We start from the raw sequence: 55,872 nt of genomic DNA, 5'->3' as shown, positions 1-55,872 counted from the left end.
CAACCTGGCGGAGCTGACCGGTCGTGGTGAGCAGCTGGACATCAACTCGGTGGTGAAGGGCCTGCAGGACGCCTACGCCAAGAAGCAGCCGGCGATCACCGCCGACCAGCTGAAGCCGGCCGTTGAAGCGTTCCAGAAGCGCGAGCAGGGCCGTGCCCAGGCTGCCAAGGCCGAGTACGAAAAGGCTGCTGCCGAAAACAAGACCAAGAGCGATCAGTTCATCGCGGCGAACAAGGCCAAGGCCGGCGTGCAGTCCCTGCCGAGCGGCGTCCAGTACCGCGTGATCGAAGCCGGCAAGGGCGCCAAGCCGACCCAGGCCAGCACCGTGCAGCTGGAAGTGGCCGGTCCGTTCCCGTACGGCCAGCGCCCGACCGAAGCCCGCCCAGCCCAGCAGATTCCGTCGATCAAGGTCAGCGAAGTCGAAATGAAGGCCATGCGCGAGACCCTGCTGCAGATGCCGGCTGGCTCGAAGTGGGAAGTCACCCTGCCGCCGGACCAGGCCTACGGTGCCGACCCGCGCACCCCGTTCCCGCCGAACGTGGCTGTGCAGTTCGAGATCAAGCTGGTCAGCGTCAAGTAAATCGAAGCGGTAAACGAAACGCGCCGGTGATTCCACCGGCGCGTTTTTGTTTGCGCGGAGCGCGACGCTGCCGTGCACTGCATATTGACCCCGCGCAAATTCAGCCCGATCGCGCTACTGTTGTCGGGTGCAAACAATGGAAAAAACGGCGCGTGTTGTCGCAAGTCCCTGCATCGGAGTGTGCACGCTGGATCCGCACCGGCAATGCACCGGCTGCGGGCGGCATATCGATGAGATCGCGCGGTGGTCGTCGATGAGCAACGAGGAACGCAGCCGCATCCTGCATCGCGTGCAACCTCTGCGTGAACAGCTGCAGCAATCACTGCGCGGCTCGCTGGCTGATCACGAGCGCCTGATGCGCGCGCTGCATCCACTGGCCGAGCCGCCGGCCGGCGACGGCTGGAACCGCAGCGAACTGAGTGACCTGCTGCCGCCCGGGCCACCCGTGGAAGCCGCCGTACTGGCCGGCATCGTGCCGCGCGCCAACGGCGCACAGGTCATTCTCACCCGTCGCACCGAAACCCTGCGCACCCATGGTGGCCAGGTCGGTTTCCCCGGTGGCCGCACCGAACCCGATGACCGCGATGCACTGGCCGCTGCACTGCGCGAGAGCCAGGAGGAAATCGCATTGGCGCCCGGCCAGGTGCAGGCGCTGGGTTATCTCGATCCCTTTGTGACAATCACCGGCTACCGCGTCACGCCGGTGGTGGCCGTGGTCGATCCGGATTTCGTACCGGTGCCACAGCCCAGTGAAGTGGCCGAAGTGTTCGAAGTGCCGCTCGATTACCTGATGGCAGCCGACAACCTGCACCAGGTCGAAATCAATCATCGCGGCCGCGTCCGCCACGTCCTCGAATATGGCTGGCCCGGCCAGCGCATCTGGGGCGCCACCGCCGCCATCCTCTACAACCTGCGTCGCCGCCTGGAGCAAGTGCAATGAAGCCGATCGATCCGCCGTGGACCACCCTGGTCGATGTCGCCACCCTGGCCGCTGCATTGGGCGAGGGCGTTCGCGTGGTCGACGCACGTGCTACTGCCAGTACCGCCGTACGCGTGGTCGATGCACGTTCCTCGCTTGCCGATCCGCAGGCGGGTAACGGCCAGTATCTGGCGGGGCATGTTCCGGGCGCGGTGTATGCCGACCTCAATCGGGACCTGTCGGATTTGACCCGCAGCGGCCACGGCCGTCACCCGCTGCCGGACAGCGATGCCTTCGCCGCGAAACTGGGCCAGTGGGGCATCGGTCCCGACACCCAGGTGGTGGTCTACGACGGCAGCGATGGCAGCATGGCCGCCTCGCGCCTGTGGTGGCTGCTGCGCCTGATCGGGCACAGCAAGGTGGCCGTGCTTGATGGTGGCATCGCCGCATGGCAGGGCGCAGGGCATCCCTTGGCGACGGGGCAGGATGAGGTGACCGCGCTGCCGGCTTACCCGGGCCGTTTCGACACCACCCAGATCGCCAATGCCGATGAAATCACTGCACGCTTGAAGCATGCACCCGGTTGGCTGGTCGATGCACGCGCGGGTGAGCGCTTCCGCGGCGACGTCGAGCCGCTGGATCCGGTCGCTGGCCACGTGCCGGGCGCGGTCAACCGCCCGTTCGCATTGAACGTACTCGACGGCCACCTGCGCGACCCACAGGAGCTACGGGCCGAACTGCAGGGCGTGATCGGCAACCGCGATCCACAGCAGGTGGTGCTGATGTGCGGCTCCGGCGTAACCGCCTGCCACCTGCTGCTGGCGATGGAAACGGCGGGCCTCTCCGGCGCGCGCATCTACGCCGATTCGTGGAGCGGTTGGGTGAGCGACAGCAGCCGCCCCGTGGCCAGCGGCGCCTGAGCCGCGCGGGGTCGGATCCGTTTTCCAACGAAAAACGGCTCTGACCCCATCAACTGGAAATCCGGGTCAGAGCCCGTTGCGTAGCAACGGGATCCGACCCCGTGTCGACCAAGGTCGACACCCACCAACAGCAGCAGAGATCTGTCGAAGGCGGGGTGGGTCCGGTTGCGAGGGTGTCCGCGGCATGGATGCCGCGGCCAGGCCCCATGGACGGGTTTACGGCGTCCCTCGCAACCGGACCCACCCCGCCATCCTGCGGAATGCCAGCTCTTGACGTTGATGTTGCTTCTGCGGGTGCAGGGCGCAGCCCTGCCGCTTACCCAACCGGCTGCAACGGCACCTTCGCCAGGATCCGCGCCCACGGGAACAACGGCCCCGGATCACGCTTGCGTGCCACCATCAGCGCCGGGTCATCGCTGGCCGGCACCTGCTCCAGATCCAGCTGGTCGTGCCCGGCAATCCGCCGCAGCGACGGATAGCGCGCCACCAGCGCCAGCAACAGCTGCTCCAGCGCCTGCAGCTGCGCCTCGGTGTAGGGCTCGTCCATCGCCTGCTGGCGGCTGTCGAACCAGTGCGGGTAGCGGCCGGTGTTGACCAGCTCGATGCCCAGCGTGTGTGCGTTCATGCCGCGCACGTGGTGGGCCACGCGCTCCGGCGCCACGTACTGCACCACGCTGCCATCGCGGTCGATGTAGAAGTGGCCGCTGTTGCCGGCGCCGCTGTCATACAGCACGCGCTCGCCGTACTCACGGGCCATCGCCAGATCGGGCAGCTCGGTGCAGTGGATCACCACCATCTCCAGCGTGGCCGGGTCGCGCAGTGGCAGACGGTCTTCGTAGGGCAGGGGCTGCAGCTGCAGGCCGGGCAGGAGCGGGTTGGGCATCCGGCGATGCTAGCATTGCAGCATGAACCTGCCTTCCCTTTCCTCGTCGGTCCGCTCCCATGGAGCGCGCGCATGAGCCGCGGCCACTGCATCCTGTCCCACGGTTTCGAGAGCGGCCCGGAGGCGACCAAGGTCACCGCGCTGGCCGACGTGGCGCAGCGCCTGGGCTGGACCCATGAGCGTCCGGACTACACCGACCTCGATGCGATGAGCGAGGTCAGCCGGGTGGGAGACGTGCGCACCCGCCTGCAGCGCCTGGTCGAACGCACCGCCATCGCCGCCCGGCAGGGTCCGGTGGTGCTGGCCGGTTCCAGCCTGGGCGCCTACATCTCCGCCATCGCCTCGCTGCAGGTCCCGGTCGCCGGCCTGTTCCTGATGGTGCCGCCGACCACGATGGGCCCGATGCCGGCGCTGGACGCCGCCGCCGTGCCGACCACCGTGGTCCAGGCCTGGCATGACGACGTGGTGCCGGCCGCTGGAGTGATCGCCTGGGCCCAGGCGCGTTCGGCGCAGCTGCTGCTGGTCGACGACGGCCACCGCCTGGAGCACCACGTGGAGGCCTCCGCGCAGGCCTTCGAGCGCTTGCTGCGGCAACTGTGAAGCCCGGGCGCACGGCGCGTCCGCCCGCATTGACTACAATGGCAGCCCCGCCGCCCCCGGCGCGGGCCTGCCGGCCGTGCCTACGGCCCTCCTTTCCGACTGGCCCGGCCCCTGTGCCGCGCCCGACCACCTGCGAACCGATCCTGTGAAATTCTTCGTCTCCTGCGCCAAGGGCCTGGAATACCTGCTTGCCGATGAACTGTCGGCCCTGGGCCTTGGCAAGGCCACTGCCACCATTGCCGGCGTCAACGCCGAGGGCGAACTGGAGCAGGCGCTGCGGATCGTGATGTGGTCGCGCCTGGCCAGCCGCGTGCTGTGGCCGATCGACGAGTTCGACTGCCCGGACGAGCAGGCCCTGTATGACGGCGTGCGTGCGCTGCCGTGGCACGAGCACATCAAGCCGGAGATGACCCTGGCGGTGGACGCGCACGTGTCGGGCGACAAGATCACCCATGCCCGCTTTGCCGCGCAGCGGATCAAGGACGCCATCGTTGACCGCATGCGTGATGAAGGCCTGGAGCGCCCGTCGGTCAACACCGACCTGCCGGATGTGCGCGTCAACCTGTCACTGCGCAAAGGCCGTGCCTCGCTGTCGATCGACCTCGGCGGCGGCCCGTTGCATCGCCGTGGCTGGCGCGGCGCCGCTCACGAGGCACCGCTGAAGGAAAATCTGGCCGCCGCGCTGCTGCTGCGCGCGCAGTGGCCGCGGCTGCACGCCGCCGGTGGCGGCCTGCTGGACCCGATGTGCGGCAGCGGCACGCTGCTGATCGAAGGCGCGCTGATGGCCGCCGACGTCGCGCCCGGCTTGATGCGCCACGGCAGCCTGCCGCCGAGCCGCTGGCTGGGCTTCGACAAGGCCGCCTGGAAGAGCATCCAGAGCGAGGCGCGTGACCGCGAAGCGGCTGGCCTGGCCGCGCTGAAGCCGGTCATCCACGGCAGCGACATCGACCCGACCGCGATCCAGGCGGCACGCGAGAATGCCGAGGTGGCCGGTGTCGCCCACGCGATCCGCTTCACCCGCGCCGACGTCGCCGACCTGGCCGCACCGGAGCAGGAGATCGGTGCGGTGGTCTGCAACCCGCCGTATGACGAACGCCTGGCCGCCGACCCGGCGCTGTACCGCGCACTGGGCAATGCCCTGCAGAAGGCGGTGCCGCAGTGGCGCGCCAGCCTGCTGTGCGGCAACGACGAACTGGCCTTTGCCACCGGCCTGCGTGCGGGCAAGAAGTACCAGATGTTCAACGGTGCGCTGGAATGCGCGCTGATCGTCTGCGACCCGATCGCCGTGCCGGGCCGTGACCCGGCGCAGCCGCGCGAACTCAGCGAAGGCGCGCAGATGGTGGCCAACCGCCTGCGCAAGAACCTGAAGAAGTTCAAGAGCTGGCGCGCCCGCGAGGACATCACCTGCTTCCGCGCCTATGACGCCGACCTGCCGGAATACGCGGCGGCCATCGATGTCTACGAGGAAGACGGTGGCCAGCGCCGTACCTTCCTGCACGTGCAGGAATATGCCGCGCCGGCCGCGATTCCGGAAAACGACGTGCGTCGTCGCCGCAACGAACTGCTGGCCGCTGCACGGGAAGTGTTCGGCGTGCCGCCGGAGCAGGTCTCGATGAAGTCGCGTGAGCGCGGCAAGGGCGGCAGCAAGTACGGCCGTTTCGAACAGCGTGATGAATTCATCGTGGTGCGCGAGAACAATGCGCTGCTGCAGGTGAACCTGTTCGACTACCTCGATACCGGCCTGTTCCTCGACCACCGCCCGCTGCGCCGGATGATGGCCGAGCAGGCGCGTGGCAAGCGCTTCCTCAACCTGTTCTGCTACACCGGCGTGGCCAGCGTGCAGGCCGCCGTGGCCGGTGCGGCCAGCACCACCAGCGTCGACTTGTCGGCGACCTACCTGCAGTGGTGCTACGACAACCTGGCGTTGAACGGGCAGGGCGGCAACCAGCACCTGCTGGTGCAGGCTGATGCGATGGCCTGGCTGGAAGGCGACCGCGGCCAGTACGACGTGATCTTCTGCGATCCGCCGACGTTCTCCAACTCCGCGCGTGCCGACGACTTCGACGTGCAGCGCGAGCAGCTGAAACTGCTGCGTGCAGCGGTGGCGCGGCTGGCGCCGGGTGGCGTGCTGTACTTCTCCAACAACTTCCGTCGCTTCAAGCTGGAAGAAAACGCCATCGCCGAATTCGCCCAGTGCCGCGAGATCACCGCACGCACCATCGGCCCGGATTTCGAGCGCAACGCGCGCATCCACCGCGCGTGGGAACTGAAGCGGTTGGGGTAAGTCCGGTAATGCCGGCCGCTGGCCGGCAACGGTGTCAGATCCGCAGAGGGTTCATGGGATGCCGGCCAGCGGCCGGCACTCCCCATATCTGGCCGGTACATCCACGCCATGCGTGGATGGCTGTTCAGTAGATCCACGCCATGCGTGGATGGCGGTTACAGCAACGCCACCAGCAGCCCGGCCACGGGCAGCGCGATCGCCAGCGGCGCGATCCATTTCGGCCGGTACGGGTACAACCCGAACGACAACGCCACGCCGCCGACGGTCATCACGCCCAGCCACAGCACCGGGCCCATCGCCCAGCCGTGGTCGACCACGCACAGTGCGAACGCTACCGCCAGCAGTACCCAGCCCAGCACCCGCCACTGCGTGCGCCGTGCCGGGGTGGCTGCAGCCTTGCCGTGCAGATCGTGCTGGTGCTTCTCCATCGCCAGCGACAACGCGGTGAACGCAGAGAACGACAGGGTCAACGCCAGCAGCATCATGCGCTGGCCTCCGCTTCGGCGGTTTCCGCAGCGTCCACCGCGGCCTTGGGTGCCGCCGCGGCGGCACGCTTCTTCTTCTCGGCTGCAGACAGCGGTGGCGTCCAGCGCTGCATGCGCCAGCCGCACAGCGCCAGCATCGCGCCGAACGCGATCATCGACAGATCGAAGCCCGCCAGCACCCAGTCGCCGTTGCGCAGGGTGATGCCCAGGTGCGCATGCGTGGTCAGCGCATTGACCACCGGCACCAGCGCGAACGCGGCTGCGCCCAGGTACAGCTGCCAGGCCCACATCATCCGCTTCGGCCAGATGAAGGCGGCCAGCAGTGCCGCGCCCCAGGCGTAGAAGAACACGTTGGCCTCGGCGCTGGAGCGTTCGGCGATGTCCAGCGGCAGCAGGCGGTTGCCCCAGAAGTACGCTGCAAAGGCGATCGGCAGGCCGGCCACGGTACCGATGTTCAACGCATCGACCAGGCGCAGGCCGAAGCCGATGCGGCCACTCTTGGCGTGCTTGGGCCGTTCCTTCACTGCCCACAGCACCACGCCGCTGGCCACCATCAGGCAGCCGACCAGTCCGGACAGGAAGAACAGTGCACGCAGGCCCCAGTCGGCGAAGCGCGCCAGGTGCAGGCCGTACAGCACGCCGCGGGTGGCGGTGGCGCCACCGGAAGGCGGTGTTTCTTCCAGCAGCGTGCCGTTGACCATGTCGTAGCGCACGGCCGGGGTGTCGGTGGACAGGCGCTTGCCGTCACGCTGGCGGATGTCGATCACCGCATTGGCCGCGCCCGGGTTGGACACGGTGAAGCCGGCCACTTCCACGCCGTGCCAATGCGCTCGCGCGCTGTCCAGCAGCTGCGCGATCGGCAGCGGCGTGGCGCGGCCTTCGGCAGGTACAGTCACCTCCGGCATGCCACCGAAGGCCTCGCTGTAGAAGGCATCCTCGTCCTGCGGGTAGGCCACCTTCACGCCCCACGGCAGGTACATGATCATCAGCGTGACGATGCCGGTGTAGGTGATCATCGCGTGGTAGGGCAGGGCCATCACCGCGCTGACGTTGTGGAAATCGAGCCAGGACCGCAGGCCCTTGTCCTTGCGGAAGGTGAAGAAGTCCTTGAAGATTTTCTTGTGGGTGATGACGCCGGTGATGATTGCCACCAGCATGAACATCGCGCAGAAGCCGACCAGATAGCGCGCCCACAGCACCGGGATGTAGTGCAGGTCGAAATGCAGGCGGTAGAAGAAATCACCGCCTCGGGTCTCGCGGGCCTTCAGTGCCTGCCCGGTGTTCGGGTCCAGTGTGGCATCGCCGAAGCCACCGCGACGGCCACGGCTGGGATCGGCCAGCTCCGGCGGCAGCCGCCAGAACATCTGCATGGCCGGGTTGCGCGGCTGCGGCAGCGTGACGAACCAGTTCTCGGCCTGCGTGGCATTGGCCTGCAGGTAGTCCACTGCGCGCTGCGCGGCGACGTCGATGCTGACGTTGCTGGAGGGCAGTTCCGGGCGCATCCAGCGGCTGATTTCCTCGCGGTAGTAGCTGGCCGTGCCGGCCATGAAAATCAGCAGCAGCAGCCAGCCGACCAGCAGGCCGGTCCAGGTGTGCAGCCAGGCCATCGACTGGCGGAATCCGTTCTTCATGCCCAGGCCCCCAGCATGCGCGCGATGACTGCCATCAGCAGGGTGGGGGCGAGGATGCCGACCCACGCACGCAGCGCACTGCGCGTGGCGAACGCCCACAGCGCCGCGCAGGCGGCCACCAGAATGGCCAGCAGCATGCCGGTCAGCACGGTCTGGCCTCGAGCGCCGGGCAGCGCCACCGCGCAGAACACGCTGGTCACGGAAGCCAGCGCGTAGCCGCCGAAGATCGCCGCCAGCGAGCGTGACAGCACGCCCCAGCGCGGGTTGGAGAAGAAGGTGCGGGGGCTGGCGGTTGCGGGCGAGCGGTCCACGGCGTTCCTGCAGGTTTCAGTGAAAAGGAACCGGCGCACCGCAGCGCGCCGGGGTTGGCCATCCGTGGCCGGGCACCCGTCGCAGAACCGGTGCCATCCATCGAGGGTCAGAGCTTCCAGCGCAGTGTCATCGTCACATTGCGCGGTTCGCCCCAGAACACGCCGTCATAGAAACCGACGCGGTTGTAATACTTCTTGTCCAGCAGGTTGTTCACGTTTACCTGCGCGGTGAAGTTCTCGTTGAAGCGATAGCCCGCCGACAGATTGAGCAGGTAGATGTCGCCCTGTTCGATTGCCACGCGGTCGCGCTTGCCGCTGGTCAGGAAATCCGCACGCGGCTTGTTGCTCAGGCTCCAGATTCCGCTCTGCCAGGTGGCGCCACCGCCCAGCCAGAAGCGGCCTTCAGCACCGCCCGGTCGCCAGCTGGCGTTGAGGCGGAACAGATCGACCGGGACGACGGTGTTCTGGCGCACGCCCTGCGCATTGCGGCTGACGGTGTGGGTGAAGCCGGCCGCCAGGTTCCAGTTCTCACCAAGGCTGCCTTGTGCTTCGATCTCCCAGCCCTTGACCTTGTTGCCCTTGCCGGTGGAGCGGTAGGCACTGACCCCACCCGGCAGCGAGTTTTCCGGCACCGAGTCGTCGAGCTCGGCAACGTTGTCCTTCTGGCCCTTGAACACGGCCGCGGAAGCATTCAGCAGACCGTCGAAGAACTCGGCCTTGACGCCGGCCTCCCACATGTCACCGACCACCGGTTCGAGGTAGTTGTTGTCCCGGTCACGGTAGTTCTGCGGCTGGAAGATGTCGGTGTAGCTGACGTAGCCGCTGAAGTAGCGGTTGAAGTCGTAGATGAAGCCGGCATACGGAGTGAGCGAGTCGTCCGGCTTGTAGCCGCCGCGACGCGTATCGGTCAGGCGACCGGCGGCGTCATGGGTGTAGTTCCAGGTGCGCGTTTCCCAGCTGCCGTAGCGCGCGCCGAGCACCGCGGTCAACGGATCGGCCAGCTGCAGGCGCGTCGCCAGATAGGCCGCGCGCTGGCGCAGTTCGTCTTCAGAAGCCAGATAGCCCAGGCGGGTGACCTGCAGCGGCGCGACGTCGCCGTTCCAGCGATGCCAATCCGGTACACGGGTGTAGCTGTCCGGGTAGGCAGCAGTGTCGGTGGCAGGCACTTCACCCTTGCGCACCGATTGGCCGAAACCGAGCACCAGCTCGTGTTCCCGGCCGAACAGCCGGAACGGACCGCCAACGTTGAAGTCGAACACCTGCATGTCGCCGTTCTCGCCGAAGCTGCCGACGAAGGCGCTGATGCCGCTGCCATCGGCATTCGGGTAGCCGGAGGCCCCGTACCACACCGCACCGTCGGTTTCGCGCTTGGAGCGGGTATAGGCGGCCTTGGCGGTCCAGCCGTTGCCCAACTGCTGCTCAAGGCGTGCGAATGCGCTCTTTTCGATGATCGGCCAACTGCTCCAGCGGGCGGACAGGTTGGTCGAGCGCGGCAGGTTGGCGGGCTGGCCATCGGACCCCCAGTACGGCACCACGCCCCAGGTCACGCCTGTGGTGCGCGGCGACTGGTATTCGTAGCCGGCCTCGAGCAGGGTCGTGTCGGTGATGTCGGCCTGGACGATGCCGTAGAACACGTCCTTGTCCAGTTTGTAGACATCGCGGAACGAGTCACTCTGTTGTTTGGCCGCCACCACGCGCGCGCGGATGCGGCCGTCGAGCGCAACCGGGCCACCGAGATCGGCCTCCAGGCGCTGGTTGCCCCAACGCCCGAGGGTCAGGTTGGCGCTCATCTGGAAGCTGTCGGTAGGACGCTTGCGCACGAAGTTGATGGTGCCCGAGGGATCGCCGGCACCGGTGGTCAGGCCGGTTGCGCCGCGCACCACTTCGATGCGGTCATAGATCACGCTGTCGGTGTTGGTCTTGATGTACCCACCGAAGGTATTGAGCATCCCATCGACCTGGAAATTGGTGATGTTGTAGCCGCGCGAGACGTAGTTGATGCGCTCACTGTCGGTAACCGATACCGCCACGCCGGTGACCTGGCCCATCACATCGGACAGCGAGAACAAGCCCATGTCATCCAGGCGCTGGCGGGTGACCACGGTCATCGACTGCGGCGTCTGGCGCAGCGACAGGCCGAGCTTGGTGGCCGTGCTGGCACGCTTGACCGTATAGCTGTCGACGATATCGCCGTCAGCGGTGACCTGGACCGTATCCAGCGTGCGCGCGGAAGGATCGGCAGTGCCGTCGGCATGGGCCAGCGGGGCGATCATCAGTGCGGTCACGGCCAGGGCCAGCAGAGTGGGACGAGGGTGGTTCAACGGCATTGCCATCGGTGCGATTCCATGCAGGACGAAACAGGCGATGGAATGCGCAGACACAGCAGCCATGCGCTTCGCGCACGTCGCCCAGCGAGTCCCATCGACGGTGCGCCACCCGCTTGGTGCGGGCGACCCGGTAGTCGGGGGATGTACACGGGCGAAGGGGCGGGTGGGTGCGTGCTTCCGTGCCCCGCTTGGCTAAGCGTACAACCGATCGGCAAATGATAGGCATTCGCATTTCGTTAATCAAGCGTGACGAATTCCGTCTCCACGCAGAGCGTGGATCGACTGCCGGATGGGGGCCTAGAACCTGAACACCACCGTCGCGGCGTGCAGCAGCAGGCCGATCAGGCCGCCCACCAGGGTGCCGTTGAAGCGGATGAACTGCAGGTCGCGGCCCACGCTCAGTTCCAGCTGTTCGACCAGATGCCGTTCGTCCCAGCTCTTCACGGTCTGCGCGATGTGCGCGGTCACGCCTTCGCGCAGGCGGCCGGTGAGGCGCTGGGCGCCCTCCAGAAGATGCTGGTTCAGCGCGTCGCGCAGGGCCGGGTCGGCCTGCAGGCTGCTGCCCAGTGACGCGAGGCTGCGCTGCAGGTGCCCGACCAGCGCCGAATCCTCACGCTGCAGGTCGGCACGCAGGCTGGCATGGATGCGCGCCCACAGCCCCTGCACGTACTCCTGCAGGGCGGGGTGATCGATCATTTCCTGTTTGAGCTGTTCGATGCGCTCGGCCAGGGCCGGGTCCTCGCGCAGGCGCTGCACGTAGTTCTGCAGCCAGCTCTCGTAGTCCTGGCGCAGCGGATGCTGCGGCTCGGCCAGCACCTGCTGCAGTTCTTCCAGCACCGCCCGCGCCAGTCGCTCGGCCAGGCTATCGCCGATCTCGTCGATCGGCTTGACCCAGTTCACCGTGCTCGACAGCGTCGGCCACTCGCGCTGGATGTAACGCACGATCAGCTGCGAGGCGCGCTCCTTCACTTCCGGCTGCTCCAGCCAGCGCCCCAAGCGCTGCAGGCCCTCGTCCAGCACGCGCTGGTGGCGCCCATCGGCGGTCAGCAGGGCCAGCAGCTCACCGGCGGTGGCGGCGGCATTCCACTGCCGCAGCTGCTGCACCACGAAGGCGTGCAGCTGCCGACGCACCGCGGTTTCGTCGAAGAAGTCCAGTGCCTGCAGGGCCCAGCCGCGGGCCATGTCGGCCAGCATCCGCGAACGTGCAGGGTCGGCCAGCCAACTGCCGAGACGGCTGGCCGGGTCGAATACCTGCAGCTTTGCCAAGAGGACCTGTGGTTCAAGGAACTGGTCGCGCACGAACAGGGCCAGGCTGTCGCCGATGCGTTCCTTGCTGCGTGGGATGATTGCCGTATGCGGGATCGGCAGGCCCATCGGCCGCCGGAACAGCGCGACGACCGCGAACCAGTCGGCCAGTGCGCCTACGGCCGCTGCTTCGCAGAAGGCCGAGACCCAGGCCCAGATGCCGCGCTCGCCCTGCCAGTGGCTGACCGCGAAACCGGCCAGCATCAACAGCAGCAGTCCCAGCGCGAGGGCTTTCAGGCGCCGCAGCTGTGCGCGGCGCGGATCGTTGGCAGACGTCATGCCGGAAGTCTAACCGGCACGGCATGAGCATCTGGTAGTGCCGGCCGCTGGCCGGCATCCGCAACGCACCCGGAACGTCCATGGGGTTGCCGGCCCGCGGCCGGCACTACCCGTTGGTTCAGAGCGCTTCGAGCTGCTTGCGCAACGCCGCCAGCTGCGCGCGCAGGGTGTCGTTCTCGCGGGTCAGCGCGACCACGCGGCGGCGCAGCGCCGGGGCATCCTCGCCCAGCTGCTCCAGTGCCGACAGCACCTCGGCGTCGCGGCTGGCGATCTGCTCTTCGTCCGCTTCCTCGAAGTCCATCTCGGCTGCTTCCGGCTTCGGTGCGCGCGGCTTGCGCTTGGACTCGCGCACGCGCTTGGCGGCCTGCTTCAGCTCATCCTTGCCACCGGCGGCAGCGGCGCGCTGCTCGTCTTCCGGCAGGTCGGCCACGGCAGCAGCAGCGCTGATCGAGATCACGCCGGCCTTCACCGCTTCCACCACCTCGGCCGCGGCCTGGGCGTGGATGCGTTCGATCATGCCGACCTGGCTGGTGCTCAGCTTGGCCTCGCGGGCCAGCTCGGCGCGGCTGATCTTCGGTGCCGGTTCCCACGGCGGGCTGTCCTCACCCGCGTCCTCGATGGCTTCGGCGGTGCCGTCGCTCTCGCGTTGCAGCTGCGCCTGCTCGATCTGCTTGCGGGCGGCCAGGATGTCGCGCTTGCGCAGCGCCAGCACGCCGCGCTGGAAGTCGGACACGCTGCGGCGGCCCAGGTGCTGCTCGATCATCCACAGGTGTACGTCTTCCATGCTCTGGAAGCGGGTGTTCTGCACGGTATTGAAGGGCAGGCCATGCTTCTGGCAGATGCCGAAACGGTTGTGGCCATCGACCAGCACATCACCCCACAGCACCAGCGCATCGCGGCAGCCTTCGGCCAGGATGCTGCGCTCCAGCGCGTCATGTTCGTCCGCGGTCAGCGGGTCGATGTAGGCCTTGAGTTCTTCTTTGACGACGATATCCATGGGCACGGCAGCGAGCAGGAGCGGAACCGCCCATTGTACCCGCTCGCCACCGCCGGCCCGGGCTCAGGCGGTGGCCCGGATCATCTCGCCCAGGGTGCTGGTGATCTGGTCGATCTGCGCCTTGTCCACGATCAGAGGTGGCGACAGCGCGATGATGTCGCCGGTACAGCGCACCAGAAGCCGGCCGTCCTGGAAGCAGCGCCGGAACACCTCGTAGCCACGGCTGCCGGGGGCATCGCGGCGCGGCGCCAGCTCGACCGCGCCGACCAGCCCGAAGTTGCGGATGTCGATCACGTTGGGCAGGCCCTGCAGCGCGTGCAGCCGTTCCTGCCAGTATTCGCCCAGCTCGATGGCACGCTCGAACAGGCGCTCCTCGGCATAGACCTCCAGCGTGGCCAGCGCTGCGGCGCAGGCCAGCGGATGGCCGGAATGGGTATAGCCATGGAACAGCTCGATGGCCTGCGGCGGTGCCTGCATCAGGGTTGCATGCACGGCGTCGCTGGCCAGCACGCCACCCAGCGGTACCGCGCCGTTGCTGACCGCCTTGGCGAAGGTCAGCAGGTCCGGGGTGACCCCGAAGCGCTGCGCGGCGAAGGGCATGCCGACCCGGCCGAAACCGGTGATGACCTCGTCGAACACCAGCAGGATGCCGTGGTGGTCGCACAGCTCGCGCAGGCGCTGGAGGTAGCCGGGCGCGGGCAGGATCACCCCGGCCGAACCGGCAATGGGCTCGACGAACACTGCCGCGATGGTCGAGGCGTCGTGCAGGGCGATCAGCCGTTCCAGGTCGTCGGCCAGCTCGGCGCCCTGGCGTGGCAGGCCCTTGCTGAACGCATTGCGCGGCAGGTCCAGGGTATGCCGCAGGTAGTCCACGCCGCCCAGCTGCAGGCCGAACGCCCTGCGGTTGTTGGGCAGCCCACCCAGCGCCATGCCGCCGAAACCGACCCCGTGGTAAGCCTTCTCGCGGCTGATGAAGCGGGTGCGCTGGCCCTCGCCACGCTGGCGGTGATAGGCCAGCGCGATCTTCATCGCGGTATCCACCGCCTCGGAGCCGGAGCTGGTGAAGAACACATGGTTGAGCGGGGCAGGCGCCAGTGCGGCCAGCCGCTGCGCCAGTGCGAAGGCCGGCGGCGAGCCCATCTGGAAGGCCGGCGAATAGTCGAGCGTGCGTGCCTGCTCGACGATGGCCTCGACGATGCGCGGGCGGGCGTGGCCGGCGTTGCAGCACCACAGGCCGGCGGTGCCGTCGAGGATCTGGCGGCCGTCGACGTCCTCGTAGTGCATGCCTTCGGCGCGTACCAGCATGCGCGGCGCGGCCTTGTACTGGCGGTTGGCGGTGAACGGCATCCAGTACGCGTCCAGTGACTCGGGGCGCTGGGTGGCCAGGTCGTGCAGCTCGCTTTCGGGACGCTTCATGCCAGCTCCATCGGGTCCGATGCGACGAATGTAGCGCAGCCGCGTCACGGTGGAGTCGCGGCGGTCCCGGTATAACCAAAGCTCGTTGACCGCTGGAGCTTCCCATGGCCGATTTCCCCGACCGCAGCCACTGGCGGGCGCTGTCCCTTCAGCTCTCGATGCCGGGCCAGGCCTTCATCGATGGCCGTTATGTCGATGCCGCCAGCGGCGCCCGCTTCGACTGCATCAGCCCGATCGATGGTCGCGTGCTGGGCGCGGTTGCCGACTGCGACGCGCAGGATGTCGAACGCGCGGTACTGGCCGCGCGGCGCAGCTTCGAGGCGGGCCACTGGTCGCAGGCGAGCCCGGCGCATCGCAAGCGCGTGTTGCTGGCGCTGGCCGCGCTGGTGGAGAAGCACGCCGATGAGCTGGCGCTGCTGGAAACCCTGGACATGGGCAAGCCGGTGCATGACGCGCGCCGTATCGACCTGCCCGGTGTGGTGCGCTGCCTGAGCTGGACCGCCGAAGCGGTGGACAAACTGTATGGCGAGATCGCGCCGACTGGCCCGCACGAACTCGGACTGGTCACCCGCGAAGCCGCTGGCGTGGTGGCGGCCATCGTGCCGTGGAATTTCCCGTTGCTGATGGCCTGCTGGAAGATCGCGCCGGCGCTGGCGATGGGCAACTCGGTCGTGCTCAAGCCGTCCGAGCGGTCGCCGCTGAGTGCGCTGCGGCTGGCGGCGCTGGCCGCCGAGGCGGGCCTGCCGGAGGGCGTGCTGAACGTGCTGCCGGGCCATGGCGCGCGCGTTGGCGAACCGCTGGCCCTGCACATGGACGTGGATGTGCTGGCGTTCACCGGTTCCACTGCCACCGGCGCGAAGCTGCTGGAGTATTCCGGGCGATCCAACCTCAAGCGGGTCTGGCTGGAATGCGGCGGCAAGAGCCCGCACGTGGTGTTCGCCGACGCTCCCGATCTGGACGCGGCGGCCAAGGCCGTGGCGCAGGGCATCTTCTTCAACCAGGGCGAAGTCTGTACCGCCGGGTCGCGCTTGCTGGTGCAGCGCTCGATCCGTGAGGATTTCGTGCACCAGGTAGTTGCTTATGGCCAGCACATGCAGCCGCAGCATCCGCTGGACGCCGACGCGCCGATGGGCGCGCTGGTGGACGCCGCGCATCTGGACAAGGTGATGCGGGATATCGCACGCGCCGAAGCTGAAGGTGCCCGCCTGCTGCTGGGCGGGCATCGTGCCGAGGTGGAGGCGGGTGGCAGCTATGTGCAGCCGACGGTGTTCGACCAGGTGCGCCCGGAGCAGGCCTTGGCACGCGAGGAAGTGTTCGGGCCGGTGCTGGCGGTGCTCGGTTTCGACGACGAGGCAGAAGCCGTGCGCGTGGCCAACGACAGCCGCTACGGGCTGGCCGCCGGTCTGTGGACGCGCGATCTGGGCCGTGCCCACCGCGTCGCGCGCCAGCTGCGCGCCGGCAGCGTCTGGGTGAACGGCTGGGATGGCGGCGACATGACCGCACCGTTCGGCGGCTACAAGCAGTCCGGCAACGGCCGCGACAAGTCACTGCACGCCTTCGACAAGTACAGCGAGATCAAGGCCACCTGGATCCAGTTGTAACGACGTGGCTGCTTGACCGCTGTTCGCTCTTTGTAGAGTCGAGCCATGCTCGACTGCTTTTCGTTCTTCGGTAGAGCCGAGCCATGCTCGGCTGCATCTCGCGAAGAGCAGTCGAGCATGGCTCGACTCTACATAAAGCATATAGCTGTCGAGCTACCGGCAGCGGGCACTCACCTGCAGCACTGCCGCACGCAGCATGTCGCGGTCGGCTTCTTCGACGGCATTCTGGAAGTAATCCATGTCCTGCCGGCCCAGCTCGCAGGGGTCGACGATGTATCCCGGTGGCCACAAACCCAGCAGTTGCGCTACGCCATGCACGATCTGCTCCGGCGTCATCTGCCGGCGGATCCGGAAGTAATTGCGGCGCGGCGCGAATGCCGGGTGTATCTCGCGGCGACCAATAAGGCGCGGAGCGACACCCGCAGCGCTGATGCCGTCGCCACCGTCGATGCTGCCCGCCGGGAGGCCCAGGATCAGCGGCGCCGCAACGGCCGTTTCCCCTGCGGCTGGTAGGGTGGAATCTGTCTGGGCAGCCGGGGCAGGACGTGGCATCGCCGAAGCGGCCGGACGCGTCACCTGTGCGGAGCGCAGGGTAGGCTGTAGAGGCGCCAGCGTCGGCGGTTCCGGTGGCAGCCAGCGCAGCGAGATCCTTGCGCCTTCGTCGCTGCGCAGCGTCATCCTACCGCTGCCCAGCAGCCACACTGCCATCAACCCATGCACCAGCAGCACCACCAGCCATGCCGCCATGCGCGGCAGCTTCGGCGAATCGGACCACGACAGCGCGACTGCAGTCATCGGCAAAGCATCCATGCAGGGACCGGTGGCGCAGCCTAGCGGGTGGCCCGAAAAATTCCGTTGGCATCGGTGTCGGCTGAAACCATCGCCCCGTGCGGCCACCGGCCCGTGGCAGAATCGGGCGATCCGCCGTTACCCGTGTTGCCGATGTCGACGATCACCGCTGCCGCGCCGTCCGTGAATTCCCCCAGTCGAGTCCTGCTGGCCAGCCTGATCGGCACCACCATCGAGTTCTTCGATTTCTACATCTACGCCACGGCCGCGGTGCTGGTGTTCCCACACCTGTTCTTCCCGGACAGCAGCGAACAGGCGGCGCTGCTGCAGTCACTGGCGACCTTCGCGGTCGCGTTCATCGCGCGTCCGGTGGGCTCGGCAGTGTTCGGCCACTTCGGTGACCGTATCGGCCGCAAGGCCACGCTGGTGGCCGCGCTGCTGACCATGGGCCTGTCCACGGTGCTGATCGGTTTGCTGCCAACCCACGCGCAGATTGGCCTGTGGGCCCCCGCGCTGTTGGCGCTGTGCCGCTTCGGCCAGGGCCTGGGGTTGGGCGGCGAGTGGGGTGGGGCAGTGCTGCTGGCCACCGAGAACGCACCGCCGGGCAAGCGCGCCTGGTACGGCATGTTCCCGCAGCTGGGTGCGCCGCTCGGCTTCCTGCTGTCGGCCGGCATTTTCCTGGTGCTCGGCCGCTGCCTGAGCCAGGACGACTTCCTGCAGTGGGGCTGGCGTATCCCGTTTGTGGCCAGCGCACTGCTGGTCGGCCTCGGCCTGTGGGTGCGCCTGAACATCCACGAGACGCCCGATTTCAAGAAGGCGCTGGAGCGCAAGGCGCCGGTGCGGCTGCCGATGTGGACGGTGCTGCGTGACCATCCGGTACCGATGCTGCTGGGTACCCTGGGCGCGTTCGCCACCTTTGTGCTGTTCTACCTGATGACGGTGTTCAGCCTCGGCCACGGCACCGCGGTGCTGGGCTACAGCCGCGAGCAGTTCCTGCTGATGCAGATGGCCGGCATGCTGTTCTTCGCGCTGGGCATCCCGCTGTCGGCGCGCTATGGCGATCGTTGGGGCACGCGACGCACGATGATCGTCGCCAGCGTACTGATCGTCGGTTTCGGTGTGCTGTTCGCGCCGCTGTTCCAGCCGCACAGCCCGTGGCTGGTCACTGGCTTCCTGTGCCTGGGCCTGTTCCTGATGGGGCTGACCTACGGCCCCTGTGGCACCTTCCTGGCCGAGATCTATCCGGTGGAGGTGCGCTACACCGGCGCGTCGCTGTCTTTCAACCTGGCCGGCATCCTTGGCGCGGCACCGGCGCCGTACCTGGCCACCTGGCTGGCCGAACGCTTCGGCCTGGTCGCGGTGGGTTACTACCTGTGCCTGACTGCGGTGGCGACCCTGTGCGCGCTGGTGGCACTGCACCGGCGCGCCCTGAGGCTCAACCAAAGAAGCGCTTGAGCGTACGCCCCAGCCAACCGCCCCCTTGGTGCTCGCGGGCGAACTGGTTCAGGTGCGCCTTGACCTGTTCGGCATAGGCCTGGTCATCACCGCGGATGTGATTGAACAGCCAGCGTGAGAGCATGGTGCGCAGTTCGTCGCTGATGTCCTCGCCGGCCTGGAAGCGCATGCGGTATTCCGATACCCGCTTGATGAAGACCTCATGCACGCGCTTGTGCGCGGCACAGAACGGGTAGCCCGCTTCTTCCATCAACTCTTCTTCGAACGCGAAGTGCGACATGGTGTAGTCCACGACCTCGTCGATCACTTCACCCACCGCCGCACGCTGCATGCTGGCCTGGGCCACGTGCAGGTGGTTGAGCATCTCGATGATGCGGCGGTGTTGTTGGTCGATCACATCGATGCCGATGTTCAGATCGTCCTGCCAGACCAGTAGTGCCATCCCCGGCTCCCCTTCATGCGTATGTCGGGGCCGACTGTAGAGCCGCCGCGCGGGTGCGGCGTTGATCTGGATCAAAGCGGGCCGGTCAGGGTAGCGCAGGCTCGCGCGGGCGCAGCGGGCTGGCCACCGTGGTGCAGCTGACCCGGTTGCGGCCACCGGCCTTGGCCAGGTACAGCTGGCGATCGGCCTCGGAGATCAGCCGATGCAGTGCATCACGCTGCGGGCGCAGGCAGCACAGGCCGATGCTGACGGTCATGCGAAGCGTCGCGGTGCCGATGTCCACTTCCAGTGCGGCGATGCGCTGTCGCAGTTCCTCGAAGTACTGCAGTGCCTCGTCCTGTTCCATGTCCGGCACCAGCAGGCAGAACTCCTCGCCACCGAAGCGTGCGATCAGGTCCTGGCTGCGTGCATGCGCGGCCACCGCACCGGCCACCGCACGCAGCGCATCGTCGCCGGCCTCGTGGCCGTGGGTGTCGTTGATGTGCTTGAAGTGGTCGATGTCGATCATCGCCACCGCCACGCACTGGCCATGCAGCTGCAGCTGCGGCAGCTGGCGCTGGCTCTGTTCCAGGAAGCAGCGGCGGTTGGGCAGGCCGGTAAGGAAGTCGCGGGTGGCCAGATCCTGCAGGGTGCCGATCAGTTCCAGCTGGTCCACGTTCTGCGAGACACGGCAGAAGAATTCCTCGCGCGAGAATGGCTTGCGCAGGAAGTCATTGGCACCGTTCTTCAGGAAGCGCGGGATCAGCGATGCGTCGGTGTTGCCGGAGATGCCGATCACCGCCACCTTGTCGCGTGAGCGCAGGGTGCGCAGGCGGCGGGTGAATTCCACGCCCTGCATGCCGGGCATTTCCTGGTCGACCACCGCCAGGCGGATCGCCGGATGCGCCTCGATCGCGGCCAGGCCCTCGTTGCCATCGGCCGCTTCGTGCACCTCATGGCCATACATGCGCAGCAGGGCGGCGGCATAGCCGCGCGCGGACGGGGAATCGTCCACCACCAGCGCCGCGATGCGGCGGTTGCGTTCCAGCCGCTGCACCAGCCACACCAGGTAGTCGATGCTGCCGGGGGTATTCTTCAGTACGTAGTCGATGATCTGCTGCTGCAGCACGCGCTTGCGCAGGTCCTCGTCGTACACGCCGCTGACCACCACGGTCGGCAGGTCGCGCTTGAGGAAGAACTCGACCACCGCATCGCGGTCGCCGTCGGCCAGCACCAACCCGGTCAGCACCAGGAACCAGCCGCCACCCTCGCTCAGCAGACGATCGGCCTCGGCCAGGGTGGAGGCGATCACCACCGGCAGTTCCAGGCGCTGCTCGATGGCTTCGCGCAGCATGCCGGTAAAGGCACGGGAATTTTCGACCAGCAGGATCCGCTGTGGCAGCGGATCGGCCAGGTCGCCATCGACGGCGGCCTGCGGCAGGACGGGCATGATGCGGTGGCTCACGAAGGAGGGCTCGGCACGGATAGCGGCGGTTTCGGGCGTAACTTTAGCCGCTCATGCAGCGCCCGGCGTACATCATGCCGCGGAGAATGGAGCTAGGCGAACTTTTTGCTTCGCGCTCTGCCCCCCTGGACCAGGGACGGCAGGGATTCGCTGAGTATGATCGTGATTCGATGGTGACGACATAGCAGCACGCCGTCGTAAGCAATCAGGCGTCCGCCGAGCCGATCAATCAGTGCAGCTTCGGTGGCCGACGTCAGTGGACGATCGCGATCCAACAGTGCGATGTTCAACATGATGCCGTGACGCTGGCCGAGCCGGCCACAACGTGCCTGGATGTGTATTTGCCCCGGCTCATGACTCAGCATGACCGGCACTGCATCGATCAGTAGGCGATAGGCTGATAGTTGCAGACCCACGCTCAACTGGCAGGGGTCGCCGGAGAACTGTGGTCGATTCATACGGCCGGTGGAGTTCCAACCGTCCCGTACGCCGCTGGCTTGCAGGCTGAGGTAAAGCCCGATCTGCTCAATTGCAGTCGGGTAGATCATGCTGGCCTGTTGGCGGAATTGCCATGAATGCGTTGCAGATGTCTGAACCAGATCTGCCGCGATATCGTGGTGACCATGGGTCTTGAGCCAGTCAACAACACCTTGCACCGACATATCCATGCCGTCACCAATTGATTTCAGCTCGAGCGCCCGTGAACGCAGAGCCTGCTCACCGGCCAGGTACGAGGCGCGCGCCAGCTTTACTGTGTTCCGGCCACTATCTTCATGCTCTTGGTACTTGCGTTGATAGTGGCTGATACCAGATCCCAGTGCGAGCAGCGCGACGCTTATTACGCAAAGGCTCTGCTGCGTAGAGAAGGCTCCGAGGTCAAACGAAGCGGGTAGCCCAGTGCTTGGTGTAGATGCGAGCACGATCAGATTCAGTAGCGGCACTGCGATTGCCGCGCCGCGCCAACCGTGCAGGAAGGCAAGTGCGATTGCCGGGAGCGAAGCCATCAGGACGAGTTGCTCACGGGTGGTGTTGGCCGTAGCCGGTGTCAGCTTCATTGCCAATCCAAGCACCATGATCAGCGCGATAGATGTGGCGGTGAAAGCAACGAAGCGGGTGCTCCATCCTGGTTCGGAGTGACGCCGCAGCCAGAGCAGTGCCAGTGGGGCAAGCGTAAGGATACCGGTGGTTTGGCCCAGCAAAGTACGTCCCACCCGTTCGAGCATCATTTCCGGGTCTGGGCCAGGCCACAGCAGACGCGCAAGTCCCATGTTCAGCAGGCTGACTGCAATGCCTGCCGAGAACGACAGGGAGAGCAGCCACAATCCGCCCGCGGTAGGGACATGTCTGCGATGGAAGCGCACGATCAGCATTGCCAGAGGCATCAGCCCAATTGAGCCAAGAATGACCCATGCCAGTCCGTGGGTTGTCGCCATTGGCATGCGGATCTGTGCGAAATAGGCGTATTCGCCAAGCAGAAGGTACGGCCATAGGCGCACAGGTACCAACAGAAGTGCAGCAATCCGCACGCCCGCAGGAAGATAGAACTGGTCAAGTGACAGTTGCCGCGTCACCAAACACGCAGCCGCATATAGGATCGCTACCGCGAATCCTTCTGGACGGAAGCGAACGTCTACCTGTATTCCATCCTTCCACCAGCTCACTTCACCCTCCCGGGTCGGTTGGGACGCTCGGTCCCGCGTATGCGTGGCCTGCCCAGCACAGCACAGCGGCTTCGGCAGATAGCACGCCGTGCAACGGAAAAATGGAGAATACACACGGGGGCCGGTCGGTGCGATGGCACCCCCGTGGGGGCCTCGGTATGCTGGGGATGCTCCGGCCTTGACGCTTGCAGCGGACGATTTTATCCGGCCATGAAGTGGCATGGCGCTCTTTTGCCGCGGTCAATGCGGAATTACCCGGATGCAGTAACTCAATCAAAAATGGAGATGCCTGTGAGATTTCCCCGATTTTCCGTTGCGGCGACGACTGTAGCTCTGCTATCCATGCCCATGCTGGTTTCAGCATCCTGCTGTACAACGGGGGGCAATGGTGTCCAGATGGCCAGCGCCGGTTTGGGCGAACGCCAGCCGGTCGCCATCAATCTAAGCTTGGATCCGGCTTGGTTTGTCTATGCCTTTCAGCGCGATGGTGTGACCTACTACCAGGTCAATGATCCTTCGGGCCAAGTGGTTTTGATCATCGCCAACATCGATTCCACTTTCTGGACACTGCCGGCCGGAAATTCGTCTGTCCGTGTCTCGCTACCTTCGCAGCGGCTGGCGATGCCGGCGACGGCGCGTAGGCATCTGGTGTTCCAAGCGTCGGACTTCTCGTTGGCTGTCCACGGTGAAGGGAAGGGAGCAATCTGGTCCGTCGAGACGTCCCCCAGCGAAAAGTGAAAGACCGTAGATGGCAAGTAGAGTGCCCGCGGTGGTCCAGAGCCGCTGCGGGTACGCTTCCCTGCCGTTGCTGATGCGAACTGGCGGGGCTTTGAGTCAGTACCTGACCGGCATGTCAATCGGAGCATCCACTCGCGGCGGCGCGCTGTCCCCTTGCATTTCGTAGTGGGTATCACGCATCACCATCCGGATCCGGTTATCCAGGCAGCTGACTGTGCCAGAGTAGGCCTGTGTACGTGCTGAGAGACGCTCAATTGCCAGATCGACAGTTCTCGACGACAACGTGCTCGTGCGATCGAGCAGCGACGCTGTGATCAATATTCCCTTGTGTTGACCCACGTGTCCGCAACGTGCACGGAGCTGGATCTGGCCCCGTTCTTCCTTGAGCAACAGAGACATGGACTCGGCAAGGACGCGATAAGCGGCAAGCTGTAAACCCATGCTCAGCTGGCAGGGATCACCCTGAAGTACGGGGCGGACCACTCGGTGGGTCTCTTCCCAGGCCTCGCTCAGCCCGCCTGCCTGAAGAGCAACATAGAGCCCAGCGTGCTCCAGCTCAGTCGGGTAGACCATGCTGGTCAGCTCGCGGAACTTGCGCGAGCGTGAGGAAAATGTTCGCAGAAGATCGATTGCCGGGCCTTCCTGGCCATGTGTCCTGAGCAGCTTCAGGGTTTCATCAAGGGCTGCTTCAATATCGTCAGCTACCCTGCGCAGGCCCAGTGCCCGCTCGCGCAGATCCATCTCACTGGCCAGGTGGGCCGAGCGAGAGAAAACCACCGTCTGCGGCTCCTGTAGCTGAACCGTTGTGGGCGCACGCTGATGATAGTGATGAGTGATGCGTGAGCCCAGAGCCAAGAGGGTGGTACCCGTGATCGCGATGATCTGTTGCGTGAAGAAGGTTGTCTGGTCGAACGAGCCCGGTAGTCCGGTACTGGGCATGGTTACGCTGAGAATTATGTTCATCAGCGGTACGCCCACAGCAGCACCTCGCCATCCATGAATGCATGTCAGCGCAATTACGGGCAAGGTCATCAACAGCTGCAATATGGCTCGTGCCGCATCATCACGCGCACCGGCCGTGGCGATGAGAATGCTGAGAGCACATAGAGCGCTGAGCGCCGTGATGGTAGGGCGCAGCCGCCAGGTAGACCAGTCGTAGCCGCCACGACGGCGGAGCCACAGCAATGCAAGTGGTGCCACTGTCAGGATGGCGATGTAGTCACCCAGCACAAATAGCGCTGCATTCGTGTAGAACGGCATGCTTGGCGGGACCGGCCAAAGCACGTGGGACAGTCCCAGCTTGAGAGCGCTGGCGACCAGTGCTGCGGATGCTGCAACGGAAAGCAGCCAGCTTTCACTGGTCGATGCCATTGCCTTGCGGTGGAGGTGGACGATCAGCGCCACCGCAGGTATCAGACACGCCGATCCGAGGATGACCCAGCTTATCCCGTACTCTTCGATCATTGGATAACGCAGCGGCGCGAAATAGGCGTATTCACCAAGAATGAGATACGGCCAGAGCCTGGGCGGACACAACAGCAGTGCGGCCACACGAATGCCAGCCGGCAGGAAGAACTGATCAACGGAGAAGTGACGGGCTCCCCAGCAGGCGAAGGCATACAGCGCAGCAAGAGCGAGGCCGACAGGTCGTATACGGAAGCTCAGTTCAAATCCACTCTTCAACCAATTCAAGCCCAAGCCTCCCTTGCTCGTACCGCGCTATCGCAGTCCTGGCGACACTGAATGTATCCTTCAGGCCCGACAGTATCTGTTGATGCCGATGGGCGCAATCTCGTAGGCGGCGGAGGCGTCAGGCGGTCTTTCGCCAGCCGTGAACACGCCGCCATTGGATGTCACCAAGCGGCTGTGAAGTCCGTCGCAGTTTTCTGATTTGGGTATCAGATCCGTGAGGGTGGGCCAATCGGGTCGAGCGGGTTGTCCCGACCGGCTTCACGAACCGGGTAGGCCCCGGTCTGGGGAGCGCTTACCGCTTCGATGAGGCAGATCCGGACGCGATTGCCTTGGCATTGAATCGTGCCGCGATATGCGAGCACGCGGCCGGCTAACTGGTCAGTGGCCATGATCATCGTCGCCTGCGAAAGGCGTCGGCGTGGATCGAGCATGGCTGCAACGAGCAAGATTCCTTGCTGTCGGCCAAGGCGGCCACAGCGCGCTCGCACGGTGAGTTGACCGGATTCGTTGCCAAGCAGGATGGACACTGCCTCGACGATCGAGCGATAGGCTGCCAGCTGCAAGCCAGGGCTGAGGGCGCAGGGATCGCCCATCAACCAGGGTCGATTGATCCGGTGGGTATTGCCCCAAGCCTCACGCACTCCACCCGCCTGCAAGGCCACATACAAGCCCAGCCGTTCCAGGGCGGCGGGATAGATCATGCTGGCCTGGGCCCGGAACAGGCGTGAATGCACCTCCGAGGTATGCCGCAGGCTGTCGGCCACGGCGTGATGGCCCTGCGCATGCAGCCAGTTCACCATTTCGCTCAGCGACAGGTCCATGCCATCGCCCAACTGGCGCAGATGGGCCGCGCGCTCACGCAGGTCCATCTCGCTGGCCAGATGTGAATTCCGAGCAAGCTGCAGGGCCGCTCTGCCATCTTCCTCGCGCAACCGGTGCTGGTTCTGGAAGTGGGTGATGCGCGCGCCCAGCAACAGCAGGGCGATGCTGGCCATGGCCTGCTGGGTAGCGAAAGTGGCCGGGTCGAATGCCGTCGGATGGTCGGCGGGGGTGCTGACGCCAAGAATCATGTTAACGGCGGCGACACCGATGGCCGCACCGCGCCATCCCAGCAGGCAGGTCAGGGCGATTGCGGGAATAGGCAGGATCAACAACAACTGCAGCGAGCCAGGCGCCGTGATCGAGGCAGGTACCGGAGTCGCCTGCAGGCCAACGACCAGCATGGCTGCGAGTGCTCCTGCCACAGCAGCAACGGACCGGGGCGTCCATTGCTCCTCGGCGCGACGGATCCAGAGCAGTGCGAGTGGCGCCAGGATGAGGATGCCGGTGAAATCGCCCAGCGCATAGCGCAACACGTTGGTGATGAATGACGCGTTCTGCAACGGCTCCCAGAGCAGGTACGAGATTCCCAGGTTGAGCAGGCTGATGATCGTCGCGGCGCATACCGCGATGGAGATCACGCCGACGATCGTGGTGCGTGCCAGCAGCTTCCGGTGCAGGCGCACGATCAGCATCACGGCAGGCATCAGGAACACCGAGGCCAGGATCACCCAGGTCAGGTTGTATTTGCTGATCAGGGGGATGCGCAGATGCGCGAAGTAGGCGTATTCACCAATCAGCAGGTAGGGCCACAGTCGAGGCGGGCACAACAGCAATGCGGCCACCCGTACGCCGGCAGGCAGGAAAAACTGGTCCAATGACAGTTTGCGCGCACCCCAGCAGGTGACGGCATAGACGAGTGCGAGCACCAGCCCCTCGGGGCTGACCCGTATCCTCACCAGCAGGCCGTCTTTCCACCACTGCATCCACGTGCTCCCCCAGCTCCTGCACCGATTATGTGGGCGGGAAGGGTTCCGCTACCACAACGCATCCCGCAGCTTGTACCACGACATCGCCGCCACCAGCAGCGGCGTGCGCAGCAGCCGGCCACCGGGGAAGGGCGCATGCCGCATGCGCTGGAACACGTCCAGACGCTCGCTCTGGCCGGCAATGGCGGCGGCGATCACCTCGCCGGCCAGCCCGGCGGCGGCCACCCCATGGCCGGAGAACCCCTGCGCGAAGTACAGGTTGCCGTCCAGCCGGCCCCAATGCGGGGCCCGGTTGCGGGTGATGTCCACGTAGCCGCCCCAGACCTGGTCCAGTGCCACGTCGGCCAGCTGTGGGAACACCTGGTGCATGCGCCGCTGCATCGCCCCGCGCAGGCCCGGTGGGGGCAGGGCCGAGTAGCTGGCGCGGCCGCCGAACAGCAGGCGGTGGTCGTGGCTGAGGCGGAAGTAGTCCAGAGCCCATGCGGTGTCGGCCACGGCCATGTTGTTGCCGATCAGGGCCCGGGCGCGTTCAGCACCCAGCGGCTGGCTGGCGCCGATATAGGTGCCCACCGGCATGATCCGCCGTTCCAGCTCGGGCAGCAGGCCCTGCAGCCAGGCGTTGCCGGCCACCACCAGATGCGCAGCGCGCACGCTGCCCTGAGCGGTATGCAGGGAAGGCTGTGGTCCCCGCTGCACGCGGGTTACCGCGGAGTTCTCGTGGATCACCACGCCGGCCGCGCGCGCCGCATCGGCCAGGCCGCGTGCATACGCCAGCGGTTGCAGGTGCGCGCTGAGCGGATCGAACATCGCGGCGCGGTAGCGCGGGCTGTCCAGCTGTGCGCGCAGGGCATCACGGTCCCACCATTGCATCGGGTAGTCGTAGTGGCGCTGCAGGTGCTCGCAGTTGGCCAGAAGTTCACGCTCATGCCGTTCGCGGATGGCGACGCTGGCATGGCCTTCCACCCAATGGCAGTCGATGCCGTGGCGATCGATGCGGGTGCGCATCGCCTGCACCGCGTCACGCGACCAGTCGAACAGGTGGCGCGCGTCGTCGTGGCCGAGCTGGCGCTCCAGCTCGTCCACCTCGCAGCCATAGCCGACCAGCGCCTGGCCACCGTTGCGGCCGGACGCGCCCCAACCGATCCGCTGGGCTTCCAGCACCACTACGCGCTGTCCACGCGCGGCCAGCTCCAGCGCGGCGGTCAGGCCGGTGTAGCCGGCGCCAAGTACCGCGACATCGGCCTGCACATCGCCCTGCAGTGGGGGCAGTGCGGGTGGTTCGGGCAGGCTGGCGGCATACCAGCTGGGCGGGAAGGCGGCGCTCACCGCCGGCCTCGCAGGCGCAGTACGGAAGGACGGAGCGGGGGAGGACGATCAGTGTTCACGCGACTAGTTTCGCCGATGCGTGACGGCCATGGTGTGACGGCGACGACTTGCCGCATTCGCGGGCCGACGGGTAACGTGTCGGCACGCCAAGGAGTTTTCCCATGCGCCGCCTGCCCTGGGTGGGCCTGCCCACCGACAGCACCGTGCTCGGCCATCACCGCTTTGCGGTGGCCGGCGAGAAGTACGTGCGCGCGCTGGCCGAGGCTGCCGAAGTGACCCCGGTTGTATTGCCGAGCCTGCAGCCTCCTTTGCCGGCTGGCGACTGGCTGCAGGGGCTCGATGGCCTGCTGTTGACCGGCGCGGTCAGCAACATCGAACCGCAGCACTACGAGGGCGGCCGCAGCTGGCCAGGCAATCCGCACGACCCGGCCCGCGATGCCAATGCCTTCGGGCTGCTGCGCGAAGCGCTGGCGTTGGACCTGCCGGTGCTGGCGATCTGCCGCGGCTTCCAGGAATTGAACGTCGCGCTGGGTGGCAGCCTGCATCCGCAGGTGCATGCGGTGCCTGGCCTGGCCGACCACCGCGAAGACCCGCAGGCGCCGGTGGAGGTGCAGTACGGGCCGGCCCACGCGGTCACCCTGGCCGCTGATGGCTGGTTGGCGCGGTGGAGCGGCAGTGACCGGACGCAGGTCAATTCGGTACACGGGCAGGGTATCGCCCGCCTGGCGCAGGGGCTGCAGGTCGAAGCCGTGGCCGATGATGGCCTGGTCGAGGCGGCACGCAGCCTGCACCATGATTTCGTGCTCGGCGTACAGTGGCACCCGGAGTGGCGTGTCATGGATTCGCCGTTCTATCACGCTATTTTCCGTGCGTTCGGCCAAGCTTGCCGGCAGCACCAACAGAACCGACTGGATTCCCGATGAGTTCCCGAACGCGCCCGCGCAAGACGGCTACGCCCCCCGCACCGCAGGAAAGCAGTCTGCTGCGTTGGCTGAAGGAGCGGCGCATCACCGAGGTCGAGTGCCTGGTGCCGGACATCACCGGCAACGCGCGCGGCAAGATCATTCCGGCTGACAAGTTCTCGCACGACTACGGCACGCGGCTGCCCGAGGGCATCTTCGCCACCACCGTCACCGGCGAATTCCCTGACGATTACTACGACCTGACCTCGCCGTCGGACTCGGACATGATGCTGCGCCCCGATCCGGACACCGTACGCATGGTGCCGTGGGCGGCCGATGCCACCGCGCAGGTCATCCACGATTGCTACACCAAGAGCGGTGAGCCGCACGAGCTGGCACCGCGCAACGTGCTGCGCCGCGTGCTGGCGGCCTACGCCGAGTTGGGCCTGCGCCCGGTGGTGGCGCCGGAGCTGGAGTTCTTCCTGGTGCAGAAGAACACCGACCCGGACTTCCCGCTGCTGCCACCGGCCGGCCGCTCCGGGCGTCCGGAAACCGCGCGGCAGTCGTACTCGATCGATGCGGTCAACGAATTCGACCCGATCCTCGACCTGATGTACGACTACGCTGATGCGATGAAGCTGGACGTGGACACGCTGATCCACGAATCCGGCGCCGCGCAGCTGGAGGTCAACTTCACCCATGCCGATGCGATGGACCTGGCCGACCAGGTATTCCTGTTCAAGCGCACCATGCGCGAAGCGGCGATGCGCCACGGGGTGTATGCCACGTTCCTGGCCAAGCCGATGGAAAACGAGCCGGGCAGCGCCATGCACATCCACCAGAGCCTGGTGCGGGTGAGCGACGGCAGCAACGTGTTCGCCGGCGAGACCCATGCCGAGGGCGAGTTCAGCCCGGTGTTCGGCCACTACCTGGGCGGCCTGCAGAAATACGTGCCGCAGGCGATGGCCTTCTTTGCGCCGAACGTGAATTCCTATCGCCGGCTGGTGTTCGGCGAGGTCTCGCCGAGCAACGTGCACTGGGGCTATGACAACCGCACCTGCGGGCTGCGCGTGCCGCTGGACACGCCGGAGAACATGCGCGTGGAAAGCCGCTTCGCCGGTTCCGATGCCAACCCGTACCTGGCGATGGCGGCGACCCTGGCCTGCGGCCTGCTGGGCATCCGCGAGCGGCTGGCACCGGATGCACCGGTGACCGGCAGTGCCAAGGAACTGGGCTACAACCTGCCGCGCTCGCTGGGCGAAGCACTGGACGGCCTGGAGCAGTGCAGCGAGCTGCAGGCCCTGCTGGGCGAGCGCTTCTGCCGCGCCTACATCTCGGTCAAGCGCAAGGAATACGAGACCTTTTTCCGCGTCATCAGCTCGTGGGAGCGCGAGTTCCTGCTGCTGAACGTCTGAGCACCTGGAATAGAAAAATCCGCCGCCGGGGGGTAGGCTGGCACCCGTCGCCGGCCCCGCCGGCCCCCCTTTCCGCATTCTGGAGCACCCGATGAAGCTGCGTATCCTCACGCTCGGCCTGGCCTCCGCCATGCTTGCCGCCTGCAGCGGTGGCAACGGCGGCGCGCAGGACAGCCAGGTCCTGAACGTCTACAACTACAGCGATTACATCGCCGAGGACACCATCCCGACCTTCGAGAAGGAGAGCGGCATCAAGGTGACCTACGATGTGTTCGACAGCGACGAGATGGTCGAGACCAAGCTGCTGGCTGGCAACAGCGGCTATGACGTGGTAGTGCCGACCCTGAACTTCTTCGGCCGCCAGATCCAGGCCGGCGTGTTCCTGCCGCTGGACAAGAGCAAGATCCCGAACCTGGCCAATCTGGACCCGGCGGTGATGAAGCGCATCGCCACCCAGGATCCGGGCAACCAGTACGGCGTGCCGTACATGATCGGCACTACCGGCATCGGCTACAACGTGGAGATGCTGAAGCAGCGCTTCGACGGCAGCACCGACATCGCCAACAGCTGGGACCTGGTGTTCAAGCCGGAGAACATCAGCAAGATGAAGGACTGCGGCGTGACCATCCTGGACACGCCGGCGGACATGATCCCGATCGCGCTGCATTACCTGGGCCTGGACCCGCACAGCGGCGACCCGGCCGAGCTGCAGAAGGCGGCCGACCTGCTGAAGTCGATCCGCCCGTACGTGCAGAACTTCCACTCCTCGCAGTACGTGGGTTCGCTGGCCAACGGCGGTACCTGCCTGGTAGTCGGCTGGTCGGGTGACATCATCCAGGCCCGCGACCGTGCCGAGGAAGCCAGCAATGGCGTGCACGTGGCCTATTCGATCCCGAAGGAAGGCGCCCCGCAGTGGTTCGATATGCTGGCGATCCCGAAGGATGCCAAGCATCCGGAAGCCGCGTACGCGTTCATCAACTACCTGCTGCAGCCGAAGGTTGCCGCGGCCAACACCAACTTCATCCACTACGCCAACCCGGTGCCGACCGCGACCCCGCTGGTGGATGAGGCGATCCGTACCGACCCGACCATCTACCCGCCGGCCGACGTGGCCGACAAGATGTTCACCTATTCGATCAATACGCCGGAAACCGACAAGCTCTACACCCGGCTGTGGACCGAGGTGAAGACCGGCCGTTAAGCCGGTCTGGCGCCGCCGGGCCATGCCCGGCGGATTGCTTCATCCTTGGCCGGGCGCGGTACCGCCGCCCTGGCCAAGGTGCCGCAGGATCGCCGGCAACAGGTCACGTGCATCGCGACCGCCATTGCACAGGAACGACGAACTCATCCGCTGCAGGTTGTGCATGCCGATGAAGAACAGCCCCGGATGCGGTGAAACGCCGAACTCGCCGAGCGGATAGCCATGTGCGTCCAGCACGCCCTGCACGTCGAGCCAGGGCCATTCGGCGACGAAGCCGGTGGCCAGCACCACCGAGCGGATGCCTGCGGCCTGCAGATCCAGTTCACGCGGGGCGGCGTCCGGCTCCCAGTGCAGATAGACCTCTTCGGGAATGTAGCGGGCATCGTCGGTGCGCGGTTCGGGCCGCGTGGCGTAGTACGCGCTGGCCAGCGAATCGAGATAGGCATATTCGGTCCGTGTCGCCTCGATCGCGGTGCGCAGCTGCGGGCGCACATCGGCGAAGCGGGCGACATTTCCATCGAAGCCCTGCAACCGGCCCAGCAGCCTGATGCCTGCGCGGTGCATCGCCAGCAGGCTGATCGAGCTGCCCAGGCCGGCACGTCCCTTGCCGGAAATCAGCGGGAATTCGGCGGTGCGGGCCTTGCGCAGCGCATCCGGTTCTCCGGCCAGGACGGCGGCCGCTTCACTCACGTGCTGGTGGATGCGCCCGGCCATGTCCCACCAGGTCATCGAGTCCTTGCCGCGCAGCCGGCGAGTATGCGAATGCCGCTGGGCCAGTGACCAGTGCACGCTGCGACCGCTGTCGCGCAGGTCCTGGGCGATCTGCGCGCCGGACTGGCCACCGCCAATGACCAGCACGCCGCCGTCGGGCAGCTGGCGGGGGCTGCGGTAGTCGCCGGAGTGCAGCACCGTCAGACCCGGTGCGGGCGCGAAGGGGACCCGCGGCATCCGCGCGCGGCGGTACTCGCCGGTGGCGACCACAACCGCCCCAGCCCGGATCAATCCGTGGCTGGTTTCGATGGCATAGCCGCCCGATTCGGGCGTGACCCGCTGAACCGCACAACCTTCGCTGATCGGCAACGAACGTTCGTCGGCATAGTCGCGCAGCCGCCGGATCACCTCGGGGGCCCCCATGAAACCTTCCGGGTCGTCGCCCGCATAGGCATGGCCGTGCAGGGCCATCGTCGCGTTGGCGGTGTTGGTCTGGAATGAATCCCAGCGCCGCTGCCAGCTGGCGCCCACGGTTTCGGCCTCCAGCACGCGATGCTCGACGCCGGCTTCCTGCAGGAGCGCGCTGAGGGACAGCCCGGCCTGGCCGGCGCCGATGATGACCAGCGGCAGCGTTGCAGGCAGGGAGCCCGGCAGGCGGGGCGGGAAAGGGGAGGGGCGGTCCGGGGAAGTCACCAGGATGGGTCCATGCAGGGGCTTGATCCGGGCCATTGCGCGGGGAATGCCCCGGGCCTTCAACAGATCCGGTTCTGAAAAACGTTGCAGATCGAGGCGTCGCCTGTGGTGTCTGGCCGGGACGGCGGCATGGACGACCGGGCAGCCGCGGCCTTGGAGCGGACAGGCCACCATGGCGGGGGAAAACCGACACTCCCAGGGCCCCCGGGGCTGGCCAGCGGCCGCTTCCGCCTGCCGCCGTCATATCCCCTGGGCCCCCCGGCCGTTAGAATGGCGGCCGCTGTCCACCGCCCGCTCCCGGAGCCCCCATGCCCGTTGAAGCCCAGCCGGTAGCCACCGTCGTCGACACGACCGGTGCGCCCGGCTATCTCTCCATTCGTGACCTGCGCAAGGAATTCGACGGTTTCGTCGCCGTTGACGACGTCAATCTGGACGTGCGCAAGGGCGAGATCTTTGCCCTGCTCGGTGGCTCCGGCAGTGGCAAATCGACCCTGCTGCGCTGCCTGGGCGGCTTCGAGACGCCCACCAAGGGCAGCATCACCCTCGATGGTCAGCGCCTGGACGCGCTGCCGCCGTACCAGCGGCCGGTCAACATGATGTTCCAGTCCTATGCCCTGTTCCCGCACATGACGGTCGAGCAGAACATTGCCTTCGGCCTGAAGCAGGATGGCCTGGGCAAGGATGCGATCAGCAAGCGCGTGGGCGAGATGCTGGACCTGGTGCAGATGGGGCACCTGGGCAAGCGCAAGCCGCATCAGCTGTCCGGCGGCCAGCAGCAGCGCGTGGCGCTGGCGCGGTCGCTGGCCAAAGGGCCGAAGCTGCTGTTGCTGGACGAGCCGATGGGCGCGCTGGACAAGAAACTGCGCTCGCAGATGCAGCTGGAACTGGTCAGCATCATTGAATCGTCGGGTGTGACCTGCGTGATGGTCACCCACGACCAGGAAGAAGCGATGACCATGGCCACCCGCATCGCGGTGATGGATGCCGGCTGGATCCAGCAGGTCGGCAAGCCGGACGAGGTCTACGAGCAGCCGGCCAACCGCTTCGTCGCCGAGTTCATCGGTTCGGTCAACCTGTTCGACGGGGTGATCGACGAGGACCTTCCCGAGTACGTGACCGTGCGCTCGCCGCTGTTCCCGGCGCCGATCTACATCGCCCATGGCATCACCGGCTATGAAGGGCAGCCGGTCGCGTTCGCGCTGCGCCCGGAGAAGGTGATGATCGGCAAGGATGAGCCGGAAGGGCACACCAACAAGGCGCAGGGCGTGATCGAGGACATTGCCTACTTCGGCAGCCATTCGGTCTACCACGTGCGCCTGCCCAGCGGTGCCAAGGTACTGGCCAACTTCGCCAACTCGCAGCGCTGGGCCAGTGATGGCCTCACCTGGGGCGACGAGGTGTGGGTGCACTGGCGCGACAACGACGGCGTGGTGCTGACCTCATGAGCGTCGCCGGCCTGAAGCGCTGGCTGCCGGGGCTGCGTGCCACGGTGATCGGCATTCCGTATCTGTGGCTGCTGCTGTTCTTCGCAGTGCCGTTCCTGATCGTGCTGATGATCAGCTTCTCGCTCAGCCGGGTCGGCTCGCCGCCGTACACCTGGCTGCTGCAGTATGCGGACGGCGGCTTCTCGCTGAAGCTGAACCTGGAAAACTACCTGGCGCTGTTCCGCGACTCGATCTATGCGCAGGCGTTCCTGAGCTCGATCAAGATCGCGGCGATCTCTACTTTCCTGACCCTGCTGATCGGCTACCCGATGGCCTATGCCATCGCCCGCCTGTCGCCCGCCGCACGCAACGTGGCAATGATGCTGGTGGTGCTGCCGTCGTGGACCTCGTTCCTGATCCGCGTGTATGCATGGAAGGCGATCCTGGACCGCAACGGCCTGCTCGACCAGTTCCTGCAGTTCACCGGCCTGCAGACGCTGATGACGTCGATGGGCCTGCCGAAACTGCAGCTGATCGACACCCCGACCGCCGCCTATATCGGCATCGTCTACTGCTATCTGCCGTTCATGGTGCTGCCGCTGTACGCCAATCTGGTCAAGCATGACCACCGCCTGCTGGAAGCCGCCTACGACCTTGGTGCCAAGCCGTGGCAGGCGTTCCTGCGCATCACCCTGCCGTTGTCCAAGGCGGGCATCATCGCCGGCTGCATGCTGGTGATGATTCCGGCCATTGGTGAATTCGTGATCCCGGAAATGCTGGGTGGCTCGGAGACGCTGATGGTGGGCCGCCAGCTGTGGAACGAGTTCTTCAACAACCGCAACTGGCCGGGCGCCTCGGCGATGGCGGTGGCGATGATCCTGTTGCTGCTGGTGCCGATCCTGCTGTTCAACCGTTCCCAGCAGCGCCTGCTGGAAGGGAAGCAGGCATGAGCCCGCGTAGCGCAAAGGGCCTCGGGCTGGGCGTGCTGCTGCTCGGCTTCGCCTTCCTGTACCTGCCGATCCTGTTGTTGATGTTCTATTCGTTCAACAGCTCGCGGCTGGCGATGGTCTGGGCCGGGTTCTCCACCCGCGCCTACAGCGACCTGTTCGCCGACCGCGCGCTGATGGATGCGATGTGGACCAGCCTGGTGGTCGCGTTCTGGACCGCCTGTACCGCCACCGTGTTGGGCACGCTGGCGGCAATGGTGATGACGCGCTTCAAGCGCTTCCGTGGCAAGCCGCTGTTCGGCGCGCTGGTGACCGCGCCGCTGGTGATGCCGGATGTGATCCTGGGCTTCTCGCTGATGGCGCTGCTGGCCTCGATGGGCGCGATTCCCGGCTTCCCGGCGCGTGGCCTGACCACCATCTGGATCGCCCACGTCACCTTCACCCTGTGCTTCGTCACCGTGGTGGTGTCCTCGCGGCTGCAGGAAATGGACCTGTCGCTGGAAGAAGCCGCGATGGACCTGGGCGCGAGCCGGCTGACCGTGTTCGGGCGCATCACCCTGCCGATCATCGCGCCGGCGCTGGTGGCCGGTTGGCTGCTGGCGTTCACCCTGTCGCTGGATGACGTGGTGGTGGCCAGCTTCGTCGCCACGCCGGGCTCGACCACGCTGCCGATGAAGGTGTTCGCCTCGGTGCGCATGGGCATCAGCCCGAAGATCAACGCGTTGGCCACCCTGCTGGTGTCGGCGGTGTCGATCGCCGCGGTGATCGGCTGGTACATCAACGCGCGTGCCGAGAAACGGCGCCAGCGCGACCTGCAGCTGGCACGCCAGGACAACGGCTGAGCACACGGTTTGTCGACAGCGTCGGCAACACCCGGCTCACGGCCGGCGGCGCACAATGGGGGTCTTCCAGATGGAGATCCCCCATGACCGTCGAGATTGTCGACCCGGCCACCGGCCAGGTGACCTACCGCCATGAACTGATGGGTGCTGCCGACATCGAGCAGCGCCTGCAGGCTGCTGCCGATGCATTCCCCGGTTGGGCCGAGCGCTCGCTGCAGGAGCGGGGGGCGATCCTCAAGCAGATCGCTGGCCAACTGCGTGCGCGCCGCGACGATCTGCAGCAGGCGATGACCCACGAGATGGGCAAGCTCAAGGCAGAGGCGTTGGCCGAGGTCGACAAGTGCGCGGCGGCCTGCGAGTTCTACGCCGACCACGCCGCCGACTATCTCAAGCCGCAGCTGATCGACACCGAAGCCCAGCGCAGCTATGTGCGGTACGAGCCGATCGGCTGCGTGTTCGCGGTGATGCCGTGGAATTTCCCGATCTGGCAGGTGTTCCGTTTCCTCGCCCCGGCGTTCATGGCAGGCAACGTGGCCCTGCTCAAACACGCCAGCAACGTGCCGCAGTGCGCCGACCTGATCCTGGCGGTATGCCGTGACGGTGGCCTGCCTGACGGCGTGTTCGATGTACTGCACATCGACAACGACCAGGCGGCCGAGGTGCTGCGCGACGCACGGGTGAAGGCGGTGACGCTGACCGGCAGCGAGCGGGCAGGGCGCTCGATCGCGTCCAACGCGGGCAGCCAGCTGAAGAAGTCGGTGATGGAGCTGGGTGGCAGCGATGCCTTCGTGGTGCTCGACGATGCCGACCTCGACAAGACCGTGGCGGCGGCGGTGAAGTCGCGCTTCGATAACAGCGGGCAGACCTGCATCGCGGCCAAGCGCTTCATCGTGGTCGAGGCGGTGGCCGATGAGTTCACCCGGCGCTTCGTGGAAGCCGCGGGCGAGCGCCAGTACGGTGATCCGGACGAGCGCGGTACCACGCTGGCGCCGATGGCGCGCGCGGACCTGCGCGACGAACTGCACAAGCAGGTGAGGGCCAGCGTGGCCAAGGGCGCGCGGGTACTGCTGGGTGGTGAGCCGATTGCGGGTACACATGCCGGCTATCCGGCCACCGTGCTCGATCAGGTCGGCCCGGGCATGCCGGCCTACGACGAGGAGCTGTTCGGGCCGGTGGCTGCGGTGATCCGTGTCGCTGACGAGGCCGAGGCACTGCGCGTGGCCAACGACACCCGCTTCGGCCTGGGCGGCAGCGTGTGGACGCGCGATCCGGTGCGCGGCGAACGTTTCGCGCAGCGCATGGAATGCGGTGCCGCGTTCGTCAACGCCATCGTCAAGAGCGACGCGCGGCTTCCGTTCGGCGGCAGCAAACAGTCCGGTTTCGGCCGGGAGCTGGCCGACCACGGCATCCATGAGTTCATGAACATCAAGACCGTCTACGTGGCTTGATGCCGAACGGTAGTGCCGGCCGCTGGCCGGCATTGCCTGGTTGCCGGCCAGCGGCCGGCACTACCAGAAGCGGGCCATGCGCCACGACCAACGGTCGTGGCCTACCGGTCCGGTGGGTATCGACCGTTGGTCGATACCCCTCACAACCACTTCGCGCGCTTGAACAACCGGTACAAGCCCACGCACACACCGCCCACGCCCACGATCATCAGCGGGTACGACCACGGCTCGCTCAGCTCAGGCATGTGGCTGAAGTTCATGCCGTACCAGCTGGTGATCAGTGTCGGCGCCGCCAGCAGCGCGGCCCATGCACCCAGCCGCTTGACCGTCTCGCCCTGCGCCAGCGTCACCAGCGACAGGTTCACGCTCAGCGCGGTGCCCAGCATCTCACGCAGGGTGTCGATCACATCGCTGATGCGTACTGCGTGGTCGTGGACGTCGCGGATGTACAGCTTCACTTCGTCGGGGATCAGCTCGCCCTGGTAGCGGCGCAGCTGCGCCAGCACATCCTGCAGCGGCGCCACCGCCATCCGCATCTTGTTCAGCTCGCGCTTGAGCTCGTACAGCCGCACCACCGTGCTGCGCTTGTAGGTGTCGGCGAAGATGTCCTTCTCCAGCAGCTCCAGGGTGTCGCGGAAGCGGTGCACGATGGGCAGGTAGTTGTCGACCACGAAGTCGGTCACCGCGTACAGGCAGTACGACGGGCCCATCTTCAGCAGCTGCGGCTCGCGTTCCACCCGCGCACGCACCGGGGCATAGGACAGCGAAGCGCCATGGCGTACCGTCACCAGGAAGCGCGGGCCGAGGAAGGCATGGGTTTCGCCGTACTGGATGCGCTCGTCCACCATCTGCGCGGTGGTCACCACCACGAACATGGAATTGCCGTAGGTCTCGACCTTGGGCCGCTGGTGCGCGTTGCGCGCATCCTCGATGGCCAGGTCGTGCAGGCAGAACTCTTCCTGCAGTTTCAACAGCACATCATCATTGGGGTCGTACAGGCCGACCCAGACGAAGCCGTTGCCACTGGCAATGACATCGCTGATGGCGTCCAGGGTGATGTCGTGGCGTTTGCCCTCGTCATCGTAGTGGACGCAGTTGATGACGCAGGCGGGGTTGGCCGAGGCGGGCGCGGCAGCAGAGGCGGGCAATGACATGCCCGCCATCGTGCGTCAGGGCTGTGTTTTGGACAAGTGAGGAGTACGCCCCAGCACCCATGCCAGCGCGACGTGGACGGGCAGCAGCAGCACGATCCACTGCACGTTGTACTGGGCCTGCAGGCTCAGCCAGTGCAGTACCAGCGCGGCCACCGCCTGTACCGCCAGCAGCCACAACACGATCCTGAACATGCGGCCCGGCACGCGACGGCGCAGCAGGGCGATTGCACCCGGCAACAGCAGCACGGCCAGCGGCGAAAGCAACAGCAGGTTGCGATTGGCCCACGCGGCGTAGTGGATGCTGAAGCCCCACAGGAACACCAGCACGCCACCAAACAGGGCGCACAGCAGCCAGAACGGCAGGGCCAGCCCGGCCAGCAGGCGCGGGCGGTTGCGCAGCGCCAGCACGCCGCCGGCCACGATCAGCCCGAGCAGCAGCCATGGCCACCAGCGGCGCGCGAATTCCTTCGGCTCCGCATCGATACGGTGCGGCAGCAGTTCCTGTTCGGACTGCACCAGCGGACGGCCATCGCTGTTGCGTGCCTGGCGCAGCGCATCGGCCAGGCGCATCGGCACGAAGGCTTCCTGCCAGCGCGACAGCGGCTGGTCGGCGAACGGCCCAAGGCCGACATCGAAGCCCAGCCACATCCACGGTGCCGGCGACGCCAGGCGGACCGATTCACTGCGGTAGGTGTTGCCGCGCGAGCGCCCCGACAGCTGCGACTGCAGGCCGCCACCCAATGCCTTGTCCACCGTGTCGCGCACCATCGTGGCGCAGTTGGCGGTGTAGTAATCGTAGTGGTAGCGCGCGTTTTCCGGCTTGGCCCGCTCGGCCAGGTCGGCGGCCAGCGCACGCGCCTGGTCCGGGCGCAGGTCCAGCCACTGCACGCTGGCGCCACGGCCGGTCTCGTCGTAGTAGGACAGGTCCTGCTGCAACGGCAGCGCCACCAGGTAATACATCATGTCGCCGCGTGCGAAGCGGCTGATGAAATCGTCCTCGGACGGATCGAAGTAGCCGAAGTTGTACGAGGTTGCCTCGCCGCTGACCGGATCGACCACGACGATGGCGTCGTGGCCGAAGCGTTCGAAGAACACGGTGCCCGGCTGCATGGTCACCACGCCGATGCGCGGGGCAGGGGCTTCAGCGTTGGTCGCGGGTACGGCAGGTGTGGCTGCGACCGGCTGCGCGAAGGCGGCCAGCGGCAGGGCCATGGCCAGCACGCACAGTGCCAGCCACACCATGAGGATCAGGCCGTGGCGCTTCAAGCGTCGTCCTGCGCGTCTGGCGGCAGCACGGTCACGTGGAAGGCCTGTACCCGGCGCGCATCGGCGCGGGCCACGCGGAACATGAAGCGATCCAGCGCCAGCTCGTCACCGACTTCCGGCAGATGGCCCACGGCCTCGGTGACCAGGCCGCCGATGGTGTCGTAGTCCTCGTCGGAGAACGTCGCGCCGAAGCGCTCGTTGAAGTCGCCGATCGGGGTCAGCGCGTCGACCACGTACTGGCCGTCGGACTGGATGGCGATCTGCGCGGACGGATCCTCGGCCTCGTCATGTTCGTCGTCGATCTCGCCGACGATCTGTTCCAGCACGTCCTCGATGGTGACCAGGCCGGCGACACCGCCGTACTCGTCCACCACGATGGCCATGTGGTTGCGCGACAGGCGGAATTCCTTCAGCAGCACGTTGAGCTTCTTCGCTTCCGGGATCAGCACCGCCGGGCGCAGCAGCTCGCGCACGTTTGCCGGGCCGTTGTCGGCAACCACGCCGCGCAGCAGGTCCTTTGCCAACAGGATGCCAAGGATGTCGTCCTTGTTCTCGCCGTGCACCGGGAAGCGCGAATGGCCGGATTCGACCACCTGCTTCATCAGTTCCAGGAAGGGCGCTTCAACCGGCAGCGAGACCATCTGCGAGCGCGAAATCATCACGTCGCCCACGGTCAGCTCGGCCACCGAAATGGCGCCTTCCATCATCTTCAGGGTATCGGCGGCGATCAGACCCTCTTCCTGCGCGGTGTGCAGGACAGCGACCAGCTCGTCGCGGGTATGGGGTTCGCCGGAGAAGGCGGAGGTCAGGCGTTCAAGCCAGCCGCGCTTCTTTTCACTGTGCTCCGCAGGGGAGCTACTACTGTCGTCTTCTGACATCTCTGGAAAAAAGGCACCCGGCAGGCCGGGCGTTGACCCAAGTCTAGCAGGATGTGACGGCCTGTCAGTGACTGCCGGTGGCCGGGGTTGGGGCGGCCGGGGCCGGCTCCTCCTCGGGCAGGTCCAGGCTGTAGGTGCAGCCGGCCAGGGTCTTGCCGGGGTGGGAGGCCACGGTGGAGACGCTGAGGATGATCGACTCGATCTGGGCCTCGCCGGTCTTCGGGTCGGTCACGTCGCGGCTGACCAGTTCGCGGCCGGCCATGAACTTGCCGTCCTGGTCGTAACCGGTCTCCAATTCCAGCCGTTTGGCCAGCGGGCGTGGGTCGGCCTGGTCGAGCACCGCCATGATGCTGGCGCCGGCCACCGCCACCCGCTCGGTCTGTTGGCCGAAGACGGTGATCGGGCCGGCCAGCCGGAACTCGCTCATGAACTGGTTGCCCTGCGGCAGCGGCTGCAGGCCCTGGGCCACGGCCTTCAGCGGATCGGCCAGCAGCGGCGCCAGCGCGGCCTGCTCGGCCACGCCCTGGCGGCATTCGATCAGGGCCGGCAGGTCCAGGCTGGTGGCGAAGGCGGCGGGAGCGGCGAGGGCACAGAGCAGGGGCAGGCAGCAGCGCAGTGACATGGTCGGTTTCCGCAGGCGAAGGGCCGCCATCATAGCCCCGGCGAGCGCCGGAACAGCCCGGTGAGAAGGCGCAGGAAACCGGTCATCGCCCGCCGCACGACCATCAGTGAGAGGGTCAGCACGACCGCAAGCATGGCGACCTGCATCGATTGCCCCGCGATGCGCGCCACCGCCGGCCACAGGCCCGGGCTGGTCAGCCAGGGCATCAGTTCCGCTGCGGCGGTCCTGCCCACTTTCATGTAGATCACAGCCAGCACGAACAGCACCAGCAGCGAGGTACGGCTGGCGTGGAAGAACGGGAGTGCGTTCACGGAGCGGCCCAGGCGGCGGTGCACGATCATCCGCCACAGGAGCGGAAGGGTCAGTGCACCCACCAGCGTCAGCACCATCGACGTTTCAAGCAGACCGGGGAGATGGGCCGGTTCCAACCGTCCGCTGAGGTGCGGGCCGATCATGCCGATCGCCAGCCCGGTCAGCAGGCACACGGGCGAGAGCAGGGCCAGGCTGCGCAGCAGCCAGTGCCTGCCGCTGGGTTCGTGGGCGCTGATGCGGCGCACGGTATAGGCACCCAGCACCAGCAGCATGGCGAACAAGGTGGCGCCGATCACAAACATCATTGAGCCGTTTCCCGAGGTCATCCTTGTTCCTCTCGTGTTCCTGGCGACGGGCGGTGGCCCGCTCAGCGCTCGCCCGCGTATGGATCGTCGATGCCCAGCTCGGCCAGGATCTCCCGCTCCAGCTGCTCCATCGCCTCGGCTTCCTTGTCGTCCTCGTGGTCCCAGCCGAGCAGGTGCAGCACGCCGTGCACGGTCAGATGCGCGTAATGGGCATTGAGTGCCTTGCCCTGTTCGTCGGCCTCCCGTGCCACGACCGGAGCACAGATCACCAGGTCACCCAGCAGCGGGAACTTGACGCCCTTGGGCAGGCCTTCGGGCACTTCGGCCGGGAAGCTGAGCACGTTGGTGGCGTAATCCTTGCCGCGGTAATGGCGGTTCAACGACTGTCCTTCCTTGGCATCGACCACGCGGATGGCCAGATCGGCCTCGCGGATGCGGCCCTTCAACGCGGCGGCCACCCACTTGCGGAAGCTCACTGCCGCCGGCAGGCCGGCGCGCGGCAGGGCATAGCTGACGGCGACGTCCAATCGCACGGGACCACGGGTCATGGAGTTGCTCCAGGTTGGATCTGATGCAGGTCGCGGCGGTCGTACGCGCTCACGATGCGCGCGACCAGCGGGTGGCGGACCACGTCACGGGATTCGAAGAAGGTGAAGCTGACGCCCTCGACCTCACGCAGCACGTCGATGGCGTCGCGCAGGCCGGACTTCACGTGCTTGGGCAGGTCGGTCTGGGTCAGGTCACCGGTGACCACCGCAGTGGAGCCGTAGCCCAGGCGGGTCAGGAACATCTTCATCTGCTCGATGGTGGTGTTCTGTGCTTCGTCCAGGATCACGAACGCATCGTTGAGCGTGCGGCCGCGCATGTAGGCCAGCGGCGCGATCTCGATGACGTTCTTCTCCAGCAGCTTGACCACCTTTTCCACGCCCATCATCTCGTACAGGGCGTCGTACAGCGGTCGCAGGTAGGGATCGACCTTCTGGCTCAGGTCGCCGGGCAGGAAGCCCAGCTTCTCGCCGGCCTCCACCGCCGGGCGCACCAGGATCAGGCGCTGCACCCGCGATTCGTTCAGGGCTTCGACCGCGCTGGCTACGGCCAGGAAGGTCTTGCCGGTACCGGCCGGGCCGATGCCGAAGTTGATGTCGTGGGTGGCGATCTGGTGCAGGTAGCGGCCCTGGTTGGCGCCGCGGCCGCGCACCGTGCCGCGCTTGACCTTGATCGCCACGTCCTGTGCTTCGTAGGAGCGCTCGGCGATCTGTTCGACATTGGCCTGCGCCAGGCGCAGGTGGATGGCGTGGTTGTCGAAGGTCGTTTCGCCGGCTTCGGCGTACAGCGCTTCAACCAGCTTCTGCGCCTCGACGATGGCTTCGTTGGGGCCGCTGATGCGGAACACGAAGCCACGATTTGCGATCTCCACGCCGAGCTTCAGCTCGATCTGGCGCAGGTGCCCGTCGAAGGGGCCGCACAGGTTGGCCAGTCGCTCGTTGTCTTCCGGCGACAGGGTGAAGTCTCGATGATCGATGCTTTTCATTGCTTGGGGTGGGGCGGACGCCTTCCACCGCAGTGTATTCAGGGAGGACAAGGGTAGCGCGCGTGCGGGGCACACGGCCAGCAGACGGTCGATACAGCGTTTTCCACACCCGGTGTGGACGGGGCACGCGGAAACCTGTGGATAGACCTTCGCAATGCTTGTGCCACAAGGCCCATGAGGTCCTGGTGAAAAAAGCGTCATGGTCGCCGGTCGCTACGGCAGCACTGCCACGGGTGGCCTGCGCGGGGGGCATTCATCGTGATGGCAGTGCAGGTTTCGTTGCCGGGCGAGCAACAGCGCCGGGTCCTGCCGGATTTCCACAACGGTTGTGGAATGATGCCGAATCAACCTGTGGATAGGTGGTGCGGAGCCTTGCAGCAAAAGGCTTGCCCAGGCGTGGTGAAAAAACCGTCAGGGCTGATTGGAATCATTGAGGGTGCACGGGGCACATGGCACCGTGTCGCCGTCGCAGGAGGGGATGGCATGGGCATCGGCAACGGGATGCGTGGAATCGGACTGGCGGGCATCGGCCTGCTGGTGGGGTGTGGGCAGTCAACGCCGACTGCGCTGGGCACGCTGGAGTGGGACCGGATCACGGTGCCGGCACCGGCGGCCGAAGTGATCGCCACGGTGGAGGTGCGCGAGGGCCAGCAGGTCAAGGCCGGGACCGTGCTGATGCAGCTGGACCCGGCGCGGGGAGGCGCGCAGTTCGCCGCAGCGCAGGCTGATACGGCGCGTGCGCAGGCGCAGCTGGAAGAACTGCAGATCGGCCCACGCCAGGAGCAGATCGCTCAGGCCCAGGCACAACTGGCCGCGTTGCGCGCACAGGCTGCCGAAGCAAGTGCCTATTACCGACGGGTCCAGCCGTTGGCACAGCAGCGCTTGATTGCCGCCGCTGAACTGGATCGAGCACGCGCCGCCGCCGGCAATGCCGAAGCCAGCGTGCGTGCTGCCGAGCAGGCCTGGCTGGAGCGGGTGCACGGCAGCCGTGTGCAGGATATCGCCCAGGGCCAGGCGGCTGCCGATGCCGCACGGGCACAGCAGGTGGTACAGAGCGTGAACCTGCAGAAGCTGCAGTTGCGTGCACCGCGCGACGGGGTAGTCGATGCATTGCCCTACCGGCAGGGTGACCAGGCACCGATCGGTGCGCCGCTGGCAGTGATGCTGGTCGGCGAGCGCCCCTATGCGCGCGTCTACCTGCCGCAACCGCTGCGTCTGCAGGTGAAGGTCGGGCAGGCCGCGCAGATACAGCTGGAAGGCGGCAACACCGTGCTGAAGGGGCATGTACGTGCGATCCGTAGCGAACCATCGTTCACGCCGTACTACGCACTGACCGGCGATGACGTCGAACGGCTGAGCTATCTGGCCGAGATTGAAGTGGACGCGGCCGCCGACATGCAGAAGCTTCCGGCCGGGCTGCCGGTACAGGTGCGCTTCTGAATACCGGCGAGGACATCGCGGTCCACGCACGCGGGCTGACGCGCCGCTTCGGCGATCTTCTGGCCGTGGACAACGTCGACCTGACCGTACCGCGCGGACAGGTATACGGTTTTCTGGGCCCGAACGGGTCTGGCAAGTCGACCACCATCCGCATGCTGTGCGGCCTGCTGGAACCCAGCTCAGGGCAGATCGAGGTGCTGGGGTTGGCGGTTCCCGAGCAGGCCGAAGCGCTGCGCCGACGCATCGGCTACATGACCCAGCGCTTCTCGTTGTACGAAGATCTGTCGGTGCGCGAGAACCTGGAGTTCCTCGCCGCCATCCAGGACCTGCCGCGCGCACAGGCCCGGCAGCGGGTCGACGAACTGCTGCAGCAATACCGGCTGCAGGACCGCCAGCCACAACTGGCTGGCACGCTCAGTGGTGGCCAGAAGCAGCGCCTGGCCCTGGCCGGTGCCGTGGTGCATTCGCCCGAACTGCTGTTCCTGGACGAGCCGACCAGTGCGGTCGATCCGGAATCGCGCCGCGATTTCTGGGAAGCCCTGTTCGAGCTGGCCGATGCCGGTACGACGGTGCTGGTGTCGACCCACTACATGGACGAGGCCGAGCGTTGCCACCGGCTGGCGATCCTTGATCGAGGCGCGCTGGTCGCCGACGGCACGCCGGCCGAACTGTGTGCACGGCTGGACGGCCGCACGCTGCAGGTCACCTCGACGCAGCCGCGCCAGGCCAGCCGTGCATTGTCTGAGCTGCCCGGCGTGCTGAGCGTGGCGCAGATCGGCACCCAGCTGCGAGTATTGTGCAGCGAGGATGTCGCGGACGCCGCCGCATTGCGGCGCGCGCTGGCCAGCGCCGATCCGCAGGCCCGCATCGAGGCGGTGGCACCGAACCTGGAAGACGTGTTCGTGGCGGCCACCCGCGGCCGTGGCCGGGAGCCGGCGGCATGAACCTGCGCCGCCTGTGGGCGATCATGCTCAAGGAGCTGCGGCAGCTGCGCCGCGACCGCATCACGCTGGCGATGATCGTCGGCATTCCGGTGATGCAGCTGCTGCTGTTCGGCTATGCGATCAATCTCAACCTGCGCCATCTCAACGCCGGTGTCGCCGACCAGGCCAACAGCGCGGCGTCACGCGCGCTTGTGCAGGACATGGTCGCCACCGGCGTGATCACGCCGCGCAGCGAGGCGTACACGCCCGATCAACTGATGCAGGCGCTGCGCCGTGGCGAAATCAGTGTCGGCATCGTGGTGCCGGCCGACTTCGAGCGGCGCCGTTTCGATGGCCGTGAGGCAGTGCAGGTACTCGTCGATGGCAGCGACACCGTTGTACAGAGCGCAGCGATCCAGCTGGCACAGGTGCCGCTGGATACGCGCCCGGCCAGCAACACGCGGCCGCTGCGCGAAGGCAGCATCGCTGGTGGTCCGATCAGCGTGACCAGTTTCTACAACCCGCAGCGGCGTTCGGCGGTGAACATCGTGCCGGGCCTGATCGGGGTGATCCTGACCATGACCCTGGTGATGTTCACGGCCGTAGCGGTGGTGCGTGAACGCGAGCGCGGCAACATGGAACTGCTGATCGCCACACCGGTGTCGCGCAGCGAACTGATGGTCGGCAAGGTGCTGCCCTATGCGGCCATCGGTCTGCTGCAGACCACGCTGGTATTGGTGCTGGGCACCTGGCTGTTCCAGGTGCCGATCCGCGGCAGCCTGCTGGACATCTATCTGGCCGCGGTGCTGCTGGTGCTGGCCAACCTGGCGCTGGGCCTGCTGATCTCAACGCGTGCGCGCTCGCAGTTCCAGGCGATGCAGATGACGCTGTTCCTGTTCCTGCCGTCGATCCTGTTGTCGGGCTTCATGTTCCCGTTCGCCGGCATGCCACGGCCGGTGCAGTGGCTGGCCGAGGTGTTGCCGCTGACCCACTTCCTGCGACTGGTGCGCGGCATCATGTTGCGTGGCGCCTCGCTGTGGGAGCTGTGGCACGATGCGCTGGCGCTGCTGGCCTTCATCGTGGTGATGATGACGCTGGCGATCCTGCGTTTCCGCAAGCGATTGGATTGAGGCATGCCATCCGGTAGTGGCGGGCGGGGGGCCGGCATCAACTCCGGTGGGTGCCGACCGTTGGTCGGCACACCCTAGCCTTATTCCGCCACCACGCGCGCGCGCAGCGAATTGGTCAGCGCTTCGGTGATCACCACGTCCACGAACTGGCCGATCAATCGTGCCGGCGCCGGGAAATTCACCGAACGCATGTTCTCGGTCTTGCCGGTCAGCTCGTTCGGGTTCTTGCGCGAAGGGCCTTCCACCAGCACGGTCTGCACGGTACCGACCATCTTCTCGGAGATGCCGGCGGCATGCGCATTGATGCGTTCCTGCAGGCGCGACAGGCGCGCGTGCTTCTCGGCATCGCTGATCGTGTCCTCCAGATCCGCGGCCGGTGTACCCGGGCGACGCGAATAGATGAAGGAGAAGCTGTGGTCGAAGCCGATGTCCTCGATCAGCTTCATGGTCTTCTCGAAATCGGCATCGGTCTCGCCGGGGAAGCCGACGATGAAGTCCGAGCTGATCGAGATGTCCGGGCGCACCGCGCGCAGCTTGCGGATCTTCGACTTGAATTCCAGTGCGGTGTAGCCGCGCTTCATCGCCGACAGTACGCGGTCGCTGCCGGCCTGCACCGGCAGGTGCAGGAAGTTGGCCAGCTGCGGCACGTCGCGGAACGCATCGATCAGCGAATCGCTGAACTCCAGCGGGTGCGAGGTGGTGAAGCGGATGCGGCCGACGCCGTCGATCTCGGCGATGGTGCGGATCAGCAGGCCGAGGTCGGCGAACTCGCCGTCCCCATAGGGCCCACGGTAGGCGTTGACGTTCTGGCCGAGCAGGTTGATCTCACGCACGCCCTGTGCAGCCAGCTGCGCCACCTCCACCACCACGTCCTCGAACGGGCGGCTGACTTCGGTACCGCGGGTGTAGGGCACCACGCAGAACGAGCAGTACTTGGAACAGCCTTCCATGATCGAGACGAAGGCCGAAGCGCCTTCGGCGCGCGGTTCCGGCAGGCGGTCGAACTTCTCGATCTCGGGGAAGCTGATGTCCACCTGCGGGCGCTTCTGCTCGCGCCGTGCACGGATCAATTCCGGCAGGCGGTGCAGGGTCTGCGGGCCGAACACCAGGTCGACGAACGGCGCGCGCTTGATGATTGCCTCGCCTTCCTGCGAAGCGACGCAGCCGCCCACGCCGATGATGACTTCACGGCCCTTGTTCTTCAGGCCCTTCCACACGCCCAGCTGGCTGAATACCTTCTCCTGCGCCTTCTCGCGGATGGAGCAGGTGTTGACCAGGATGACGTCGGCATCGTCCGGGCTGTCGGTCAGTTCCAGGCCATCGCTGGCGGCAAGCACGTCGGCCATCTTGGCCGAGTCGTACTCGTTCATCTGGCAACCGTGGGTCTTGATGTACAGCTTGCCCTTGACCTGGTCGGGCTTGCGCGGACCAGCGGGCAGGGCAACGAGCGGGGTACCGCCCGGCGTGGCGGGCGGAAAGACGTCTGGCGTCCCGGTCATGGCGCTTAATCCATTCGGGTGGCGGGAAAGCGGGCAATTCTACCCGCATCCCAGCGCGTGCGCCGGCCCAGTAGAGCCAGGCCATGCCTGGCTGCTTTCCGTCCCGCAGGCACGCCGGGCGGGTCATCCACGCATGGCGTGGATCTACTGGAATTCAGGGTCCGCCCCCCGGTAGCGCCCGGCCGCGCCCGTCGGCACGCCTCAGGCCGCTGCCAGCTCCGCATCGATCTGCCGCGAACGGTCGAAAGCGGTCATCGCACTCATCCGTGCAATGTAATCAGCCGTGGCCGGCGCCGGCTGCACCAGGCCGAAGGCGGTGGTCCAGGCCAGCGCATTGCCCCACAGCACGTCGGCGGCGCTCATCGTCTCGCCGAGCAGGTACGGCCCCTGTGCCAGCTGGGCTTCGATCACCTGCAGCACCGTCTCCGCGTCGTTGTAGGGCGACATCAGGCGCGGCGGCGGCTCGCGGTGCATTGCCTTGTCGATCATCGCCGGCTCGAAACAGGCGCCGTAGAAGGCCATCCAGCGCAGGTAGGGGCCGCGCAGGGCGTCGCCGATCGGCGGGGCCAGCCCGGCTTCCGGGTACAGGTCGGCCAGGTACAGGTAAATCGCCACCTGCTCGGTCACCAGTGCGCCGTTGTGGACGATGGCCGGCACCTTACCCATCGGGTTGATGGCCAGGTAGGCCGGGGCCAGGTTGGCGCCGGCCTTCAGGTCCAGCACCTGCATGCGGTAGTCGGCACCCAGCGCTTCGAGCAGGGCCACGGCGCCGCTCGAGCGTGAACGGGCGGCGTGGTACAGGGTGATCTGGCGGGATGTCATGGCATTGCTCCTTGCGGTGGGTGGTGAACTGGAGCTCATCCTGGGGCACTATTGCGGACGACTTCTGTCCTCGATCCTTCATGCGCCATACCGCCCATCGACTGTTGCGCCTGATCGCCCTGCTGCAGGCCCGCCGCCAGTGGTCCGGGGCCGAACTGGCCGAGCGCATGGGTGTGGACCGGCGCAGCATCCGCCGTGACATCGAGCGCCTGCGCGAGCTGGGTTACCCGGTACAGGCCTCGGCCGGCGTTGGTGGCGGCTACCAGCTGGGGTCCGGCGCGCCGGTGTTGCCGATGCTGCTGGACGAGGAGGAGGCGACCACCCTGGCCATCGCGCTGCGCGCGGCCTCGGCCACCGTCGCCGGCATTGACGACACCGCGCGTGGCCTGCTGTCCAAGCTCGATCCGCTGGTGCCGACCCGTCGCCGCCAGCAGGCCGGCGAGGTGCATGCAGCGACGGCCACCCTGTCCGATCTTCCGTCCACCGATGCGCGCGTGCTCGGGCGGCTGGCCCAGTACTGCCGGCAGGCGTCACGGCTGGCCTTCGAATACCGCAGCGCACAGGAGGCCGTCACCCAGCGCGAGGTCGAGGCCCAGCACCTGGTCAACTACGGGCGGCGCTGGTACCTGCTGGCCTGGGATCTGGGCCGGCAGGACTGGCGCACCCTGCGCGTGGACCGGATGGGCGCGGTGCGTGAGTGCTCCGAGCCGGGCATGCACCGGCGCACCCCGGCGCCGCCGGATGTGATGGTGCGGCAGGCGGTCAGCCAGGCCCCGTTCGCGCTGCAGGCCATCGTCCGTCTGGCCGGCAGTCGCGCCGAGCTGGAAGGCCGCATTCCGCCCTGGTGCGGGGTGCTGGAGGCGGATGGCGCCGAGCACTGCCTGCTGCGCATGGGGGCCGAGAGCCGGGGCATGATGCTGGCGCAGATCCTCAGCCTGGACCGCGTGCCGGTGGCGCTGTGGACCACGCCGCCGGGCCTGCGCGACGAACTGGCCCAGCGCCTGGCCGGGCTGGGCCAGGTGCTGGCTGTGCCGCCGGTCACAGGCTGAGCCACATCGCTTGGCAAGCCCCGGCGAAGCTGGGACACTCGCCGCCATGAAGGGGATACTGGGGACAACGGCGATCATCATCGCTGCGCTGACCGCTGCGCCGGCCAGCGCCGGAACCCTGTACAAGTGCCAGGGCCCTGACGGCGTCACCAGTTATGTGAGCAAGCGGGTGGCGGGTGCGCGCTGCAGCACCATCAGCTACAGCCGCGACACCCGTCCGGCGCCGCGCCCCGTGGTGGCCGCGCCAAGGCCGACGCCGACCGCGGTGGCCAGCATCGAACGCAATCCGGTGGCCGTTGCCGCCAGCGCCGCAACGCCGGCAGCGGCCGCGCCGACACCTGCATCCGCGCCCGCAGCTGCTCCAGCACAGCCGGTCGCCCCGCGCGCCGGACGCATGGTCAGCGGCCAGGTCTATTCCTTCATGAAGGACGGCGTGCGCCACTACACCAGTGCGCGCCCGACCCAGGTCGCCAATCTCGGCCCGGTGCGGACCATCCGCTACAGCTTCATGGAGCGCTGCTACGCGTGCGGGGTCAATCCACGCGTGGACTTCGGCACCGTGCGCCTGAACACCTCGGCCTTCCAGGCCGAGATCACCTCGGCCGCGCGCGAGTTCGGCGTGGAAGAGGCTGTGGTGCGCGCGATCATCCACGCCGAGTCGGCCTACAACCCGACCGCGCTCAGCCGCGCGGGTGCGCAGGGCCTGATGCAGCTGATGCCGCCGACCGCTGCCCGCTTCGGGGTCAGTGATTCCTACGATGCCGGGCAGAACATCCGTGGCGGCGTGCAGTATCTTGCGTGGTTGTTGAAGCGCTTCAATGGCGATCTGACCCTCGCCGCAGCTGGCTACAACGCTGGCGAAGGCGCGGTCGACCGTCATGGTGGCGTACCGCCCTACAGCGAAACCCAGTACTACGTGCGCCGGGTCGGGCAGCTGGCCGAGCGTTACCGCACCGCATTGACGCACCAGTAGTGCCGGCCGCTGGCCGGCAACCCCTGGGCAATGGCCGGTACCGACCGGCCGCTGGCCGGCAACCCCGCAATCAATGTTGTTGCAATGCGTTGTGTGGCGCGCGACGGTTCCGCTACACTCGACCGTGATTCAATGCGGCTCTGGCCCCCACCGGATCCGCTGGCAGCCTTAAAGCTACCTAATCAATATCGGAGTGCCGGATGGCCAACGATGGGGTACACGATCCAGTCAACACCGGACGTCGGCGTTTTCTTTCTGCCACCACAGCCGTGGTGGGCGCCGTCGGCGTCGGATTCACCGCAGTTCCTTTCATCAAATCCTGGAACCCCAGTGCCCGCGCCAAGCTTGCCGGCGCACCGGTGGTGGCCGACATCAGCGCCCTGCAGGAAGGCCAACGCCTGATCGTGGAATGGCGTGGCCAGCCGATCTGGATCGTCAAGCGGTCCAAGGCCATCCTCGATGCGCTGCACGGGCTGGACGGCCGTCTCAAGGACCCCGAGTCCGGCGAGAAGGATCAGCAGCCGGACTACGTGCTGAAGCAGAACCCCGAACTGCGCTCGATCAAGCCGGATATCTCCGTACTGGTCGGCCTGTGCACGCACTTGGGCTGCTCGCCGGAAATGGTCGCCGAGATCCGGCCTGAGCCCTACGACCCGCAGTGGAAGGGCGGTTACTTCTGCCCGTGCCACAAGTCGCGCTTCGACATGTCCGGCCGCGTCTTCAAGGACGTGCCGGCGCCGATCAACCTGAAGGTGCCCGCGCACCACTACCAGGACGACAACACCATCATCATCGGTGTCGATCCGCAGGGGGCTGCCTGATGGCCAATATCCTCAGCCGTACCGCCAGCGGCGTGGCCGACTGGGTCAATGCCCGGGCACCGGGCCTGATGCCGGTGTACCGCAAGCACGTCAGCGAGTACTACGCGCCGAAGAACTTCAACATCTGGTACTACTTCGGTTCGCTGGCGCTGCTGGTGCTGGTCAACCAGATCGTCACCGGCATCTTCCTGACGATGCACTACAAGACCAACGCCGCCGAGGCGTTCGGTTCCATCGAATACATCATGCGTGATGTGGAGTGGGGCTGGCTGATCCGCTACATGCACTCCACCGGGGCCTCGCTGTTCTTCATCGTGGTCTACCTGCACATGTTCCGCGGCCTGCTGTACGGCAGTTACCAGAAGCCGCGCGAGCTGGTGTGGATCCTGGGCATGCTGATCTACCTGGTGCTGATGGCCGAAGCGTTCATGGGCTACGTGCTGCCGTGGGGCCAGATGTCGTTCTGGGGCGCCAAGGTGATCATCTCGCTGTTCGGCGCCATACCGGTGATCGGCAACGGCCTGACCGAGTGGATCATGGGCGACTACCTGCCCAGTGACGCCACGCTCAACCGCTTCTTCGCGCTGCATGTCATCGCATTGCCGCTGGTGCTGTTGCTGCTGGTGGTGCTGCACCTGGGCGCGCTGCACGAAGTGGGGTCGAACAACCCAGACGGCGTGGAGATCAAGAAGGGGCCGAAGGGCAACCGCTGGTCGCCGAACGCCCCGGCTGACGGTATCCCGTTCCATCCCTATTACACGCTCAAGGATGGCGTCGGCGCCGGTTTCCTGCTGATCATCGCCGCCTTCATCATCTTCTTCGCGCCCGGTTTCGGCGGCCTGTTCCTGGAGCACGACAACTTCACCGAGGCCAACCGCCTGGTGACCCCGGAGCACATCAAGCCGGTCTGGTACTACACGCCGTACTACGCGATGTTGCGCGTGGTGCCGAACAAGCTGGGCGGCGTGCTGGTGATGTTCTCGGCCATCGCGATCCTGTTCCTGGTGCCGTGGCTGGACAAGGCGAAGGTGAAATCGGTGCGCTACCGCGGCTGGATCTCGAAGGTGATGCTGGGCGTACTGGCGGTGTGCTTCGTCTGGCTGGGCGTGATCGGTTCCGGCCCAGGCACCGACGTGCACGAGACCTACATCGGGCGGGTACTGACCTTCCTGTACTTCGCGTTCTTCATCACCATGCCGCTATGGACAAGGTTGGACAGGACCAAGCCGGTACCGGAGAGGGTGACCACCCATGACTGAACGCTGGATGGTCCGGCTGGCCCTGACGGCCGCCCTGATGCTGGGCAGTTTCCTGGCCTCCGCCGCCGAAGGCGGCACCAAGCTGCTGCAGGCCGGCAACGATCTCGGTGACCGCGCCTCGCTGCAGCGCGGCGCGCAGCTGTACATGAACTACTGCTCCGGCTGCCACGCGCTGAAGTACCTGCGCTATTCGCGGATGGCGCAGGACCTGGGCCTGACCGAAGAGGAGGTGATGAACAACCTCAACTTCACCGGCTCAGCGATCGGCGATCCGATCGCGGTGGCGATGCCCAAGGAGAATGCCGAGAAGTGGTTCGGCAAGATGCCGCCGGACCTCAGCCTGATCTCGCGCGTGCGGGGCAGTGACTGGGTCTACACCTATCTCAAGTCGTTCTACCTGGACAGCAGCCGGCCGCTGGGCTGGAACAACGCGCTGTTCGCCAACGCGTCCATGCCCAACCCGCTGTGGGAAATGCAGGGCCTGCAGCATGCCGTGCATGGCAAGCCGGAGGCGCCGGGCATGGACCCGCCGGTGACCGGCCTGCGCCTGGAAACGCCAGGCAACGTCGATGCCGGACAGTACGACCAGGCCGTGCGTGACATCACCAACTTCCTCGAATACGCCGGTGAACCGGCCGCGCTCAAGCGCCAGCAGCTGGGCGTGTGGGTGATCCTGTTCCTGGCCCTGCTGACCTTCCTGCTGTACCTGCTGAAGAAGGAATACTGGAAGGACGTTCACTGAATCTGCCGCCGACCATCGCACGGGCCTATTGGCTTTTGTGATGGTCGGTTGCACACTCGGGGAGGAGTCGATCGCTGGCACGGTGCCGGCGGCGCCGATGCGGCAGGCGGTCTCCTGTCGTGGGAGAGCCTTTGATGGCGGCGAGCGTACGCATGCGCAATACACTGACGCTGTTTTCCTCGAACGACGACGTACTGTGCCACCGTGTACGCCTGGTCCTGGCGGCCAAGGGTGTGACCTTCGACTTCGTTCCGGTCGATCCACAGAACCCGCCTGAAGACCTGATCGACCTCAATCCGTACCACTCGGTGCCGACCCTGGTCGAGCGCGAGCTGGTGCTGTACGCGGCGTCGGTGGTCAGCGAATACCTGGACGAGCGCTATCCGCATCCGCCACTGATGCCGGTTGATCCGCTGTCGCGTGCCCGCATCCGGTTGGCCATGCTGCGCATCGAGCACGACTGGGTGCCGCAGGTGCAGGCCATCCAGCTGGGCAACAAGACCCAGGCTGAGGCCGGCCGCAAGCGCCTGAAGGAACTGCTGACCGCCTCGCTGCCGCTGTTCAAGGCCAGCAAGTTCTTCCTCAACCCGGAAATGAGCCTGGCCGACTGCGCGATGGCGCCGATCATCTGGCGCCTGCAGTCGCTGGATGTGCCGCTGCCGAAGGACGGAAAGGCGATTGAAGACTACGGCAACCGCATCTTCCGCCATCCCGGTTTCGTCCGCAGCCTGACCGACCAGGAAAAGAAGCTGCGCGATCTGCCGGTCTGATCCGGGCCTGCGTTACCCGTCTGCACGCCGACCGGCGTGCAGGTGATCCGCCCCGGCGGGGCGCCGGGCGCGTACACTTCACGCATGACCGAAGACTTCTTCCACATGACCAGCCACCGCCCGTACCTGCTGCGGGCGCTGGTGGAATGGATCAACGACAACCAGCTGACCCCGCACATCCTGGTCGACGCCGGCGTCCCCGGCGTGCAGGTCCCGCCTTCGGCGGTCAAGGATGGCCGGGTTGTGCTCAACATCGCCGAACGCGCTGTCGTGCGGCTGATGATCGACAACGAGATGGTGAGCTTCTCGGCGCGCTTCTCCGGCACCAGCTACCCGGTGCAGGTGCCGATCAGCGCCGTGCTGGCCGTCTACGCCCGCGAGACCGGGCAGGGCATGGCGTTGCCGGACGACATTCCGGGCAGCGAAACCGCGCCGACCAGCGATGAGCTGCTGCATGACGAAGGCACGCCGCCGGACGATACGCCGCCGGCCAGTCCGCCGCCGAAGGGCCGCCCGAACCTGCGCGTGGTCAAGTAATCCTTCCGACGCCGCCCCGATGGGCGGCGTTTTCCTTTACAGGATTTACCGGTGGGTGCCGACCGTTGGTCGGCACTCAAAGCCCTTAGACATCCTCGGCATCCTCCGCATCCGGCCGGATCTGGCTGATCCGCGCCGCACCCGGTCCAGTGAACGAAATCAACTGGTCGCCGCGCAGCACCATGCGGCCCACGTGGCGATCGATGCCATCGTAGGAATACTCGAACTTGAACGTGCGCTCGAAACCGAGCCGGCCATCCTCGCCGCGCGACAGGCGCAGGCCGGTGGCATGTACCGCCTGGTCCAGCCATTGCACGTCGGCTGCGCGGCAGGCATTGCGTCCCAGCTCGACCGCGCGCTCGG

The 55,872-nt window shown here is 66.5% G+C and carries 51 protein-coding genes (2 of these 51 running past the window's edge); 25 read left to right on the top strand and 26 right to left on the bottom strand.

Features of this window, described 5'->3' with window-relative positions; all coding sequences use genetic code 11:
- The 3 genes from ACMZ91_RS03015 to ACMZ91_RS03005 all read left to right on the top strand — a co-directional run.
- A protein-coding gene (locus ACMZ91_RS03015; RefSeq protein WP_032127896.1) for an FKBP-type peptidyl-prolyl cis-trans isomerase crosses the window boundary here: on the top strand, positions 1-580 show its 3' portion. The gene continues 122 nt to the left of window position 1, outside the view; only the last 580 of its 702 coding nucleotides appear in the window; its start codon lies beyond the left edge, outside the window; the stop codon is at positions 578-580.
- Between the two features lie 136 nt (positions 581-716).
- A complete protein-coding gene (locus ACMZ91_RS03010; protein WP_277779355.1) occupies positions 717-1,520 on the top strand; it encodes a CoA pyrophosphatase in 804 nt (267 codons plus the stop codon).
- Positions 1,517-2,419, top strand: coding sequence for a sulfurtransferase (locus ACMZ91_RS03005; RefSeq protein ID WP_414577559.1), 903 nt, complete (start codon positions 1,517-1,519; stop codon positions 2,417-2,419). Before ACMZ91_RS03010 ends, ACMZ91_RS03005 begins: the two co-directional genes overlap by 4 nt.
- 316 nt (positions 2,420-2,735) lie before the next feature.
- On the opposite strand, the gene ACMZ91_RS03000 is transcribed toward ACMZ91_RS03005, so the two are convergent.
- Positions 2,736-3,302 carry an N-acetylmuramoyl-L-alanine amidase gene (locus ACMZ91_RS03000; RefSeq protein ID WP_049463595.1) on the bottom strand — a complete coding sequence of 189 codons (567 nt, stop codon included), beginning with the start codon at positions 3,300-3,302 and terminating at the stop codon, positions 2,736-2,738.
- 72 nt (positions 3,303-3,374) lie between these two features.
- On the opposite strand from ACMZ91_RS03000, the gene ACMZ91_RS02995 reads away from it, so the two are divergent.
- Positions 3,375-3,902: an alpha/beta hydrolase gene (locus tag ACMZ91_RS02995; protein ID WP_049463594.1), complete on the top strand. Its 528-nt coding sequence runs from the start codon at positions 3,375-3,377 to the stop codon at positions 3,900-3,902.
- A 145-nt stretch (positions 3,903-4,047) separates the two neighbouring features.
- The gene (rlmKL, locus tag ACMZ91_RS02990) at positions 4,048-6,186 is read left to right on the top strand and encodes a bifunctional 23S rRNA (guanine(2069)-N(7))-methyltransferase RlmK/23S rRNA (guanine(2445)-N(2))-methyltransferase RlmL (RefSeq protein ID WP_049463593.1); all 2,139 of its coding nucleotides are present in this window, start codon (positions 4,048-4,050) and stop codon (positions 6,184-6,186) included.
- Between the two features lie 155 nt (positions 6,187-6,341).
- On the opposite strand, the gene ACMZ91_RS02985 is transcribed toward rlmKL, so the two are convergent.
- The 7 genes from ACMZ91_RS02985 to aptA form a co-directional block, all read right to left on the bottom strand.
- The gene (locus ACMZ91_RS02985) at positions 6,342-6,671 is read right to left on the bottom strand and encodes a DUF3325 domain-containing protein (RefSeq protein WP_049463592.1); all 330 of its coding nucleotides are present in this window, start codon (positions 6,669-6,671) and stop codon (positions 6,342-6,344) included.
- Positions 6,668-8,302 carry a PepSY-associated TM helix domain-containing protein gene (locus tag ACMZ91_RS02980; protein ID WP_049463591.1) on the bottom strand — a complete coding sequence of 545 codons (1,635 nt, stop codon included), beginning with the start codon at positions 8,300-8,302 and terminating at the stop codon, positions 6,668-6,670. Before ACMZ91_RS02980 ends, ACMZ91_RS02985 begins: the two co-directional genes overlap by 4 nt.
- Positions 8,299-8,613: a DUF3649 domain-containing protein gene (locus ACMZ91_RS02975; RefSeq protein WP_032127889.1), complete on the bottom strand. Its 315-nt coding sequence runs from the start codon at positions 8,611-8,613 to the stop codon at positions 8,299-8,301. The genes ACMZ91_RS02980 and ACMZ91_RS02975 overlap by 4 nt, the downstream gene beginning before the upstream one ends.
- A gap of 107 nt (positions 8,614-8,720) precedes the next feature.
- Complete coding sequence (locus tag ACMZ91_RS02970) at positions 8,721-10,946, bottom strand: TonB-dependent siderophore receptor (protein ID WP_032969404.1); 2,226 nt, start codon at positions 10,944-10,946, stop codon at positions 8,721-8,723.
- 291 nt (positions 10,947-11,237) lie between these two features.
- Positions 11,238-12,524 carry a DUF445 domain-containing protein gene (locus ACMZ91_RS02965; protein ID WP_049463589.1) on the bottom strand — a complete coding sequence of 429 codons (1,287 nt, stop codon included), beginning with the start codon at positions 12,522-12,524 and terminating at the stop codon, positions 11,238-11,240.
- 118 nt (positions 12,525-12,642) lie between these two features.
- Positions 12,643-13,521 (bottom strand): plasmid replication/partition related protein, encoded by an 879-nt coding sequence (locus ACMZ91_RS02960; protein WP_032127886.1) that lies wholly within the window; start codon positions 13,519-13,521, stop codon positions 12,643-12,645.
- Positions 13,522-13,584: 63 nt separating this feature from the next.
- Positions 13,585-14,937 carry an omega-aminotransferase AptA gene (gene aptA / locus ACMZ91_RS02955; RefSeq protein WP_049463588.1) on the bottom strand — a complete coding sequence of 451 codons (1,353 nt, stop codon included), beginning with the start codon at positions 14,935-14,937 and terminating at the stop codon, positions 13,585-13,587.
- A 104-nt stretch (positions 14,938-15,041) separates the two neighbouring features.
- Between aptA and ACMZ91_RS02950 the strand changes: the two genes are divergently transcribed.
- Positions 15,042-16,538, top strand: a complete 1,497-nt coding sequence (locus tag ACMZ91_RS02950; protein ID WP_049463587.1) for an aldehyde dehydrogenase — start codon at positions 15,042-15,044, stop codon at positions 16,536-16,538.
- A 153-nt stretch (positions 16,539-16,691) separates the two neighbouring features.
- Here the strand turns inward: ACMZ91_RS02950 and ACMZ91_RS02945 are convergent, their stop codons facing one another.
- On the bottom strand, positions 16,692-17,333 hold the full coding sequence (locus ACMZ91_RS02945) for a membrane protein (RefSeq protein ID WP_049463585.1): 642 nt from the start codon (positions 17,331-17,333) through the stop codon (positions 16,692-16,694).
- A 147-nt stretch (positions 17,334-17,480) separates the two neighbouring features.
- Here ACMZ91_RS02945 and ACMZ91_RS02940 point away from each other — a divergent pair, with 147 nt between their 5' ends.
- A complete protein-coding gene (locus tag ACMZ91_RS02940) occupies positions 17,481-18,782 on the top strand; it encodes an MFS transporter (RefSeq protein WP_032127882.1) in 1,302 nt (433 codons plus the stop codon).
- Here ACMZ91_RS02940 and ACMZ91_RS02935 read toward each other — a convergent pair.
- The 3 genes from ACMZ91_RS02935 to ACMZ91_RS02925 all read right to left on the bottom strand — a co-directional run bounded on the left by ACMZ91_RS02935 (position 18,763) and on the right by ACMZ91_RS02925 (position 22,329).
- The gene (locus ACMZ91_RS02935) at positions 18,763-19,224 is read right to left on the bottom strand and encodes a bacteriohemerythrin (RefSeq protein ID WP_004151683.1); all 462 of its coding nucleotides are present in this window, start codon (positions 19,222-19,224) and stop codon (positions 18,763-18,765) included. The two genes, ACMZ91_RS02940 and ACMZ91_RS02935, sit on opposite strands and share 20 nt — an antisense overlap.
- Positions 19,225-19,309: 85 nt before the next feature.
- Positions 19,310-20,653: a diguanylate cyclase gene (locus ACMZ91_RS02930; RefSeq protein WP_032127881.1), complete on the bottom strand. Its 1,344-nt coding sequence runs from the start codon at positions 20,651-20,653 to the stop codon at positions 19,310-19,312.
- Between the two features lie 107 nt (positions 20,654-20,760).
- A complete protein-coding gene (locus tag ACMZ91_RS02925) occupies positions 20,761-22,329 on the bottom strand; it encodes an MASE1 domain-containing protein (RefSeq protein WP_414577555.1) in 1,569 nt (522 codons plus the stop codon).
- 396 nt (positions 22,330-22,725) lie between these two features.
- On the opposite strand from ACMZ91_RS02925, the gene ACMZ91_RS02920 reads away from it, so the two are divergent.
- Positions 22,726-23,067 (top strand): hypothetical protein, encoded by a 342-nt coding sequence (locus ACMZ91_RS02920; protein WP_223224650.1) that lies wholly within the window; start codon positions 22,726-22,728, stop codon positions 23,065-23,067.
- 96 nt (positions 23,068-23,163) lie between these two features.
- Here ACMZ91_RS02920 and ACMZ91_RS02915 read toward each other — a convergent pair whose 3' ends face one another.
- The 3 genes from ACMZ91_RS02915 to ACMZ91_RS02905 form a co-directional block, all read right to left on the bottom strand.
- Positions 23,164-24,759 carry an MASE1 domain-containing protein gene (locus tag ACMZ91_RS02915; RefSeq protein ID WP_053093343.1) on the bottom strand — a complete coding sequence of 532 codons (1,596 nt, stop codon included), beginning with the start codon at positions 24,757-24,759 and terminating at the stop codon, positions 23,164-23,166.
- Positions 24,760-24,965: 206 nt separating this feature from the next.
- A complete protein-coding gene (locus tag ACMZ91_RS02910; protein ID WP_414577552.1) occupies positions 24,966-26,564 on the bottom strand; it encodes an MASE1 domain-containing protein in 1,599 nt (532 codons plus the stop codon).
- 51 nt (positions 26,565-26,615) lie between these two features.
- Positions 26,616-27,854: an NAD(P)/FAD-dependent oxidoreductase gene (locus ACMZ91_RS02905; RefSeq protein ID WP_414577576.1), complete on the bottom strand. Its 1,239-nt coding sequence runs from the start codon at positions 27,852-27,854 to the stop codon at positions 26,616-26,618.
- 200 nt (positions 27,855-28,054) lie between these two features.
- On the opposite strand from ACMZ91_RS02905, the gene ACMZ91_RS02900 reads away from it, so the two are divergent.
- The 3 genes from ACMZ91_RS02900 (at position 28,055) to ACMZ91_RS02890 (ending at position 31,411) form a co-directional block, all read left to right on the top strand.
- Positions 28,055-28,816, top strand: a complete 762-nt coding sequence (locus ACMZ91_RS02900) for a gamma-glutamyl-gamma-aminobutyrate hydrolase family protein (protein ID WP_121503810.1) — start codon at positions 28,055-28,057, stop codon at positions 28,814-28,816.
- Entirely contained in the window at positions 28,813-30,210 is a 1,398-nt protein-coding gene (locus ACMZ91_RS02895; RefSeq protein WP_049423285.1) for a glutamine synthetase family protein, read from the top strand. Before ACMZ91_RS02900 ends, ACMZ91_RS02895 begins: the two co-directional genes overlap by 4 nt.
- 91 nt (positions 30,211-30,301) lie before the next feature.
- Positions 30,302-31,411, top strand: a complete 1,110-nt coding sequence (locus tag ACMZ91_RS02890; protein WP_134951116.1) for a polyamine ABC transporter substrate-binding protein — start codon at positions 30,302-30,304, stop codon at positions 31,409-31,411.
- 39 nt (positions 31,412-31,450) lie between these two features.
- Here ACMZ91_RS02890 and ACMZ91_RS02885 read toward each other — a convergent pair whose 3' ends face one another.
- Positions 31,451-32,851 carry a flavin-containing monooxygenase gene (locus tag ACMZ91_RS02885; RefSeq protein WP_197655847.1) on the bottom strand — a complete coding sequence of 467 codons (1,401 nt, stop codon included), beginning with the start codon at positions 32,849-32,851 and terminating at the stop codon, positions 31,451-31,453.
- Positions 32,852-33,123: 272 nt separating this feature from the next.
- Between ACMZ91_RS02885 and ACMZ91_RS02880 the strand changes: the two genes are divergently transcribed.
- The 4 genes from ACMZ91_RS02880 (at position 33,124) to ACMZ91_RS02865 (ending at position 37,476) form a co-directional block, all read left to right on the top strand.
- Positions 33,124-34,260: an ABC transporter ATP-binding protein gene (locus tag ACMZ91_RS02880; protein WP_032130239.1), complete on the top strand. Its 1,137-nt coding sequence runs from the start codon at positions 33,124-33,126 to the stop codon at positions 34,258-34,260.
- On the top strand, positions 34,257-35,189 hold the full coding sequence (locus ACMZ91_RS02875; RefSeq protein WP_049399899.1) for an ABC transporter permease subunit: 933 nt from the start codon (positions 34,257-34,259) through the stop codon (positions 35,187-35,189). Before ACMZ91_RS02880 ends, ACMZ91_RS02875 begins: the two co-directional genes overlap by 4 nt.
- Positions 35,186-36,028, top strand: a complete 843-nt coding sequence (locus ACMZ91_RS02870; protein ID WP_008267688.1) for an ABC transporter permease subunit — start codon at positions 35,186-35,188, stop codon at positions 36,026-36,028. Before ACMZ91_RS02875 ends, ACMZ91_RS02870 begins: the two co-directional genes overlap by 4 nt.
- A gap of 83 nt (positions 36,029-36,111) precedes the next feature.
- The gene (locus ACMZ91_RS02865) at positions 36,112-37,476 is read left to right on the top strand and encodes an NAD-dependent succinate-semialdehyde dehydrogenase (RefSeq protein WP_049463576.1); all 1,365 of its coding nucleotides are present in this window, start codon (positions 36,112-36,114) and stop codon (positions 37,474-37,476) included.
- Between the two features lie 140 nt (positions 37,477-37,616).
- Here the strand turns inward: ACMZ91_RS02865 and ACMZ91_RS02860 are convergent, their stop codons facing one another.
- The 7 genes from ACMZ91_RS02860 to ACMZ91_RS02830 form a co-directional block, all read right to left on the bottom strand.
- The gene (locus ACMZ91_RS02860; RefSeq protein ID WP_012510579.1) at positions 37,617-38,639 is read right to left on the bottom strand and encodes a magnesium and cobalt transport protein CorA; all 1,023 of its coding nucleotides are present in this window, start codon (positions 38,637-38,639) and stop codon (positions 37,617-37,619) included.
- A gap of 6 nt (positions 38,640-38,645) precedes the next feature.
- Positions 38,646-39,896 carry a lipoprotein N-acyltransferase Lnb domain-containing protein gene (locus ACMZ91_RS02855; protein ID WP_049463575.1) on the bottom strand — a complete coding sequence of 417 codons (1,251 nt, stop codon included), beginning with the start codon at positions 39,894-39,896 and terminating at the stop codon, positions 38,646-38,648.
- A complete protein-coding gene (locus ACMZ91_RS02850; RefSeq protein ID WP_005408827.1) occupies positions 39,893-40,774 on the bottom strand; it encodes a CorC family transporter in 882 nt (293 codons plus the stop codon). The genes ACMZ91_RS02855 and ACMZ91_RS02850 overlap by 4 nt, the downstream gene beginning before the upstream one ends.
- A 64-nt stretch (positions 40,775-40,838) precedes the next feature.
- On the bottom strand, positions 40,839-41,396 hold the full coding sequence (locus ACMZ91_RS02845; protein WP_049463574.1) for a hypothetical protein: 558 nt from the start codon (positions 41,394-41,396) through the stop codon (positions 40,839-40,841).
- Between the two features lie 29 nt (positions 41,397-41,425).
- Complete coding sequence (locus ACMZ91_RS02840) at positions 41,426-42,034, bottom strand: hypothetical protein (RefSeq protein ID WP_049463573.1); 609 nt, start codon at positions 42,032-42,034, stop codon at positions 41,426-41,428.
- A gap of 41 nt (positions 42,035-42,075) precedes the next feature.
- Positions 42,076-42,561 carry an rRNA maturation RNase YbeY gene (gene ybeY, locus ACMZ91_RS02835; RefSeq protein ID WP_005408831.1) on the bottom strand — a complete coding sequence of 162 codons (486 nt, stop codon included), beginning with the start codon at positions 42,559-42,561 and terminating at the stop codon, positions 42,076-42,078.
- The gene (locus ACMZ91_RS02830) at positions 42,558-43,544 is read right to left on the bottom strand and encodes a PhoH family protein (RefSeq protein WP_005415936.1); all 987 of its coding nucleotides are present in this window, start codon (positions 43,542-43,544) and stop codon (positions 42,558-42,560) included. The genes ybeY and ACMZ91_RS02830 overlap by 4 nt, the downstream gene beginning before the upstream one ends.
- Positions 43,545-44,027: 483 nt before the next feature.
- Between ACMZ91_RS02830 and ACMZ91_RS02825 the strand changes: the two genes are divergently transcribed.
- The 3 genes from ACMZ91_RS02825 to ACMZ91_RS02815 all read left to right on the top strand — a co-directional run bounded on the left by ACMZ91_RS02825 (position 44,028) and on the right by ACMZ91_RS02815 (position 47,037).
- Positions 44,028-44,984, top strand: a complete 957-nt coding sequence (locus ACMZ91_RS02825) for an HlyD family secretion protein (RefSeq protein WP_277779016.1) — start codon at positions 44,028-44,030, stop codon at positions 44,982-44,984.
- Between the two features lie 65 nt (positions 44,985-45,049).
- Positions 45,050-45,928, top strand: coding sequence for an ABC transporter ATP-binding protein (locus tag ACMZ91_RS02820; protein WP_277779017.1), 879 nt, complete (start codon positions 45,050-45,052; stop codon positions 45,926-45,928).
- A complete protein-coding gene (locus tag ACMZ91_RS02815; RefSeq protein ID WP_154262997.1) occupies positions 45,925-47,037 on the top strand; it encodes an ABC transporter permease in 1,113 nt (370 codons plus the stop codon). The genes ACMZ91_RS02820 and ACMZ91_RS02815 overlap by 4 nt, the downstream gene beginning before the upstream one ends.
- An 80-nt stretch (positions 47,038-47,117) precedes the next feature.
- On the opposite strand, the gene miaB is transcribed toward ACMZ91_RS02815, so the two are convergent.
- Both miaB and ACMZ91_RS02805 read right to left on the bottom strand, forming a co-directional pair.
- Positions 47,118-48,536: a tRNA (N6-isopentenyl adenosine(37)-C2)-methylthiotransferase MiaB gene (gene miaB / locus ACMZ91_RS02810; RefSeq protein ID WP_049399909.1), complete on the bottom strand. Its 1,419-nt coding sequence runs from the start codon at positions 48,534-48,536 to the stop codon at positions 47,118-47,120.
- Positions 48,537-48,737: 201 nt separating this feature from the next.
- Positions 48,738-49,358 (bottom strand): glutathione S-transferase family protein, encoded by a 621-nt coding sequence (locus tag ACMZ91_RS02805; protein WP_012510589.1) that lies wholly within the window; start codon positions 49,356-49,358, stop codon positions 48,738-48,740.
- An 80-nt stretch (positions 49,359-49,438) separates the two neighbouring features.
- Here ACMZ91_RS02805 and ACMZ91_RS02800 point away from each other — a divergent pair, with 80 nt between their 5' ends.
- From ACMZ91_RS02800 to ACMZ91_RS02770, 7 genes are all read left to right on the top strand, one after another.
- Entirely contained in the window at positions 49,439-50,407 is a 969-nt protein-coding gene (locus ACMZ91_RS02800; protein WP_049463569.1) for a helix-turn-helix transcriptional regulator, read from the top strand.
- A 46-nt stretch (positions 50,408-50,453) separates the two neighbouring features.
- Positions 50,454-51,380: a lytic transglycosylase domain-containing protein gene (locus ACMZ91_RS02795; protein WP_049463568.1), complete on the top strand. Its 927-nt coding sequence runs from the start codon at positions 50,454-50,456 to the stop codon at positions 51,378-51,380.
- A gap of 200 nt (positions 51,381-51,580) precedes the next feature.
- Positions 51,581-52,201 carry a ubiquinol-cytochrome c reductase iron-sulfur subunit gene (petA, locus tag ACMZ91_RS02790; protein WP_004151998.1) on the top strand — a complete coding sequence of 207 codons (621 nt, stop codon included), beginning with the start codon at positions 51,581-51,583 and terminating at the stop codon, positions 52,199-52,201.
- Positions 52,201-53,460: a cytochrome b gene (locus tag ACMZ91_RS02785; protein WP_032128877.1), complete on the top strand. Its 1,260-nt coding sequence runs from the start codon at positions 52,201-52,203 to the stop codon at positions 53,458-53,460. The genes petA and ACMZ91_RS02785 overlap by 1 nt, the downstream gene beginning before the upstream one ends.
- Positions 53,453-54,202 (top strand): cytochrome c1, encoded by a 750-nt coding sequence (locus tag ACMZ91_RS02780; RefSeq protein ID WP_277779018.1) that lies wholly within the window; start codon positions 53,453-53,455, stop codon positions 54,200-54,202. The genes ACMZ91_RS02785 and ACMZ91_RS02780 overlap by 8 nt, the downstream gene beginning before the upstream one ends.
- Positions 54,203-54,336: 134 nt before the next feature.
- Complete coding sequence (locus tag ACMZ91_RS02775; RefSeq protein ID WP_005408842.1) at positions 54,337-54,972, top strand: glutathione S-transferase N-terminal domain-containing protein; 636 nt, start codon at positions 54,337-54,339, stop codon at positions 54,970-54,972.
- 84 nt (positions 54,973-55,056) lie between these two features.
- Positions 55,057-55,509, top strand: coding sequence for a ClpXP protease specificity-enhancing factor (locus ACMZ91_RS02770; RefSeq protein ID WP_049399914.1), 453 nt, complete (start codon positions 55,057-55,059; stop codon positions 55,507-55,509).
- Positions 55,510-55,594: 85 nt separating this feature from the next.
- Here the strand turns inward: ACMZ91_RS02770 and ACMZ91_RS02765 are convergent, their stop codons facing one another.
- Positions 55,595-55,872 carry the 3' portion of a DUF3301 domain-containing protein gene (locus ACMZ91_RS02765; protein WP_049423257.1) on the bottom strand. It continues 73 nt past the right edge of the window, so 278 of the gene's 351 nt are visible here — the last part of the coding sequence; its start codon lies off the right edge, out of view — the gene reads right to left on this strand; the stop codon is at positions 55,595-55,597.

Origin of the sequence: Stenotrophomonas sp. FR024 (assembly GCF_047500745.2) — a bacterium.
Classification (GTDB): Bacteria; Pseudomonadota; Gammaproteobacteria; order Xanthomonadales; family Xanthomonadaceae; genus Stenotrophomonas; species Stenotrophomonas maltophilia_A.
This window is presented reverse-complemented; position numbering and strand designations above follow the sequence as displayed.

What these genes read in the sequence shown, in the direction of transcription:
- ACMZ91_RS02840 (WP_049463573.1), bottom strand. Translation starts at nt 42,034, where the DNA reads ATGACCTCGGGAAACGGCTCAATGATGTTTGTGATCGGCGCCACCTTG.
- ACMZ91_RS02875 (WP_049399899.1), top strand. Translation starts at nt 34,257, where the DNA reads ATGAGCGTCGCCGGCCTGAAGCGCTGGCTGCCGGGGCTGCGTGCCACG.
- ACMZ91_RS02865 (WP_049463576.1), top strand. Translation starts at nt 36,112, where the DNA reads ATGACCGTCGAGATTGTCGACCCGGCCACCGGCCAGGTGACCTACCGC.
- ACMZ91_RS02920 (WP_223224650.1), top strand. Translation starts at nt 22,726, where the DNA reads ATGGCCAGCGCCGGTTTGGGCGAACGCCAGCCGGTCGCCATCAATCTA.
- ACMZ91_RS02940 (WP_032127882.1), top strand. Translation starts at nt 17,481, where the DNA reads ATGTCGACGATCACCGCTGCCGCGCCGTCCGTGAATTCCCCCAGTCGA.
- ACMZ91_RS02785 (WP_032128877.1), top strand. Translation starts at nt 52,201, where the DNA reads ATGGCCAATATCCTCAGCCGTACCGCCAGCGGCGTGGCCGACTGGGTC.
- ACMZ91_RS02900 (WP_121503810.1), top strand. Translation starts at nt 28,055, where the DNA reads ATGCGCCGCCTGCCCTGGGTGGGCCTGCCCACCGACAGCACCGTGCTC.
- ACMZ91_RS02945 (WP_049463585.1), bottom strand. Translation starts at nt 17,333, where the DNA reads ATGACTGCAGTCGCGCTGTCGTGGTCCGATTCGCCGAAGCTGCCGCGC.
- petA (WP_004151998.1), top strand. Translation starts at nt 51,581, where the DNA reads ATGGCCAACGATGGGGTACACGATCCAGTCAACACCGGACGTCGGCGT.
- ACMZ91_RS02910 (WP_414577552.1), bottom strand. Translation starts at nt 26,564, where the DNA reads ATGCAGTGGTGGAAAGACGGCCTGCTGGTGAGGATACGGGTCAGCCCC.
- ACMZ91_RS02950 (WP_049463587.1), top strand. Translation starts at nt 15,042, where the DNA reads ATGGCCGATTTCCCCGACCGCAGCCACTGGCGGGCGCTGTCCCTTCAG.
- ACMZ91_RS02935 (WP_004151683.1), bottom strand. Translation starts at nt 19,224, where the DNA reads ATGGCACTACTGGTCTGGCAGGACGATCTGAACATCGGCATCGATGTG.
- ACMZ91_RS03000 (WP_049463595.1), bottom strand. Translation starts at nt 3,302, where the DNA reads ATGCCCAACCCGCTCCTGCCCGGCCTGCAGCTGCAGCCCCTGCCCTAC.
- ACMZ91_RS02795 (WP_049463568.1), top strand. Translation starts at nt 50,454, where the DNA reads ATGAAGGGGATACTGGGGACAACGGCGATCATCATCGCTGCGCTGACC.
- ACMZ91_RS02980 (WP_049463591.1), bottom strand. Translation starts at nt 8,302, where the DNA reads ATGAAGAACGGATTCCGCCAGTCGATGGCCTGGCTGCACACCTGGACC.
- ACMZ91_RS02960 (WP_032127886.1), bottom strand. Translation starts at nt 13,521, where the DNA reads ATGGATATCGTCGTCAAAGAAGAACTCAAGGCCTACATCGACCCGCTG.
- ACMZ91_RS02895 (WP_049423285.1), top strand. Translation starts at nt 28,813, where the DNA reads ATGAGTTCCCGAACGCGCCCGCGCAAGACGGCTACGCCCCCCGCACCG.
- ACMZ91_RS03010 (WP_277779355.1), top strand. Translation starts at nt 717, where the DNA reads ATGGAAAAAACGGCGCGTGTTGTCGCAAGTCCCTGCATCGGAGTGTGC.
- ACMZ91_RS02805 (WP_012510589.1), bottom strand. Translation starts at nt 49,358, where the DNA reads ATGACATCCCGCCAGATCACCCTGTACCACGCCGCCCGTTCACGCTCG.
- ACMZ91_RS02775 (WP_005408842.1), top strand. Translation starts at nt 54,337, where the DNA reads ATGGCGGCGAGCGTACGCATGCGCAATACACTGACGCTGTTTTCCTCG.
- ACMZ91_RS02985 (WP_049463592.1), bottom strand. Translation starts at nt 6,671, where the DNA reads ATGATGCTGCTGGCGTTGACCCTGTCGTTCTCTGCGTTCACCGCGTTG.
- ACMZ91_RS02850 (WP_005408827.1), bottom strand. Translation starts at nt 40,774, where the DNA reads ATGTCAGAAGACGACAGTAGTAGCTCCCCTGCGGAGCACAGTGAAAAG.
- ACMZ91_RS02845 (WP_049463574.1), bottom strand. Translation starts at nt 41,396, where the DNA reads ATGTCACTGCGCTGCTGCCTGCCCCTGCTCTGTGCCCTCGCCGCTCCC.
- ACMZ91_RS02970 (WP_032969404.1), bottom strand. Translation starts at nt 10,946, where the DNA reads ATGGCAATGCCGTTGAACCACCCTCGTCCCACTCTGCTGGCCCTGGCC.
- ACMZ91_RS02890 (WP_134951116.1), top strand. Translation starts at nt 30,302, where the DNA reads ATGAAGCTGCGTATCCTCACGCTCGGCCTGGCCTCCGCCATGCTTGCC.
- ACMZ91_RS02815 (WP_154262997.1), top strand. Translation starts at nt 45,925, where the DNA reads ATGAACCTGCGCCGCCTGTGGGCGATCATGCTCAAGGAGCTGCGGCAG.
- ACMZ91_RS02885 (WP_197655847.1), bottom strand. Translation starts at nt 32,851, where the DNA reads ATGGCCCGGATCAAGCCCCTGCATGGACCCATCCTGGTGACTTCCCCG.
- ACMZ91_RS03005 (WP_414577559.1), top strand. Translation starts at nt 1,517, where the DNA reads ATGAAGCCGATCGATCCGCCGTGGACCACCCTGGTCGATGTCGCCACC.
- ACMZ91_RS02965 (WP_049463589.1), bottom strand. Translation starts at nt 12,524, where the DNA reads ATGACGTCTGCCAACGATCCGCGCCGCGCACAGCTGCGGCGCCTGAAA.
- miaB (WP_049399909.1), bottom strand. Translation starts at nt 48,536, where the DNA reads ATGACCGGGACGCCAGACGTCTTTCCGCCCGCCACGCCGGGCGGTACC.
- aptA (WP_049463588.1), bottom strand. Translation starts at nt 14,937, where the DNA reads ATGAAGCGTCCCGAAAGCGAGCTGCACGACCTGGCCACCCAGCGCCCC.
- ACMZ91_RS02780 (WP_277779018.1), top strand. Translation starts at nt 53,453, where the DNA reads ATGACTGAACGCTGGATGGTCCGGCTGGCCCTGACGGCCGCCCTGATG.
- ACMZ91_RS02770 (WP_049399914.1), top strand. Translation starts at nt 55,057, where the DNA reads ATGACCGAAGACTTCTTCCACATGACCAGCCACCGCCCGTACCTGCTG.
- ybeY (WP_005408831.1), bottom strand. Translation starts at nt 42,561, where the DNA reads ATGACCCGTGGTCCCGTGCGATTGGACGTCGCCGTCAGCTATGCCCTG.
- ACMZ91_RS02995 (WP_049463594.1), top strand. Translation starts at nt 3,375, where the DNA reads ATGAGCCGCGGCCACTGCATCCTGTCCCACGGTTTCGAGAGCGGCCCG.
- ACMZ91_RS02830 (WP_005415936.1), bottom strand. Translation starts at nt 43,544, where the DNA reads ATGAAAAGCATCGATCATCGAGACTTCACCCTGTCGCCGGAAGACAAC.
- ACMZ91_RS02880 (WP_032130239.1), top strand. Translation starts at nt 33,124, where the DNA reads ATGCCCGTTGAAGCCCAGCCGGTAGCCACCGTCGTCGACACGACCGGT.
- ACMZ91_RS02860 (WP_012510579.1), bottom strand. Translation starts at nt 38,639, where the DNA reads ATGGCGGGCATGTCATTGCCCGCCTCTGCTGCCGCGCCCGCCTCGGCC.
- ACMZ91_RS02825 (WP_277779016.1), top strand. Translation starts at nt 44,028, where the DNA reads ATGGGCATCGGCAACGGGATGCGTGGAATCGGACTGGCGGGCATCGGC.
- ACMZ91_RS02800 (WP_049463569.1), top strand. Translation starts at nt 49,439, where the DNA reads ATGCGCCATACCGCCCATCGACTGTTGCGCCTGATCGCCCTGCTGCAG.
- ACMZ91_RS02870 (WP_008267688.1), top strand. Translation starts at nt 35,186, where the DNA reads ATGAGCCCGCGTAGCGCAAAGGGCCTCGGGCTGGGCGTGCTGCTGCTC.
- ACMZ91_RS02930 (WP_032127881.1), bottom strand. Translation starts at nt 20,653, where the DNA reads ATGCCCGTCCTGCCGCAGGCCGCCGTCGATGGCGACCTGGCCGATCCG.